A 56,896-nucleotide genomic window follows, 5' to 3' on the forward strand; every position below is an offset into this window, starting at 1 on the left:
GGTTGATAGGCCAGATGTGGAAGCCCGGTAACGGGTGGAGCTGACTGGTACTAATAGGCCGAGGGCTTGTCCTCAGTTGCTCGCGTCCACTGTGTTAGTTCTGAGGTTACGACTGTGTTGTTGTCCGGTCTGTTAACTTCATAGTGTTTCGGTGGTTTTAGCGTTAGGGAAACGCCCGGTTACATTCCGAACCCGGAAGCTAAGCCTTTCAGCGCCGATGGTACTGCAGGGGGGACCCTGTGGGAGAGTAGGACGCCGCCGAACAATTTTTTTGAGAAGCCCTGTGCCGGGTATCCGGCACAGGGCTTCTCTGCGTTCCGGGCCAAAACCGTCCACTGGGGCCCCCTTAGGCTGTGGCCATGGGATATGACCTGGTCATCTTCGACAACGACGGCGTGCTGGTGGACAGCGAGCCGCTTTCCAACACGATCCTGGCCGGCTACCTCACCGAACTCGGGCATCCGACCTCTTACGAGGACTCGCTGCGTGACTACATGGGCGCCGCCGTGCACCGGGTGCACGACCTCGTGCTGGAGAGGACCGGGCGTCGTCTTCCGGAGGAGTTCGACGAGGTGCTGCACGCCCGGGTGTTCGCCGCTTTCGAACGCGAGCTACGGGCCGTCGAGGGCATCACCGAGGTGCTGGCACGACTCACCTCCGACGGCGTCGCGTACTGCGTTGCCTCCTCCGGGAGCCATCAGCGGATCCGGGTCGGGCACCGGGCCGCCGGCCTCGACGAGTGGTTCACCGATGAGCGGATCTTCAGCGCCGAGGATGTCGGGCGGGGAAAGCCGGCGCCGGACCTCTTCCTCCATGCGGCAGACCGGATGGGAGTGGCCCCGGCTCGCTGCTTGGTGGTGGAGGACAGCAGGCTGGGAGTGCGGGCAGCCGTCCTCGCCGGAATGGACGTGGCGGCCTTCACGGCCATGACACCCGCCGAGCAGCTGGAGGGTGCCACCGCGTTCTACCGGAAGGCGGCCGAACTTCCCTCTTTGATAGCTGAATTGAGTAAGTGATCCATCTACCCTCCGGTAGGAGACCGGCCTACGCTGTGCCGCCATGACGGCAGACGGGCGCCTGCGGCGCGGGCGGGCTTCGCTGGGATTCAGCTTCTTCGTGCAGGGCGTCACCTTTGCCCTGCTGGTGACCCGGATCCCCGCCATCCAGAGGCAGTACGGCATATCCGACCAGTTGCTGCCGGCGTTCTTGGCGGCCGTGCCGATCCTCGCGGGCGGGGCCAGTGTGGTGACCGAACACCTCGTCAAGCGCCTCGGTCCCGCCGTGGTACTGCGCTGGTCGCAGCCGGTGGTCCTGCTGGCCCTGCTCGGTGTCGGCGCCGGCGGTGAACTATGGCAGGTGGCCCTTGCGCTGGGGTTCTTCGGTCTCGGGGTCGGAGCTCTGGACGCCTCGATGAACATGCTGGGAGTCAGCCTCCAGCAGGCCTACGGGCGGAGCATCATGCTGGGATTCCATGCGGCGTACAGTCTCGGTGGGATCCTCGGGGCGTCACTGGCATGGGGCGGCGCGCACTGGCAGGTGTCGTTGTTCTTGTCCTACGGGCCGGTGGTGCTGGCCCTGCTGCCGGCGGCGCTGCTGGGTAGCCGCTACTACTACCGTGTGGGCCGGCCACCGTCCAAGACCCGCGATGAGGGGACGGCCGGTGGTGGTCCTGCCGTCGCCATGACGGTGCTGCTGCCGTTCTGCCTGGTGATGGCCTGTGCCTACATCGGCGACTCGACGGTGGCGAACTGGAGTGCCAAGTACCTTCAGGGCGTGCTCGGTAGTTCGGAACAGCTGGCGACCGTCCCGTACAAAGAGCTTGTGAGGACTCCCCCAGGGGGAGCGTCAGGCTCCGCGTAGGCAACCCTTGCGCTCCCCCTTCCTGCAACTAGGAACGGGAGAGAGCGCACATGGCATCAAAGACCCTCAACGGCCACGTAGCCCAAGAGGCAGCCGATGACCGACCCCGCGCGGTTCTGTACGCGCGTCAGAGCAAGCTCAACGAAGACGGCAGCGACGCAAGCCCCCTCATGCAGTGGGAGGCAGGAGAAGCGCTCTGCGCCGCACGCGGGTACCGCGTAGTCAAGCGATTCCGGGACGTAGGTAAGTCCGGTTGGGACCCCAGCGTTCAGCGTGACGGCTTTGACGAAATGATGAACTGGGTTCGCGGCAACAAGTGTGACGTGGTGGTCATCTTCACCTTGAGTCGACTTACCCGCATGGGTGCTCAAGAGGCTTTCGCCATTGAGAAGGTAATGCGGGACAACGCCGTTTCCCTGGTGAGCGTGCGCGAACCGTACCTTGACACCAGTGACCCTATCGGCGCGGGAATCTTCGCCATCATCGCTGGACTCGCAAAGCAGGAAAGCGACACCAAGTCAGCGTTCATCGTCAACACCAAGGAGCTTGCCCGAAAGGCAGGCGGGCACGTCTCAGGCAATGCCCCGTGGTGGGGCGAGAACGTCAAGAAGATTGGCGAGAACGGCGTCAAGTACGTCTCTATCCACCCGACGGATAGCGGGCGTTCTACGGTCCTTCTCATGCGGCAGATGGCTGAGAAGGAGGGACTTACGCCCGGCCAAATTGCCGAGAAGCTGACTACCAACCCCGACACTCCCCCGCCCGGTTGGCGAACAGAAGCCGGAAAGAACCGCGTGGACGCTCGCCGGAAGCGCGGGAACTACAAGCAGCACCCGGAACCCCGCTGGACTCCGCAAGCGGTTCTAAGGACGCTCCGCGACCCGCGAATTGCGGGTATGGCCGCTGACCGGGTTACGTCGGACAAGTGGGCAATCCGGCGCGACGACAACGGTAATCCGATCCACGTTCACGAGCAGATCGTCACCCCGGCTGAGTGGTACGTCTTGCAGAAGGCGATTTCCACCGAAGGCAAGATGCGTCGCCCGTACCACGGCGGTACCTACTTGTTGACCGGCTGGCCCATTCTGTTCTCGTACTGTGGGGCCACCACTAGCACCACGCTTACGGATGGCGTTCCGCGCTACCGCAGCAACCGAGAAGGAAGCGGCGCAAAGCGCATGGGGGTTACCCGCGTGAGTGTGCGCGTGGACCAGACCGACGAATACGTTGCCCGGAAGGTGTGGGCACGGCTGGTGAATCTCGACACGGAGAACGAAGAAGACCGCACGCTCATGGCTGCCGTCGCTGAGCGGTTCGCCCGGCAGCAAGACACGGCAGGCGTGGCGCAGGAGTGCAACGAACTTGAGGCGCAGTTGAAGCACACGGAACAAAGCCTCTTGGAAATCTACGCAGACAAGAAGGCCGGTCTTTACAAGGGCACCGTGGGTCGTGCGGCGTTCACGGAAGCCGTTCAGTCCATGCAGCGGACCGAAGAACTGTGCCGAACCCGACTCAAGGAACTTCGCGCCCGACAGATTCAGGCGGTCAGCGTTCCGTGGGACAACTGGCGGGCAGGAACGCCGGATGATGACCCGATCGGTAAGGGCTCACTGTGGGACAAGTGGGGAATGATCAAGCGTCGGGAGTTCCTGAGCTTCTTCCTTGATCACGTAGAGATTGGGCCCCGTACGTCCGGCAAGATCAAGGACATTGCCGACCGTGTCACGGTGCATTGGGCCAAGCCTGAACCCGAAGAGGCGGACGAAGACCAGGAGCACGACGAGACGGCAGAACTGGTCAGTGCGTGACACTGAGGGGCCCCGGCGTGCGGGTAACACGCCGGGGCTTCCCCCAGGGTCTCAGACAGGCAGACAACGGCAGACAGGAGCACACGCGATGCATGACCACTTCGGCACCCCCCTTGGCGAAGGGGACCGCGTGGAAATCTTCCGGGTGGTGAACGGCCCCACGGGTGGTGACGCTCTCGGCTGGCGCGGCGGCATCCCCGGCACGGTCGCCGTGACGGATGACCCCCAGTACCCCGGGCGGGTCCTGGTCGAGCTGGACGCACCGACCGGCTACGCGGCCCCGCGTGACAAGGTGCGCGAGTGGGCTACGACGGACACCGTTGTACGGGCCCCTGAACGCCCCTGAGAGCGCCTGAGACGGCATCCGGCCCCAACTGGGCGCGCTACGGCCCACGGTGACCGCAGACGGCCCCTAAGCCCTTCGGGGTTCGGGGGCTTTCTCTTGGACCCATTCTTGACATGCTCATGCAATACGGAATGCGGTCATCCGGATACGGGGCGTGTGCGGCCGTGCACTTTCAGCGGGGGTGGTGCGGTGAAACGGTGGTTCTTACCTTGATTCCAATATCCCTTGAGAAAGTCACAAGGAAAACAGAAACAGCCTTCCAATCACCGTTTCACCGCACGGTGACCGGCATCACATTCCCGAGGTCCCGAAAGACCGGCAACCGGGGCGCTCTAGGGAACCCTTGCGCTCTAGTAAAGGTAGAGAGAGCGGGGATACCGCGCACCCCTCCAATCGGGGCGGACTGAGTACCCGCACTCTCCGTGCCTGCCTAGCCCAACGGTACGAGGCGCACGGCTTAGACCCGTGATGATCCCGGTTCGAATCCGGGGGCAGGTACCAGACCACCGACTCACGTGAGTCGGTGCCATCGAGAGGGGCGGGGGCTTCCCCGGATAGGGGGGGTCTCATGCGCACCCGGTGCCTTGACTGTCGAGAGTGGGCCACCCATAAGGGTCGGTGTCACGTGCACCACAAGGCTTACGAGAGCGGCCGTTCATATCAGGCGCACCGCAAGCGGCGTGAGGCAATTGCCCGTGGTCACAATGCGGCAGCGCTCTTGCGTAAGGCTGTACGTAAGGCCGTGGCGGGAACGTGCGCCATGTGTGGCGTGACCTACCTGCCTAGTCAGGTGGACATTGACCACATCAAGCCCCTTGCTCTCGGTGGTGAGGACGTGGCGGACAACGTTCAGGTTCTCTGCAAGCGTTGTCACGTCGTCAAGACGGCAATGGACTTCGGTAAGCGTCCGTTCTGACCCCGTGGGAAGGGTGGGGCGCTTCCAAAGTTCCCCAGACGTGCCCCCTGGCGATCCCGGCCCAAGCTCGGAAAACGCGCGCTAGGTGTGACGCCGTTTTTAGGGTCGGTCTCCCTTGTGGTTACTGGCCAAGCCCGCATTCGCGCACGAGAGAAAGGCACCCGTTAAGGGGTCGATAAGCCCCCGGAAGGTGGTGTCAACGTGTCCCGAAGCAAGAGCCCCGACGTGCGCACCGGCAATGCCAATGCGGCTGCCGAGAGTGCCGCCCCCGTGGTCTACGAGGGTCGGGCCCCCCGCGTGCCTGCCGGACTCAAGCGCGTCGGCCGTGAGGTCTGGCGGAACGTCTGGTCAGCGGGCAATGGTGCGTACTCCCCGGAGACGGACCGGAACATCATTCTCCGGTACTGCGAACTTCACGACCGGCGTGCGGCACTCCTTGCGGCCGTCGCCAATGACGGACTCATGACCGTGGGTTCAACCGGTCAGCCTGCCGTTCATCCGGCCATGCGCTATGTGGAGTCCACGGAGAAGGAACTACGGGCGATAGAAACCGTGATCGGCTTCACGCCCGAAGCGCGTATGCGTCTGGGCATCGTGGCGGCTGAGGCTCGCCGCGTGGCTGCCGGACCCGAAGACTTCTGACCACCGACTCACGTGAGTCGGTGCCTACTGGGAGGGGGGAGCGTGACCGGCATTGATCCCGTGATCGCTCGCCATATTCCCGATGATGCGCCGTTCCCGAGTGAGGGTTACCGGGTCGCCAACTGGGTTGAGCGATTCTGCCGTCTTACCGGTTCATTCGCCGGTCAGCCTTTCCGGCTTCTCGAATGGCAGCGTCAGCTACTCATTGACGCATACGAACTTCGGCAAGACACATTCGGCCGATGGATTCGCAAGCACCGAATGGCCGTGGTCTGCATTGCGCGGAAGAACGGCAAGTCAACGCTTGCCGCCGCAATCATGCTGTACCACCTGATTGCCGACCGGGCCGACGCTCAGCGTCAGATCATCGCTGCCGCCAATGACCGCAATCAGGCTCGCATGGTTTTTGATGCGGCAAAGCAGATGGTGACCGCTTCCCCGAAGTTGGCTGCCGTCTGTGAAGTTCAGCGCGATGTGATCAAGTTCAAGGACTGCACCTATCGCGTGGTGTCAGCGGACGCCGGGCGGCAACAGGGGCTCAACCCCTCAGCGGTCAGCCTTGACGAATACGCGTTCAGCAAGACGGCCGATCTGTTCGACGCGTTGACGCTGGGCAGTGCCGCACGGAACCAGCCGATTACGTGGGTGGTCTCGACTGCCGGGCCCGATCCGGACGGCCCCTTTGCCAAGCTCTGTGAGCAAGGCGAGCGGGTCAACTCCGGTGAGGCGACGGACCCGACGCTCTTCTATCGGTCGTGGGGTCCGCGCATCGGGGAACAGGTGGACCACCTAGACCCCGAAGTGTGGCGTGCGTGCAATCCGTCGTACGAGATTCTGAACGAAGAGGATTTCAAGGCTGCCGCTCAGCGCAGTACGGAAGCTAGCTTCCGCATCTACCGTCTGTCTCAGTTCGTCCGTGGCGCGTCTACGTGGCTGCCTCACGGCCTTTGGGACTCCCTTGCGGTAGACGACACTCTGAACCCCGGTGACGCCGTGGTGTTGGGATTTGACGGCTCTTGGAAGGGTGACAGTACGGCCCTGGTGGCTGCCCGCGTGAGTGACCTTCGGGTGTTCGTGCTGGGGCACTGGGAGGCTCCGCCGGATGACGCGCATTGGCGCGTTCCCATGGTGGACGTGCGGGAAGCTCTCCGCTCCGCGCTGGACACGTACCACGTGCGCAATCTCGTGGCCGACCCGTACCGCTGGGAAGAGACGCTAGACAACCTTGAGGCTGAGGGGTGGCCGGTTGAGGCTTTCCCGACGAACAGCCTTAAGCGCATGGTCCCGGCAACGCAGATCGTCTATGACGCCTGCCGTGACGGCCGCTTGTCGCACGACGGGGACCCGGCGCTTGCCCGGCATATAGGTAACGCCGTTCTTCGTGAGGACAAGAACGGGGCGCGCGTCACGAAGGAACACGCTTCGTCGCGCCGGAAGATCGACCTTTGCATTGCAATGATCCTCGCCGTTCACGGCGCAGTGATGTTCCGGGAAGAGAACCCCCACTTGATTGAGACGGCAATCGTCGCCACGTGGGAGGACAAAGACGGCCACGTGTTCAACGTCGGCTCCCCGGATTTCGACCAGTACCTAGACGACGACTAGCACGACTCAGACCACCGAATCACGTGAGTCGGTGCCTAGGTGAGTCAAGCGGGGGGTGGCTCACATGGGCTTTTGGCGTGCGCTCTTCCGGGGGCCGTCTCAGGAAGTCGAGAAGCGGGCACAGTGGGACCCGGTATCGGACCTGTTCCCGCTGCCCGGTGTCATGTCGGCTGCCGGTCAGAAGGTGGACGCGAACAGTGCGCTGACGGTTTCTGCCGTTTTCGCGTGCGTCCGCCTTCTGAGCGAGACGATTTGCACGCTGCCCGTGGCGACGTATTCGCGCCGGGGCGGTTCCCGCAAGGAGATCAAGTCACCGACGTGGCTGGACTACCCGAACGCTGAGCCGGGCGGACTGGGGCGCATCGACCTGTTGTCTCAGGTGGTGCTATCGCTCCTGCTGGACGGCAATGCGTATCTCGCCGTTCTGTGGGACGGCCCCCATATCGTCGGGCTTGAGGTACTGGACCCGAACCGCATCGACACGCATACCGTTGTGGTGGACGGCAAGCGTCGCAAGGTCTTTTATGTGGCCGACTATGACGACGACGGAAATGAAGTCGCCCTAGGCTGGTTCACCACACGCGAAATCCTTCACATTCCCGGCATGATGCTGCCGGGTGAATTCACCGGCGTTTCACCTATCGCGTTCGCGCGTGAGTCCATCGGTCTAGCCATGGCGGCGCAGACCTACGGCGCAAAGTTCTTTGCGAACGGGGCCATGCCGGGGGCGCTCATTGAAGTGCCCGGTGCAATGTCCGAAGAGGGTCTAGCACGCGCCCGCGAAGCGTGGCGACTGGCCAACTCCGGTGCCGAGAACGCGCACCGCGTAGCGCTTCTGACCGAAGGGGCCAAGTTCTCTAAGGTCGCGCTCTCGCCGGACGAAGCACAGTTTTTGCAGACGCGCCAATTTCAGGTTCCGGAAATCGCCCGGATCTTCGGCGTTCCGCCTCACCTCATAGCGGACGCCACGAACTCAACTAGCTGGGGTTCCGGTCTCGCTGAGCAGAATCAGGCTTTCGCCATGTTCTCTCTGCGCCCGTGGCTTGAGCGCATCGAAGCGGGCTTTACCCGTCTGCTCTTCGCGGAGACGGCCGACCGGCAGAAGTTCGTCAAGTTCAGCCTTGACGGCATTCAGCGCGGGGCCCCGTCTGAGCGAATGAGCATGTACTCAGTCGGCTTGCAGCAAGGCATTTACAGCATTGACGAAGTGCGCGGATGGGAAGACCTAGAGCCCCTGCCGGACGGCAAGGGCGAAGCGCACCGCGTACCGCTGAACCTTGCCGACGTGACGGCCGACGAAGAGCCCGCGAAGCCTGCCGCCATTGAGCCCCCGCCCGCAGACAAGCCCCCGGCTACCGGGGACGACGACAAGGGGGAAGCGACCAATGACGACGGAGCGGAGGAACCTAGCCCTACCGGCTGAGGTTCGAGCCGAAGGCGACACGGTGACCATGCGCGGGTACGCCTACCGGTTCAACGAACTGAGCCACAACCTAGGCGGATTCCGGGAACGGATCATGCCTGGTGCCGGTGCTGATTCGCTCAAGGCGAATGACGTTCTAGGCACGTTCAATCACGACATGAACCAGGTTCTAGGGCGTGCTAGCTCCGGAACGCTGCGGACCGGTGAGGACACCGAAGGCGGCTGGTACGAAATCGACCTACCGAATACCACGGTAGGCCGTGACCTAGCCGAACTCCTCAAGCGCGGAGACGTGCGCGGGAGTTCGTTCACCTTCCGCGTGAACGACGGCGGGCAGCGCGTTCACGACGAACTAGACGACACCACCGGGCTTCCCATTCGAGAGATCACCCGCATGGACGTGGTGGAACTGGGGCCCGTTCTCAATCCCGCCTATCCGACCACTGACGCCAGTCTCAGCCGCTCTATCGCGCTGAGTCTCGGCATTGGCGAACTACCCACCGACTCACGTGAGTCGGTGACTGATCATCCGGCGCGTGTTCTAGTCCGCGCGCTTCTACACAAGGGGGGTGTCCAGTAGTGGACGCACAGACGCTCAGCGCCAACTTTGAGGCGCGCGAGAAGGCGCACGCTGAACTTCGGTCCCTGACTGATGAGTTCGCGGGCAAGGAGATGACCGCTGAGGCGCGCGAGAAGGAGACTCGACTACTCGACGCCATTGCCGACTATGACGGCCGCGTGAAGCGTGGCGTTGAAGCCATCAAGGCTTCTGAGTCGGTGAGTGCACTCATGGCCGGACTCAAGGGGACCGGCAGTAAGAAGGGCACTCAGGACAAGCTAGCTGAGGCTGCAACTCAGCTTCGTTCGCTGGGGCTTCACCAGTCGCTCACTTTCGCCCCGGAGAAGCGCGCCGTGGTTGACACGGCCACCGGGTCCAACGTCATTCCGCGAACCCTGTTCGGTCAGCTTCTCGCTGAGGCAACCGAGCGTTCCACGGTCATGCGGAACGGCGCGTCGATTCTCACCACGTCCGGGGGTGAGTCCATCGACTTCACGGTTGTCACCGGTCGCGCGTCGGCGGGAATCGTGGCGGAGAACGCCAACATTCCCGAGTCCACCCCGACCACGGTTCAGCGGTCGGTGGGCGCGTTCAAGTACGCCTATGCGTCGGTGGTCTCGACTGAGTTCGTACAGGATCAGGCGCTAGACCTTGTGGGCTTCCTGGTGGGGGACGCTGGTCCCGCGCTGGGTCACGGCATGGGTGAGCACTTCCTAGCCGGTACCGGCACCGGTCAGCCGACCGGCATTCTGACGGCCGCTCCGGCTGCCGTCGCCACGTGGACCGAAGGCGCGAAGGACAACACCGTTTCCGACGCGCTCATTGATCTGTTCTATGAGCTTCCTTCGTCCTACCGGGGCAATGCGGTCTTCATCGTCTCCGACAAGACGGCCGCGACCATGCGCAAGCTCAAGGACGGCAACGGCCAGTACCTCTGGCAGTCGGCGCTAACGGCCGGTGCCCCGGACACCTTCAACGGCAAGCCGGTGGCGACTGACGTTGCGGTGCCGGATGACAAGGTTCTGTTCGGTGACCTGAGCAAGTACAAGGTTCGCCTTGCCGGTCCGCTCCGTGTTGAGCGGTCCGTGGATGCGCGGTTCACCACCGACCAGATTGTCTACCGCTTCATTCAGCGCGCTGACGGTCTGCTTGTTGATGAGCGGTCCGCGAAGGTTCTGACCGTTACCCCCAAGCCGTAAGGCGCGGCGGGAAGTTGTGGGGTGATCACCGACTCATGTGAGTCGGTGGTCCCCCTTTCGCTGAGGGGGTGCGAGTGTCCTACGCGACCGTTGAAGAGGTTCGGGCGCTGGACGGCATGGAAGACGTTTCGCTCTTCTCGAACGAGACTCTGACCGACGCGATTTCGTACGCGATTGAAACCGTCGAAACCTACTGCGGCCGGAAGTGGGAAGGGACCGACGCGCCCCCGGAAACGATCCGGTGGTGTGTGCGGACTCTTGCGCGCCAATACTGCCTTGACCTTGTGTCGCGCGTGCCGGACCGGGCGCTACAGCTTCAAGGAGAGTACGGCTCAATTCAGTTGGCGCAAGCCGGTGGAACATGGCGGCCGACCAGCCTGCCGGAAGTGAACGCGCATCTGAACCGGTACAGGGTGCGGCTCCCGTTCATCTTCATCTGAGGGGGATTCGTGGCCCTGGTATTTGACGCAAAGGTTGTTCTGTTCGATGCGCTCAAGGCTGCCGTCCCGGCGGGGGTGCAATGCACGTTCGCTGAAACGGGAAAGAGTGACCGGCGGCAACAGGTATGGCTAGGTGCCACCGGAGACGAAGAGCTTGCGGTTACCGCCATGAGGCAGGGACCGCGCAAGCCTACGGCCGTCACAAGCTACGTGGACGTTCACGCCCTGGTCATCACGCCGGGCGACCCGATAGGCGCTGAGAGGGCCGTCTACGGCCTTCGTGACGCCATTGCAGAAGCCTGCCGCTCCGTCGTTCCGGCGAGCGTGCCGGGCCTACTCGACGTACGGCCGGAATCCTCCGAGAGCGAGACGGCCGAAAACACTGACGGCGCGTATGCCGCGCTGACTGTCCGCGTGCGCATTCGCGGCCGGATCACATAGGGGGACCACATGGCGCTAGACGCATCCATAGGCATTGGTGAAGAGACCACGTACGGCACTGCCGCAACGGCCATGCTCGGTTATGAGGGCAAGTCCGATTCGTGGAAGACCACGCGGGAGTTCATCGAATCCGTGGGGTTCCGGGCAGGAATGCAGACGGCACGGGCCGACCGGCGGAACGTCATCAACATGGGTGGCGAAGGCGAGATTGAGATTGACCTACTCGACGCCGGGGCGGCTGCCCTTCTCTCCGCAGCCTTCGACACCTACGACGGGGGCACCCCGGACGGGGCTACCGGCCTTACGGCTCACGTCTTCGGGAGCGGGGCCGACAGTTTGGCCCCCTCGTTCACGGCTCAGATGATCCGGCCGACCACTGACGGCAAGTCAGTGGCATACAAGCATGTCGGCTGCATGGTCACTGAGTGGGAACTGAGCGCTGAGGTAGAGAGCGCGGTCACCCTCAAGGCCACCTTTGACTTTCAGGACGTGTCGCACTCCGACAAGCCTGCCGACGCGCTACCGGTCGCGTACCCCGTAGAGGCGTACGTCTACGACTGGACCCGTACGGCTATCGCGCTGACCATTGACGGCACGGCCGTTCCGGTGGACGCGAACAAGCTAGAGCTTTCCGGCGAGCGTGGCATGAAGACTGACCGGCGCTTTCTTCGCGGTAACGCGCTCAAGAAGTCGCCCGTGCGCGCTGCCATGCCGACGTATGAGGGCACGCTAGAGGGAGAGTTCACCTCAGACGCGCTCAAGGTCTATGAGGCATTCCTAGCGGGCACGGTGGCGTCACTGGCCATCGACTTCACGGGAGTCATTCCCGGCACGTCCATGCGCATTGAGTGCCCGGCAATCCAGTTCACGGGCGACAGTCCCGAAGCGTCCGTTGATGACGTGACCATGAGCGAACTTCCGTTCCGTGTACTGGACCCCGGAGACGGCCGACCGGCAGTCAAGGTCACGTACGTGAGCCCCACTCCGGGGTTCGTCCCGCCGGGCGAGTAGGCACCGACTCACGTGAGTCGGTGAGTTAAGGGGGTGAGGGTGGCAGGTTCGCGCTTCTCGGTTCAGGTAGAAGGCTTGAACCGACTCAAGAAGTCTCTTCGCCAACTCAAGGACAAGGACCTTTCGAAGAAGGTTCGTGAGGTCAACAAGGACGCTGCGGAGCTTGTGAAGCCGGATGCCCAACGGGGCGTTCCCCGGCACACCCGCACACCGAAGGACAACAAGCGGTACCGGCCCGGAAAGCTGGCCAAGTCGGTCAAGGTGGTGGCGTCTGCCAACTCCGCGAAGATCAAGGCCGGTACCGCTTCCCGCGCTCCGTACGCGGGGGCAATCCACTTCGGATATCCGAAGCGCGGGATTCGCCCGAACCGGTTCCTTTACCGGGCCATGGCTCGCAATAGCGAGAAGGTTTCTGAAACGTACGAGCGTGAGATTACCGCCGTACTCCGAGACAAGTTGGAGAGCTGAACTATGGGCAAGAAGAACGCTGCGGCTAACGGCAATCTCGGTGAGGTTCTGTCGCTGGATATCGACAGCCTTTCCATTGATGAGATCGAACTCATTGAAGACGTGATTGGCGGCCCCCTTGACCAGCTTGCCAAGCCGGGCGCGCGAAAGGGCCGTCTTCTGCGGGCAATGGCCGTGGTCATCAAGCGGCGCGAAGACCCGAATTTCTCGGCGGAGGATGCGGGCAAGCTTCGCATTGAGTTCAAGCAGAAGCCGAAGGACCCTACCGCGCTCAGCGAGTAATCACGTGCGCGCGGCTGGTCGGCCATTTCCGGGGCCTTACCTGGACGGATGTCCGCGCGCTCTCGCTGAGGGACTTCAACACGCTGGCCGACCAGATGGTTGCGGACATTGAGGAACAGCAAAAGCAGGAACGGCGCGGCTATCGCGGACGTTCCGGGGGCCCGGTGCAGGGGGAGCGCCGGACCCCCGTCATGACCTGATTCTCACTCTGCGTATATCAAAACCCCCCGCCGGCATAGCCGCGGGATATACGCAGCGTAGCGACGGGGGGTTCTGGTGGCTAAGCCGATCACGATTACCTTGCTGGGTGATCTGGACGACTTGAGCCGTTCTCTCAATGAGGGAACGGCGGACGTGACCCGGTTTGCCGACCAGGTTGAGGACGCGCTTAGGGAAGCCACCGAAGAGGCTGGCCGACTGGGTGACGAGATATCCAGCGGGGCCGATGACGCCGGGGGCGCTCTCGACGGACTTGCGGACAAGTTCGGGGGTCTCGCGACCATTGCCGGTGCTGCGGTTGGTGCTGCCCTGGTGGCCGGTATCAGTGAGGCCATGGACCGGGAAGCCGGTAATGGTCTTCTTGCTGCTCAGCTTGGCGCTAATCCCGACGAAGCGAAGCGGCTGGGAGAAGCGGCAGGCGATATCTATTCGTCCGGCTGGGGCGAATCTGTGGCCGACGCGAATGAGGCTCTTAAGTCCCTGTGGCAACAGGGTCTCGTTCCTGCCGGGGCTACCGCCGATGAAATGGCGAAGATCGGCAAGAGCGCAATGGACGTTGCCAGCGTCCTAGGGGATGAAGTCGGCCCGACTGCAAATGCGGTCGGAACTATGATGAAGAACGGCCTTGCCAAGAATGCCGATGAGGCAATGGACGTTCTTGTTGCCGGAACTCAGCGGGGCGCAAACAAGGCCGGTGACCTACTCGACACGTTCAATGAATACAGCGTCCAGTTCAAGAAAGTCGGTCTTGACGGCAAGACCGCAATGGGCCTGATTCAGCAGGGTCTACAGGGCGGAGCGCGCGACGCTGACACGGTGGCGGACGCCATCAAGGAATTCTCCATCCGTGCCATTGACGGCAGCGCGACCACCATTGACGGCTTCAAGGCAATCGGTCTGAACGCCGATGACATGCGCGACAAGATTGCGGCTGGTGGCCCGGCAGCACAGGAGGCCCTAGGGCTCACGCTGGACAAGCTACGGGCTATCAAGGACCCGGCGGAGCGGAGCGCGGCGGCAGTCAATCTCTTCGGTACGAAGGCCGAAGACATGGGAGATTCGCTGTACTCCCTGAACGTCGATACCGCCGTTGACGCGCTGGGGAAGGTGGACGGTGCCGCGAAGGCGGCAGGCGACACCATGCACGACAATGCGTCTCAGAAGATCACTGCCTTTTGGCGGGGGCTCCAGACGCTTGCCGTTGACGTGATCGGCGGAACGGTGCTGCCTGCCGTCGAAGGCATGGCGGACAAGCTAGCCACGCTCGCCGGATGGGTGGAGCGCAACAGGACACCCCTTCTCACCGTGGCCGGTGTCATCACTGCCGTCGTGCTTCCCGCGCTGATTCAGTGGGGCGTTCAGTCCGTCATTTCCGGCGCGAAGGCGGTCGGTGCCTGGATCACGTCGGCAACGTCGGCCACGGGCTCAGCGGCAACCCAAGTCGCTGCCTCATGGTCGGTGGTCGGCGGATGGCTCAAGGCAGGCGCTCAGGCCGTCATTTCCGGCGCAATCGTGGTCGGCCAGTGGATAGCCGGTGCGGCGGCTGCCGTCGCGAACGGCGCAATCATGATCGCTCAGTGGGTACTCATGGGGACTCAGTCCATGATTCAGGCTGCCCGCATGGCTGCCGCATGGCTTCTGGCCATGGGCCCTATTCCGCTGATCATCGCTGCGATTGTCGGGCTTGCCCTTCTCATCTGGCAGAACTGGGACAAGATCAAGGAATGGACCGGAGCGGCCTTTGACTGGGTGTGGGAAAAGGTCAAGGGAGTGTTCGCGTGGCTCAAGGATCTGTTCCTGAACTTCACCGGACCGGGCCTCTTGATCAAGCATTGGGACACCATCAAGACCAAGACGGCTGAGGCATTCCTATGGGTTCGGGACAAGGCGAAAGCCGGACTTGATGCGGTCATTGGATTCTTCCGGGACCTGCCCGGCCGAATCCTCGGATACGTCGGCAAGGTTGGCGGTGCTGCCGCCGATATCGGACGCGCCATCATCGACAAGCTAGGGCAGGGACTTTCCAAGCTGGCCAGCTTCGGTCAGAACATCGGCGCTGCCGTCGCGCGCGGAATCAAGTCCGCTATCAACTCGCTTATCGACCTACTCAACTGGGCAATCCCGGACCGCATCGGAATCGGCCCGGTGGGCGTAGACCTGCCGAAGAATCCCATTCCGAAGATCCGCGCCATGGGTGGCCCCGCTGGCGGCTGGACGCGGGTAGGCGAGCGTGGGCCCGAAGAGGTCTACCTACCGGGCGGGTCCCACGTGGTCCCGAACCATGCCGCCCGGAATGCCCCCGGCGTGACGGTCAACGTGACCAGCAACGCCGACCCGTTCGCAATCGGGCGCGAAGTGGCATGGGCTCTTCGGGTCGCGCCCCGGTAGGCACCGACTCACGTGAGTCGGTGGTGTAACTCAAGAGGGGGAATCCATGGCGGAGTTGGACGACTGGACATGTGAGTACAACGGGCTTGTCATCGGGTCGCCCGACTCCGCCGTATCCCTTGCGGCCGTTGACGGCTTGCTCTCACTGCCCGACATGCGAACGGCGGACCTCACCCTTGTGCAGCGCCACGGGCTCTATCCCGGAGACGACTACATGAGCGGACGTGCCGTGACGCTCACGCTTGAGGTCTACGGGCGGACCCGCGCGGAGTTCACGGACGCCCTGAGCGCCGTTTACGCGGCCTTCGGGCCAGCCGACAGGGAGAAACCCCTACGGTTCCGTTTCCCCGGCGTAGGGGGCGACCGAACGGCCTTCGTGAACGTCCGCCCGCGCAAGCGGTCAGCCCCCCTTGACCTCAACTTCGCCTACCACGTGTGCAACGTGGTGGTTGAACTGTTCGCCACCGACCCGTACATCTACGGTGACGCGCTGACTTCCATGAGTCTTTCAAGCCCGTGGGAAGGGTCAGACCCCAAGCTCAGGTTTCGGCAGGTGGGTTCCGTGCCCGCACTTCCCGTGATCACGCTGGACAACGCCAAGAACATTGTGCTGACGGACGAAGTGACCGGGACCTATTTCGGGCTCACCTACGGAGGCAACGTCACCATCGACAGTGCCGCGCAAACGGTCGTGAGCGACGCGGGCAACCACTTTGAGGACCGGATCACTCCGGGCTCTACGTGGCCCGAATACGGCTTTGGCGACCACCGGCTAGCCCTTACCAGTGAAGCAACAACGCGAGCGACGGTGGCTGAGTTCAACTGGCGGAACAGGTGGGTGTGATGACCGGCGCTGCATACTCCGTCGTCCAGACGGACCTAAAGACCGGTGACGTAGTGGCTGAGCTACCCGTCACCGGAATTCAGTTCACACACTCCCTGAACGCTTCCGGCACGGCCACAGTGGGAATCCCGCTCTTCGCTCCGGAAGCCGACCCCGAATCACTCGCGCCCGGCGTAAGCGGGCTTGCCATCCTGCGGGACGGTACGCCGGTATGGGCAGGGATTCTCTGGGCTCTCGCTGCCGACATTGCGGCCGGAACACTCGTGCTCAGCGCATCCGGCTATCACTCCCACTACCAGGGGCGGCACTTCGTCAACGGCTGGACGGCGAGAAGTCTGGAACAGGCGGACATCATCAAGGCGTGGTTCGCCTACTTCAACGCCGACAACGGCATTGGCACAGACACCAGCCTGATAACCAGTACCGGCCACAAGCGAACAACGGTGTGGACCCGGTACGAACTCAAGAATGCCGCCGAAGCGATTGAGGAACTGGCCGACAACATCGGCGGTTTCAACTTCCGCTACGTGCCGTACTGGGTGACGGCCGGTAAGAAGGTGGGGCACCGCTTCGTCATGAAGGACCGTTCCGGCGTGACGGCATCCCACGTGCTGACGCACCGCGTGAACTGCAACGTGACCGGCGTCAGCTACGACAGTACGGCCCTTTGCACGGTGGCCTACGCGACCGGCGCGGACAAGGGCAACGGGGAAAAGCTGGTCGGCATCTTCGAGAACCCCTCACTTGCCGCCCGGATGCCTGAGCGCGTCATGGTCGGCTCATACACCGACGTGAAGGAAACACAGACGCTCATAGACAAAGCACAAGCCACCATCAACGCCGGGGCGGTGCCCGTCGCTATTCCGGAACTGACGCTCTACCCCGGGCAGTTCGGCCCTCTTGATTTCGTGCCGGGCGACGTGACGGCCATCGACGTTGACGCCGGATACGTCGCGCTCTTTGACGAATTCGTTGTGACCGAATGCGCAACCACGGTGGACGTGAACGGAAGCGAAAGCATCAAGCTCGCTCTAGCGAGTAAGGAACTGTGGAGCAATGCCAACCCAAGCTAATGCCGTACCCCCGTCCCTCGTGAATGAGATAGCCGAACTCAAGCGCCGCATGACGGCCATTGAGCGGGCCCCTGAGCCGACCACACAGTTTGACCGGTATCCGGCCGTCGAGTGGGCCGCTCAGGGGCGACCGGCGGTAGGCGGGAACATCTGGTCGTCCGTGAGTATCGCCAACGCAACCGGGCTCGCATTCGATCGGGTGGAATGCAAGTTCATTACCGACTTCCTTACCCCTGGCAAGCGCGAAGCGGAAGTACGCCTAGCCACCTTCCGGCACACCGGCAAGGCTGAACGGGAAATCGTCAGCGCGTCCGCCGTTCTGAACCTCACCGGTCTGGCGAACCGCACCGTGGGAGTTGTGGTCATGCGCTGGGTGCACGGCATCCCGTACGGCTGGGACTATGCGGACGACACCACGATTTACACCATTGAGCTACAGCACCGATACAAGACCGGTCCGGAGAACTACACCCCCGGCACGGTGGACGTATTCACCTTCTTTAAGCCGACCAACAAGAGCGCTCCGGGAACCGGTGGGCCCCTGGAAATGCCCAACAACACCAACTACGAAACCATGGTCCTGCCAAAGTCCCGCCCCAATGTCGGGGCAGGCTGGATCACCATTCCGGAACTGGTCAGTGAGAACACGCGCTACGGCGCATACAGTATTTCCCCCATGCACTACTGCGTGGGACTGCCGAAATCCCGAATCCCCGAAGCCAATGAGAACGGCTGGGCATGGATCAAGGGGAGTGGTGCCCAGTGGGGGCGTGAGCCCGATATCACGGAACCGTACTTCGGCGTTTAGGGGGTGACCGATGGACTTTGCCCGACTCTACGGAACGGCGGAAATCGTCGTCCCCCTTCTCATATTCCTGGCCGTCTCGCTGCGGAAGCTCCGCACCGGCATGGAAGCGTCATGGAAGGAAGAGGCGGAAGCGTACCGAAGCAAGGTTGAGCGGCAGTCGCAAGAGCTAGCCGCACTTCACGCCGAAGTGCGCGCACTGCGGAGCGAGAACGCAGAGTTGCGCGCTCAGATTGCGGAGCTACTGAACCGCTGACCTGACCACCAACCGGCCACCGACTCACGTGAGTCGGTGGTCTTTCTCATGCTCAAGGGGGATGCCTTGCCGCTCGCGCTGCCTGCCGAGATTCCTACCGTCACCGTTCACGGCACCTACCTGGGGCCGGACGGCCGACCACTGGCCGGAACGGTCACCTTCTCCGCTCCGTCCATGCTGGTCTTCGCAGACTCCGATGTATTCGTTGCCGGTCCCGTCGTATCCACGCTGGACGAGAACGGGCGCTTTCAGGTGACGCTACCGGCGACCAATGCCCCCAACATGCAGCCGACCGGTTGGGCCTACGTCGTCAAGGAGAACCTTTCCGGCGTAATCGGCGGACGCACATTCAGTGCGCTACTGCCCAAGGAAACGCCGGACGTTGACCTAGCCGACATTGCGCCGACCGACCCGACCACACCCAACTATGTGCCGGTCGCCGGATCGCAGATATTCACCGGCAGTGCCGCCCCTACGTCCGCGCTGGGGCGTGACGGAGACTTCTACGCTCAGTACGAAACGGGGGCGTTCCTGGGGGTCACGTCCACCACGGTCACAATGTGGACCCGCGCGGCAGGCTCATGGGGCAAGGTTGGCGACGCGATACGCGGGGCCGCGTGGTACGTCAATACCACATCAACCCCCAGCACCGACACGAAGGTTGGCGACTTCCTTCTAAGGGCCGACACGGGCGACGTATGGCAGCGCGGTGCGTCCGGCTGGGGTAGCCCCGTGATGAACCTCAAGGGACCCAAGGGGGACACCGGAGCGACCGGCGCTCAGGGCCCGAAGGGCGACACCGGGGCAGACAGCACCGTTCCGGGCCCGGAGGGTCCCCAGGGTCCGCCCGGCCCCGAAGGTCCCGAAGGCCCCCAGGGTCCGAAGGGCGACCCCGGTACGGGATCAGTCAACAGCGTGAACGGTGACCTAGGCCCGGAAGTCGTGCTAGACGCTGCCGACGTAGGGGCAGTTCCTGCCGTCGAGAAGGGCTCAGCGGGCGGTGTGGCCACGCTGGACGGTTCGGCCAAGGTTCCAGCCGCTCAGCTACCCACGGGGCTTGTGACGGCCGTCAACGGCAAGGCCGGACCTTCGGTGACGCTCGCTGCCGCCGACGTATCCGCGCTTGCCGCGAGTGCTCGCGGTGCAGTCAACGGCGTTGCCTCACTGGATGGTTCCGGGAAGGTGCCGACGGCTCAGATTCCGGCCGTCACTGGCGGAGCGAAGAACGCATGGACCCCCCAAGCTCTCGGGTTTGAGGCGTGGTCCGTGGACCCTGCCGCCGTAGCGAATCCGACCGCGAAGGCTGCCGTGGTCGGTCGTGTCTACCTGAGCGGAATCAACATCACGGAATCCACGCAAGTGAATCGGGTGGTCATCTTCGCCCGTGGCTGGGGCGGCTCTTCCCTCATTCCGGGTGCCCGGTTCTATGCGGGCATCTACAGCGAGGCCGGAACGCGCGTCGCCACATCCGGGCAGGTGTCCAGCCTTCCGGCTGCCGGACAGATCACCGGCACAGCACCGGGGGCGAAAAACAACCACATTGGCGCGGTGCCCATTCCGCTGACGGGAACCGCGACCCTTTCCCCCGGCCGGTACTGGGCGGCATTCCTGGTCTCTGCCGGATCATCAACCGATTTCTATTACATGCACATTCAGAACGAGTCTCCGAGTAACCCCGGAAACTTCTTCCTCGGCAGCGCCTTTCAGCGTCATTGGTGCATTGCAAGCGGTCAGTCCTCACTACCGACCACCGTGAACCAGTCCACGGGGGAAGTCGGCTTGGACCCCGCGATCATGGCGCTTGCCATGGTTTGACCACCGACTCACGTGAGTCGGTGACCCTGCCCCGACCCGGAACGCCGGGCGGGGCTTTCTCGTGGGAGGAAATACGCATGGCACGATTCAGCGGCGCGAAGTGGCGACCCATTCCGCGCAACTACACCAAGGGCGGCCAGAAGTCCGTTCGCGGCGTGGTCATTCACATCATGGATGGCACCCTTGCCGGTACGGATTCCTGGTTCCGCAACAGTGCGGCGCGGGCGTCCAGTCACTTCGGGACCGGCCGGAACGGTGACCTGTACCAGTGGGTTGACACGGCTGACCGCGCATGGGCTCAGGCAGGCGGAAATACGGATTGGCTGAGCATTGAGAACGAGGGGCGCGGGGGCGACTCCCTCACGTCCGCGCAGCTTGATCGATGCGCCGAAGTGCTCGCGTGGGCCCACAAGGTCTACGGGGTGCCGCTCTCGCTCACTGTCAGTACCACGGGGCGGGGGCTTGGCTATCACGGCATGGGCGGTAGTGCGTGGGGCGGACACCCCAACTGCCCCGGCAGCAAGGTCATTGCCCAGCTTCCGGAGATTGTGAAGCGCGCGAAGGCGCTTGCCGGTGCCGGTAGCGGCTCCGCTGGCAACACGTACACCGTGGCATCCGGCGACACCCTTTCCGGAATCGGGGCCAAGCTGGGTATCCGCTGGCAGAACCTTGCCAGCCTGAACGGCATCAAGGCCCCGTACATCATCCGTCCGGGTCAGCGGCTCACCACCAGCAAGCCCAAGCCGAAGTACCAGCCTTTCCCCGGTGCCGACTGGTTCAAGAAGAACCCCCGTAGTGCCATCGTCACGGCCATGGGAAAGCGGCTGGTGGCTGAGGGGTGTTCCGCCTACCGGTCCGGTCCCGGCCCCCAGTGGACGAATGCCGACCGCGAGAGCTTCCGCAAGTGGCAGCGCAAGCTAGGGGACGCGCCTGTCTACTGCGACGGCTGGCCCGGAAGGAAGCAGTGGGACGCGCTCAAGGTGCCCCACGTGTGATCACGCTGGGTTAGAACCGCGGAAGTCCCTATGTCCGATTCTGCCCGGGTTAGCCGGATGCCGGCCCCGGGCCCTTTTTTACGCAACGTAACGAACAAGGAGAGACACGCATGACCTTCGCCAAGGAGCACGCAACCCGCCTGTACGCGGTCCTGGTGGCCGTTCTCGCACTGGTCGCGCACTACGTGCCGTCGCTGCCGTCCGCACTCATTCTGGGTGTCGCTGCGGCCGTTCTCGGTACCGGTGAGGCAGTGCAGCGCGTAGAGAACGGCAAGACCATCGACGCGCTTGAGACTGCCGGAATCGTCGCCCGGCACCGCAAGCCGTAAGGCAGGCAACCCCGGCGCTCCCGTGGTTGGGGAAGAACCCCTAGCCACGGGAGGCAAGCCCCATGGGATACCCGCACATTGCCCTACTCGGGCGCGCACGGTCCGGCAAGGACACCCTTGCCGCACGGCTGGTCAGCCGACACGCGTATACCCGCGTGGCTTTCGCTGACCCCCTCAAGGACATGTGCCTGAGTCTCGACCCGATCGTTGCCTATGAGCCGTCCGGGTACGGGCCCCTGCCGACAAGGCTGAGCGCCGTTGTGCAGCGCTACGGATGGGAACGAGCCAAGGAGCGGTTCCCCGAAGTGCGGCGCACGCTACAGCGTGGCGGGCAGGCGGTACGCGAACATGACGCCGGGCACTGGCTCAGTCTCGCGCTGGACAAGGTGGCCGTAGCCGACACGTGGAACCTCCCCGTGGTGGTCACTGACTGCCGATACCCGAACGAGGCGGAAGCCCTCAAGGCACGCGGCTTCCGGCTGGTCAGGATCACGCGGCCCGGAGTGGGCGGCATGACCCCCGACCATGAGAGCGAGACGGCCCTAGACGACTATCCGGCCGACGTGACCATTGCCAACGTTGGCACGGTCGCTGAACTCAACTCCCTTGCTGACGCGCTTATCTGACTGAGCGGCACCCGAACAAAGAACCCCCTATCTGCGTTTTCGCAGGTAGGGGGCTTTTTGTGTTCCGGACCACCGACTCACGTGAGTCGGTGCCTTGCGTGCGCGTGCGCGCGTGTGCCATTGTTGGCCCCGCAAGGCACCGCAAGGGGCGGAGCCAAGGGGGAGGGTCGGACAGTGAGCGGCTACACCATCAAGTTCAACCGCACCACCAACCACATTGATGGGCTCACTGTCCGGACCACCGGCGGCGGCAAGGACATGGGCGACCACGTTTCCTACTACGCCGAAAACGCTTGCGGCTCGCTCACCCGGTACCGCTTCGCTGAGGGTGCTTCGTACGCCACGCTGGCCGAAGCCCTTGAGGCTGCCCGCAAGGGTGGGCGCAAGCTGTGCAAGACGTGCGAAAAGGCCGCTGAGGCGCAGATTGCCGCCGAAGCTGAGACGACGAAGAACGAGGGGGCCCGTGTGGCTGGAAAGCTCAAGCTCAGTGAGGTTCGCGGCGATGTGCTGATTGGCTCCCTTCCTGGTAGCGGAACGCCGCACGCCATCCGGCAGCAGAACGGCGAGAACGTTCCTTACTGCCCGCTGGTTCCGAAGAGCCCTGTTCGTTCGTGGGGGCAGGCGCATGAGCAGAAGCCGGACCTTGAACTGTGCGCACGGTGCAGCAAGGTTGTCCCGACTGGCCCGGTTGAAATCGTCGAAGAGCAGATTTCCATTCCGGGCCTGAACAAGACCGTTACCCGCCGTGTCGCAAAGCCTGTGACCGGCACCACCGAAGAGAAGACGGAGAAGGACGCCATGGCAGCGAAGACGATGGACAAGGCGGCGCAGGAGAAGAAGGCCGAAGAGATCCGGGCCGACATTGAGCGCCTGCCTTCGCTCATTGCCGAAGGTAAGGATGACTCTGCCAAGGAACTGATGGAGAGCATCGGCAAGGCCATTCCGTCCATTACCGGAACGGGTGCCGCTGCCATTAAGGCCAAGCTCCGCGCTGAGGCGGAGAAGGCCGAAAAGGACGCCACGAAGGCGAAGGCCGACAAGGAGAAGGCCGACAAGCCTGCCAGCAAGGAAGTTGCGGTCAGCAAGGAAACCACCCTTGAGGCGACCCTTAAGGACACGGTCATTCAGGACCTTGTCAAGAAGGGGCAGGAGCAGGTCAAGACGCTTGCGGTCAGCAAGTTCAAGGGTGGCCACCAGATCGCCGAAATCATCCTTGATATCCGCACTCAGATTCTCAACAAGAACGGTCACCCGGACCTGAACGCCGAGACGGACGCGGCGAAGAAGAACACCACGAAGGTCTTTGACGGCCTGCTTGAGGGTCTGCCCGAAGAGGGTGAAGACGAAGCGGCCGACGCTATCCGCGCGGAAGTGGACAGCATCAAGAAGAGCTACCGCAATGCCATCAAGGACGTGCGCGCGCTCTACCTTCGGTCGCTGGACAACTCGCCGGAAGAGGCGAAGAAGTACGCCTACGCCCTTGAGGCGCACCCGGACAAGAAGCCGTCTGAGGCCGTGGCGGAGTTCCACGGGTACGAACTGCGCACCCGCGCTGAAATCGCCAAGGCGGACCGGGAACGCAAGGCCCTTGAGAAGAAGAAGGTTGAGGATGCGGTCAAGGCCGGTGAACTCTCCGAGGAGGAGGCCGCCGAAGCGCTGAGCGAGGGGGGCACGGAGGAGAAGACCCCCAAGGAAATGCGCGCCGCCTTCGTCAAGCGCATGACCAACTCTTTCAAGAAGCAGGTGAAGGAGATCAAGGCCATTGAGGACGCAGCAGAACAGGAAGAGGCGTTGGACGAACTGACGGTCCTTCTCTCCGCGCTCCGTAAGGAACTCAAGGCGTAACCACCCAACCGGCCAGCCGCACAACAAGGAAGCCCCCGGATTCTCAAGCAAGATCCGGGGGCTTCCCCCGTCGGACCACCGACTCACGTGAGTCGGTGCCAAGGAGGGAAGCCGTGAACGCCATTGAACGCCGCTTGCGTCGCTTCTATGTGGATGCCGAGAGCAAGCCCCCGGAGATCCGGGCGGTACTGCCGGGCGACGAAGACTATGACTATGCGCACGCCACCCTTACGGCAGCCAAGGAGGCGATTCTAGGAATCCTGAATGGCCGCATGGACGAACTGAAAGAAACCGTCCGGAACGTGCGCGCTCTCCGGCTAAACGACTTCAACAAGCCCTGAGCGCCCGTCTGAGCGCCTTCTAGCCCCGTCTGGCCCCAGTGGTCGGGCGGGGCCTTCTTGTGCCCGCAGACGGCCGCACAGGGGCTCTCAGGGGCCCGGCAACCCTCACGCTCCCCCGTAGGTGACAGAACACCTACCCGAAGGGGGCACGCCCGTGGGGCGCGTACGCACGATTCAGCGCGGCGGCAGCCGCTTCTACATTCACCCGGAACGACCGGAGATCAAGGCACCCGGCGTCACGTCCGTGGTGTCCATGCTTCCGAAGCCGTTCCTGAACTTCTGGTACGCGCGCATGACGGCCGAACTCGCCGTTGACTCCCTGCCGTTCGTGGCGCAGATGGCAGAGCGCGACCGACAGGGGGCGATTGACTACCTCAAGGGGGCAGCGCGCCGGTACACAAAGATTCGTGCCGACGTGGGCAGTGACGCGCACGACCTGTTTGAGCGCATGGCCCGGGGTGAGTACGTGGGCAGGGTCCACCCGGACCTTGAGCCGTACCGCGTCAACTTCGCGGCGTTCCTCGCTGCGGTGAACCCTGAGCTAGTGCGCGCCGAAGACGTGGCATGGAGCGACGCGCACAACTACGCCGGAAGCTTTGATGCCGTACTCCGCGTATGGCTGGACGACGACGGCAAGCCGACTCCCGACCGGTCCGGCACTCCGCATCTACTCATGGCCGACTGGAAGACCAGCAAGGACACATACCCGGACGTGGCGCTACAGATGAGCGCCTACGCCAATGCCGACCGGATCATTGCGCCGGACGGAATGAGTGAGCCCATGCCGGAATTCGACGGTGCGGCCGTACTGCACATAACCCCGGAACTCTGGGCTTTCAAGCCGGTACGGATTGACGCCGAAGTGTTCTCGTTCTTCCTGGCGCTTCGACGCGTCTTCAACTGGGACCGCGAGGTTTCCAAGACGGTCATTGGTCGCGCGATTGCCAAGAGTGCCACGGGTCTCGTGACAGGCACTCAGCGCCGGGCGAAGTAGCCCCGGCAACCCCCGCGCTCTAGGCCAAACAGAAGGGGCGGACACAAGGTTGACCCCACCGACTCACGTGAGTCGGTGACTGGCGGTCCCTTGCGTTCGCCCCTCTTTCATCCCGCAGTAAAGAGGAGCAAACGCGCATGTCGCTACTGACCATTTTCGAGACCGACCCGGACGCCAAGCCCAAGCCCAAGCAGACGTTCAGTGATGACACCGTGGGCCGTTTCCACTCCGGGCGGCAGGTGGACGACGTTCCTGAGGCGCTTTCGGAGTGGCGCATCACTACCGGAGACCCGGAGGTTGCGAAGGCGGTCGCTCAGCTCTTCGGAGGTGAGCCGATCGAGACCGATTCGACCGGTGAGAACTTCATTGACGTGTTCACCGATCGTGAGACGGTGCCGGTCGTCCTTGACGGCCCGGACGCGATTTACGCGGATATGAAGCTGTGGAACCGCAACAAGCTGGTTCACCACTGTGACGGTACGGTCTTTCTCTCTCCGGATGAGCGGAAGGGCAAGCCGTGCCACTGCCCGGAACTCTTCGCTGAGCGAAAGGCGGCAGCGAAGGACTTCATGGGACCGGCCCCGTCCATCACCATCACGTTCCGGCTGGCGGATGACCCGGAGCTTGGCAAGTTCAAGTTCCAGTCCGGCAGTTGGGTTATGGCGAGCGTTCTTCACGAGTATGAGAACGACCTTTCCGCCGTTGACGGCCCGGCGCTGGCCGAACTCACCCTTGAGCTTGTGGAGTACACCATCAAGAAGGGCAAGAACAAGGGCCGGAACGTCAGCTACTACAAGCCCGTAATCAAGGTGCTCAAGAGCTACAACGACGCCATTGCGGATGAGCGGTAAAGCCCATGGTGAAGCTCGACCAGGGCGGCGCGCGCAACTGGGCTCAGGAACTCAAGGGGGTGGCTGATGAAACCGTTCGGTCGCCCCTTTGGGAATTCCCGCCCGATGCGCGTAAGGCGGTAATTCACGAAAGGCGAAGGCGCTTCGGCGTGCATGATGACGAGGGGTACGACATTGGGTAAGCGCGGCGTGGTCACGGATTACGCCGGGGAAGAGCTATACCCCGGTGATCTCATCAACTACGCGGCCCGGCAGGGGAATCGCGTGCGCGTGTCCGACGCAATCATTGAGCGCGTCACGGCCGTTCTGGTGGACGGCAGGCTACGGCCCATGCTCAAGGTGCAGCCGACCGGCACAGAGAGCGGCTTTGCGAAGCGCCGGACCATGCGCGCCGAGTGGATCAGCGCGGAACACGCGCGGCTGATCATGGCCAACGGCGGACACGAAGACGACTGACGACGGACCACAAGGGCCGGACGGTTCCCTACGCGGGCACTGTCCGGCCCTTTCGCGTGTCGGCACCGACTCACGTGAGTCGGTGGGAAGGGGAGGAATGGAGAGCAGGATTACGGCCGACGCTGGCCCGGCGCTGGGGGACCTTCGGCTCATGGGGGAGGGTGACACGGTGTGGCTGAGCCCTCAAGCGCCCCAACGGGACGACTGGGGGCGGTACTTGAGCGCCTGCCTTGCTGCGGTCAACCGTGGTGCTGACGTTCGGTGGTGCCGACGTGGCTAACCCGAACAAGGCCAAGGGGACTCAGTGGGAATCGGACGTACGCAACTACCTGAACGCTGAGCTTGGGCTAGTCGATGAATACGGGAAGTTCCTTGACCCGTTCGACGCTCACAACGTGCGCCGACCGGCCCAAGAGGGTGCCGCCGACGTAGGCGACGTGCACGCGGTCCCCTTCGTACTTGAGTGCAAGAACGTCAAGCGCCCCAGCGTGCCAACCTTCGTACGTCAAGCGGAAGTTGAGGCGGTACACGCGGGATTCCCGTACGGGGTTGCCGTGGTCAAGGTGCCCCGGTTGAACGTCCGGCGTGGCAAGGTGCATTTCAGCGTCCGCACGTGGACGCGCGTGCGGCTCGCACTGGGCATGGACTCACGGGAGTTTGCAGAACGCTACGGATTCACAGCTTCGCTCCGGGGGCTGAATACGGGCCGGTGGTACATGACCACGGAGCTTGAGCCGTTCGGGAGTCTGCTAGAGGACGTGCGGAAACTCCGTCACATTCAGTGAGAACCGCGGGAAGGCCGGCACAGGGTGTTCGGGGTGAAAACGGACATGCCGGGCCCTGCGGAATCGACACAGAGTAGCGGACCGACCTAGGCAACCTTCGCGCTCAAGGGCGAGTAAACGAAGGGGTGGTCAAGGAATGAAGTTCGCTCAGATACTCGCCCGGTTCGCAGACGCGACCGAGCAGAATGACGGGGGCTATCTGGCTCTCTGCCCGGCACACAAGGACTCTCGCCCGTCGCTGCGGATATGGCGCGGGGACAACAACAAGGTCCGCATTACGTGCCGGGCAGGGTGCCCAACTCAGGATGTGATCAACGCCGTTCGGCTCACGTGGTCAGACCTGTTCGACGCCACCGGCCCCGGTGCGACGGTTTCCAGCAAGCGCCCGACGCTGGTAGGGCCCGGACCAACGGCCGCGCTCGCTGCCTACGTTGACCGGTCGGCTGAGTGGCTGCATGACCCTGCTTCTCAGGTGGGGGCTCAGGCGCTTGCCTACGCGGCTCAGCGGTTTGGGGTGGACCAGGAACTTGCCGCCGAACTGAGGCTTGGTGCCGACGATGGGTTCGGCGTGCCCAACTTCCCCTACCGGGCACGGGCGTTCACCCGGTTTCCCCGGCTGACCGTTCCCCTTCTCGACTTCAACGGCGTGGCCCGTGGTCTACAGGGGCGGGACCTGAGCGGGGGGTGTCCGGGCCGGTGGGTGTCGCTGCGCAACCCTGAGGGGGCACGGTGGGCCCCGTACGGGGTTCTGAGGGGCCAGGGTGGCTACGGGGTCACCATCGTGTCTGAGGGGCCCGGAGACGGCCTTACAGCCGTTGCCGTGGGGTATGACGCCGTGGTCATTCGGGGGGCCGCTCTCGCCGGAAGTCCTGAGCTACTGGCGGAACTTGCCGAAGGACTCAGGGGGACTCAGGTAATCGCTGCCGGTGACAACGACGATGCCGGGCAGCGTTTCAACCGGGCGCTTGCCGCTGGACTCAAGCCCTTCGGCATTGAGGTGTACGCGCTCCCCGTTCCCAACACCGGGGATGACCTCACCGACTGGCGCGAGCGCGACGCACACGGATTCCCCTTCGCGCTTCACCGCGCGGTCAAGTCGGCCCGGCTGGTGCTGAGTTCGGATGACGACAAGGCGGAAGCCGTCTCCGCCGAACTCACCGACCGAACCGGCACGGACGTGGTGACCCGCGACGAAGGCACGGAAGCGGCGCGCATCCTCGCTGGGCTCATCAACCGGTACGGCGAGAGCGACGCCATGAATGCTCACGCACTGGTGGCGTGGTCGGACGGCTGCATTCGCTACGCGCCGGGGCTTGGCTTCTACGTGTGGAACGGCCGAACCTGGGAGCGCTCAGAAGTCCGCGTACGCCAGGAAATCCACCGCATGGGGGCCGCTCTCGTTCTCGCTGGCGAGACTCAGAAGGCGCGCGGATTCACCATGACCACGCGCATTGACGCTCTCATGACGGAACTGCGCAGCGTGCCGACTGTGCACGTGGACGCTGCCGAATTCGACAACCGGCCGGACCTGTTGAGCTTCAAGAACGGCACGGTGAATCTGCGCACCGGGGAACTCCGCCCGCACGACAAGTGCGACATGCTTACGTACCGGCTTGACCTGAATTACCGGCCGGATGCCGAGTGCCCGCGCTGGGAACAGTTCATCGCGGAAATCTTCCCCACCGACCCGGAATTGCCCGGGTACTTTCAGCGGCTCATTGGCTACGGAATCACCGGCAGCAACGCCGAACAGTGCTTCTGTGTCGCGTGGGGGAAAGGGGCCAACGGCAAGAGCGTGGCGACGGACACTCTAACGGCCGTCTTCCGGGCTATCAGCCGGACCACTCCCTTTGCGACGTTCGAAGAGAAGCCGTCCGGGGGCATCCCCAACGACCTTGCGGCGCTGAGGGGTTCGCGTCTGGTCATGGCGTCTGAGGGTGAGTCCGGCAAGCCCATGTCGGAAAGCGTGCTCAAGCGCGTGACGGGCAAGGACGAAGTGGCCGCAAGGTTCCTGCGGCAAGAGTTCTTCACGTTCAAGCCGACGTTCCTTCTGATCCTCGCGACCAACCACCGGCCAAAGTTCAAAGGTCAGGATGAGGGGCTTTGGCGACGGGTTAAGCTCTTGCCTTTCACGCGCTGGTTCGCACCGCATGAGCGGGATTACGGCCTTGACGCCAAGCTCATGAAGGAAGCCGAAGGCATTGCCGCATGGGCGGTTCGCGGGGCCGTCGAGTGGTACCGGGGCGGACTGCAAGACCCCGACATCATCACCAGGGCCAGCAACGAATACCGCAAGACCAGTGACGCGCTCGCCGGATTCTTCCCCGGCGTTCTTGAGGCGTGCGACGAATCCAGCGTCATGAACGGCAACGACGCATTCAATGCCTACTTGGATTGGTGCGAAGCGGAGAACCTGCCGCAAAAGGAAAGGTGGACCCGGCGCACCTTCTACGGCGCACTTGAGGAGCGAGGGGTAACCCGCGTGATCAAGCGAGCGGGTGTGGCTCTCGCTGGCATCCGACTGGCGGAATCCGCCCCGGACGGCCCCGGCATTTTCAGCAACTAACCCACACCCAAACGGACCACCGGCTCACGTGAGTCGGTGGTCCGTCGTGCTTTGAGGGGGCGCGCACATGCTGACCTATCGACACCCGGTAGCCGGTGACGTGGTGAACGTCCACGTTCCCGAGACGGCCGAAGAGCTAGATGAATTCACCCTCTGGGCTCAGCGCGCGAATCAGCGTGGACCGATCGCACTGGACACGGAAACCAGCGGGCTTGACGTGTTCAGTGACGGCTACCGCTTGCGCACCGTCCAGTTCGGTGACGCTGACGAAGCGTGGGTCATTCACTGGGAACGCGGGGGCCACTTCCGGCGCGCTGCCGCCCAGGTGCTACGCAAGGCTCACCGGTTCCTGATTCACAACGCTGCCTTTGACTGGCTGGTGTTGGACCGGCACGCGGGCATCGCGCTGGAAGACCTAGCGCCGCGCACCCGAGACACGCGCGTGATGGCTGCCCTTGTGGACCCCCGGCAACCCCAGGAAGGGGGCATTGGAACGGCCCTCAAGCCCCTGTCGGCGTACTACGTGGACCGGTCGGCCCCGGACACTCAAGGGGACCTCACGGCCGTCTTCCGGTCGCTGGGGCTCACGAAGGCAAACGGCTTTGCCCGCATTCCGCTGGACCACCCCACCTACAACTTGTACGCCGGTCTTGACGTGGTGTTCACGGCCCGGCTTGAGCCGTACCTTTCCGCTGAGCTTGAGCGGCTGGGGGTCCGGTCCCGGCTGGTGGACTACGAACACGAGATATCCCGCATCTGTGCGCACATGCAGCGCCGGGGGCTCATTCTTGACGTGCCGTTCACGCACGAACTTGATGCCGCTCTCGGCACGGATGCAACAGAGAACGCCGGTATTGCCGCGCGGTACGGGGTCGAGTCGGTCAACTCCAACAAGCAGATTGCGGAAGCGCTCACCGGTATGGGGGAAACACTGACGGAACGAACGGCAGGCGGGGCCGTCAAGGTGGACAAAGCCGTATTGCTCGCGCTTGCCGACATGGACTTGCAATGGAAGCGGCTAGGAATCCGGACCCCTAACCCGCTGGCCGAAGCAATCTTGAAAAGCAAGCGCGCGGGCAAATGGCGCTCAGCGTATGCGGAGACGTTCCTAGAAACGGTGGACTCATCCGGCAGGGTGCACCCCTTTGTGAATTCACTAGCCGCACGCACGGGACGAATGAGTGTCACGCGCCCGGCACTTCAAACACTGCCGTCTTCGGATCAGATGATCCGGCGTTGCCTTCTCGCCGACGAAGGCCACGTCATGGTGAGCACCGACTTTCAGGCCGTTGAAATGCGAGTGCTCGCCGCATTGGCCGACGTGCGCCGGATGAAAGACGGCTTTCAGTCGGGCGGTTCGGATTTCGACATTCACATGTTCACGGCTCAGCTCATCAAGGGCGAAGGAGCCACCGAGAAAGACCGCAAGCTCTTCAAAGGTGCGGGATTCGGAAAGGTCTACGGGGGCGGCATTTCCACGCTGGCCAGGCAGACCGGTGCCACTGAGGAAGAGATCAGGCGAGCGGTCACGGCCTATGACCGCACCTTCCCGGAGATTCGCCGCGCGTCGGCCCGCTGGCAGCGTGAGGCGCGGGCAACCGGCATGGTCACCGTGTCGGCAACCGGTCGGCGTATGCCACTCGACAGGGACCGGGCCTATGCCGTCGTGAACTACCAATGCCAGTCAGCGGCAAGGGACTTGCTGGGGCAGGCGCTCTTGAACGCCGAGAGTGCCGGTCTTCTCGATGCCATGTGCTTGCCGATTCATGACGAAATCCTCGCGTCAGTACCGGCGCGCGAAGCGGCCGACTATGCGCGGGAGTTTGAGCGGGCAATGACGTTCGACCTGTTTGGCGTGCCGATCGTGGCCGAAGCGGAGATTGGCGGCCGTTCCTGGGGGTCGCTGTACGGGGCCGACTTCTGAGCACCGACTCACGTGAGTCGGTGCCCGTTACCTGTCCGTCATCTAGTCCTTCTCAGGGATGAAAGGAATTGCGCTCGCTCATCCCGTTGGCTGAGTGTCCGTCTCGCCTTCGGAACCTTCTACAACCAACCAAAAGACCAGCGGTCTTACCTCTCATCAAGTCCGTTGTTGGTGTCCGCATCGCTGCCTAAGTTCAACGCCACGCAACGACGAAGGCAATGCGCAAGCCCCGTTCGGAGCGTCCCGGACGGGGCCTAGCCATGCCCCCGCATGTCCAGACGCATCGGTGATCTGACTCACCAAACGGTCTAGCGCGCTTCGCCCTGTTCCGGGCAACCCTTGCGCTCCCCACGGGAGTGCAACCGGCCCAGGAACACGCGGAGCACTCCTTGATAGACCTCACCGAAGACCAGATTGCCGCCGCTAAGGCGAATGACCTTGACGCCGTGACGGCCGTGGTGAACGCCACGGAAGAGCGGGTCAACCAACTGGCATGGAAGTACGCGACCGGTGCCGGTCGCACGGACCACACTCTTACCGAAGACCTAGCCCAGATTGGCCGTATAGCCGTCTGGGAGGGGCTGAGCCGCTTCAACGGCCGCACCGTGGCGGAGTTCTTCACCTTCATTGACCGCACGCTCAAGGGAGCCATGAGCGACGCACGCAAGGAAGAGACCAGGCACGGCGTTTCCCGCTCCGTTGCTGCCGCCTTTGAACGGGCGCTCTCGCTGGCCGGTGGTGACGTCTATGAGGCTGAGTGGCTGGCCACCACCAAGGAAGCCATGGGGGACCGAAGGCTCAGCGCTGAAACGGCGTACGCGGCACGGCTGAGTTACCAGGGCCTTGAGTATCTGGACGCACCCCTTGGAGAGAGTGAAACGGGGGAGTCGGTCACATTGGCCGACACCCTTGCCGCTGACGCTGGCGTTCCGGTCGAACTCTTGGAGCCCAGCGACTACGAAAAAGCGCGCCGAAAAGAGACCGGCCTGAAAGTGCGCCGCACCCTCAAGCGCATGGGGGAGCAACAGCGAGTAGTTCTCATGGCGCTTACCGGCATCATCCCCGTGGACTTCTACGGCACCGAACGAGACGACGAACTCTCACGCGACCACGGAATACCACTCCATCAAGTCCGCATCGTCCGCAGCAAAGCCAAAGACCGTTTTGCGGAACTCTGGATTGCCGCCGCGTAGTCGAAAGGGAATAGCCGTGAAGCTCTCTACTGCCGACGGCGGAACCGTTGAAGTCACCCGAGTGGGAATCACCTTTGACGTTCACGTCCGGGACGCATCCGGGCGCACCGTCGCCACCATCGAAATGAGTTCCGATGACGCTTTTTGGCTCATGCAGGAACTTGAAGAACTCAACCCCTGAGCGAAGGAGAAATGCAGTGCTGAACGTGACCCGAGAGACGAAGGCCACCCTTGCCGCCCGCAACGGTGGGCGAGTCATCGCATGGCACAACGACAAGGAGCGCGGAACCCTCAGCGTTGCCGTACCGGGCGACCGCGCCAAGCTCACCCCGGTTGAGGCGCGCAACCTTGCCGCATGGCTCATAGACGCAGCGAAGGCCATTGAAGCGCCGGACCGTTCCCCGCTTCGTACGGCCACCCTTCGCACCGAAGAGCGCGTTGCCCACTGGTAAACCACCGACTCACGTGAGTCGGTGCCCGACGAAGGGGAGAGCGTGAAGGGTCAGCACCACCAGGCGTGCTACATGCGGGAACGCTGGGGCTGCAACTGCCCGAGCAAGGGCGGGGGTTCGTGGGTCTTCTGGGTCCTGGTCATTGCGGCAGTGCTCATGCTGAGCGGCTGCAAGGTCAGCGACGGACCCGAGTGCGTGAAGTATGAAACCCGCACGTCCCTGGTTCCGGTGTTCACCGGCAAGACCACGACCATGCATCCAGTCACCACAACCGTGTGTGTGAAGTACGCCAACAAATGACCACCGGCTCACGTGAGTCGGTGCCAGGGAGTGACCCCCATGACAGACCGGAATGAGCGCACCGCATTCCTTGCCCGCTTCGCCGCTTCCGCTGGCGACCTGAGTTCGCCCGAACAGGCGGAAGCCGCCTATGAGTCAATCAAGGGCGGTGCCCGCGAACTGGGCACTTCCGCCAACTGGCAGGCTGCTTGTGACTGGATCACTGCCAACTATGAAGAGGCAACGGAACTTCGCCGCCGCAAATGGGTGATCCGTGAAGGGTCCGCCCTGCTTGTCATTGCCAGCACCTAGGCACCGACTCACGTGAGTCGGTGCCCCATGAGAGCCCCCACCGGTTTCGGTGGGGGCCTTTTGCGTGCTCATGACAGTTCGAACAAGCCAAACTATGTGTGTCCTGCATGTGACCTAAATCACACAAGACGGTGATCTTTAAGGGAATCTAAAGTTGCAGGTCAGGGCCGGTGTCAGTGCGTCATGCGACTCTCGTTGCGGGTCGTTGGTCTAGGTCAGGGGCATGTGCCTACCGCCCGGTATATCCCCTTCCGGATTCCGAACGCGTGTTCTAGAGTGTCCGGATGGCTACACGCGGTACAGGGGACGTATCGGTGTCGGTCTGGGTGCCTGAGCTGGGGGACAACCGGCTTACCTGGCACCCGTGTGCCGACCTGCCGCAACCACTAGGGGAAGAAACGATTACGACGTGCGAAGAGACGGGGGCAGTGCTGCGCGCGCAAGGGGTCTTGGTCGCGCGACTGCTCAAGGGTGGCAAGTTCGACGGCTTCCGCTTGCTGATGCGCGACCGGCGCTCAGGGGACCTTGTGGGGTCCGCTGAGTGGTACATGAGCCCCGAGACGGGGGCGTACCTGCCCTATCCGGGGGGCGTCTGGTCGGCGTGCGACTACGGCCAGCACAACCACCACCAGGACGACGAAGAACCGGCCACGCTCGCAGCGTGACCGGCAGACACCAACCCGCCAACTCACGGGAGAAGCCGACGCACTTGCGCCGACTGCACCACCGCAACTCAGGGGGAACCATGAACCACCGCCCGCCCGTCCGCTCCGCGCTTGCGGCCGTCACAACGGCCGTCGCCTTCGTCTTGCTGGCCGCGCTGAGCCTGCCTAGCCACTGTCCCCAGAAGGACGCCGTGAGCGCCCCTGAGAGCCCCTTGCCGACCGGCGTAGCCACCGGTCCGGCAAACCCCCGTACGGCCCATCAGCGACCCCCTGAGTCCCCTTCGTTGGCCAGTCGCCTAGCCCATGCGCTCCGGCGCGTGGTGCCCGTGCGTGCCCCTGCCATGTGATCACGCAAAGTGAAGCCGCGGGGCCCCCTATGTCCGTTTTACCCCTCGGGAGCTCCGCCGGCGACGACCCAAATTTTTACGCAGGGTAGCGAAGAGCCCCGCCACTCCGAAGGGGGTGAAGTGGCGGGGCTCGAACTGGGCGGCGTGCGCGTCGGGCGGTCAGCCGTGCGTCTTGGCGAAGGCCACGAGACCGGCGAAGCCTTCGGCCGTGAGGTTCAGCGTCGGGCCGTTCGGGTCCTTGCTGTCACGGACCAGGAACGTGCCCGTGGCCCGCGCGTACTCCGGGGCCCACTCGACGCACTCACCGCCGTTGTTCTGGCTGTAGCTCGAACTGGTCCAGTCGGGAACGAGGTTGTGCGTCATGAGTAACAGTCCTTCGCAATGGTGTTGATCATGTCTGCCGTCTCATCCGGCGGCGCGGCCATGGCGGTCAGCAGATCATAGGCATCCTGTGCCGCCGCAACGTCCGCTTCTTCAGCGAGGATGTACCCCCTTGGGAAGCCGTCCACGTGCACCACGTCGGCCCCTTCCTTGAACGAGAGCAAACCGAAGGGGCTTGCCCAACCGTGGTGCTGCCCCTGGTCTTTGATGATCTGCACTCGATGCCGGGGGGTCTCGGCAAGGTCCCGCAAGTGGTCAAGCTGAACGCGCATGGTGGCAGGGTCGCCAACGGAGTTGCGTAGGGCGCTCTCGTTCAGCACCAGCCACAAGCGCGCGGGGCCGTCTTCGCGAGCAAGGATGCGTTGCCGCTCCATCCGGGCAGTCAGCAAGTCCTCAAGGTTGGTGGGCCGACCGGTACGCAAGACCGCTTCGGCGTAGGAGCGCGTCTGCACCAACCCCGGTAGAAGCGTGGGGTGGAACATCCGAACCACGGTCGCCTTCGCCTCCAGCTCCACGTACCGGCGGAACCAGGGCGGGAACGCGTAGCGGAGCGCCAACGGCCAGAGTCGAACGAAGCGCCCGTTGGCGTTGGGGAACACGCGGTCACACGCTTCCGCGAACTCCAAAGCCGGTACGCGCTCGCCAGCCTCGATCTTGGCCACCAGGGAGTACCCGCAGTGCGCTTCCGCGCCTAACTCCTTGCGAGACAAACCAAGTCGTTCGCGCTCAATCCGCACTTCGCTGCCGAAGTGCACCAAAGGAGACGCTGACGGGTCGGCTAGATCATCGTTCTCGTTTTCGACACTCATACGAACGAACGCCCCTTGATCGTTGGACAGTTGGCAGTGTCCAGCGCTGCCGTCTTTCGAGCGTAGACCCAAAGTCCGACTCTGTGAGTGCGTCATTACGGACAGCAGCACCCGCAGACGAAGGGGACGGCAACACCATGACCGACCGGCCGACGAACCCCGCCCGACCGCGCGGCGTAGAGGAGCTGGCGGCGGCAGTGCCCATGCCGGACCTTGAACCCGTGGCGCATCCTGACTGCCGCGTGTGCTTCGCGGCAGACCGGGGCCGGACGGCCGCACGGACACAGGGGGCACCCCAGCGCGTTGCCGACTTCAACCGGGTGATCACTGAGCACCCCCACCGGGCCGACCAGGACGAGGGGGCGGAGCGGTGACCGCAAACGCCCCGGAACGCTCGCCACATCCCCGACCGGATGACCAGCCGGACGAGGAAGCACCTACCGGCGTCACGTTGGCCGAACGGGTGGACAAGTTGGGGGCTGCAATTGAAGAGCACTTCAAGGAACTGGGCAGGCGGTAATGGGATACCGATTCCGACGCTTTCGCGTTGAGGCAGACAACGAACCCGACGCAGAACCCCAGACGCACGCCATGCAGTGCGCCGTATGCGGCGAATCCGGAACCCCTGTGGAAGTCGAGAAGCAGAACACCCCCGAGACTCAGGAAAAGGCCGACCGTGAAGCACAAGCGGCGGCAGCGACTTGGGTTGGGGAGCACCGCAGCGACAACCGCGAGCATCTGACATACCGCCTGGTGACCAGTGCGCCGTACCGCATCGTTCCGGGGGAGTGGTTGTGACCGTGAACGCGACCGTTGAAGGCTACTGGTGCGAAGTCGTCGCCCGTAGTTCGGTGGACGGACGGGAATGGTTCCTTGGTGGATGCCGGGCCAACTCCCCCCGGCTGGCCATTCGTTGGTTACGCGGACGGGCACACCGCCTAGCAAATGCTCTGGACCCCATTCCCGGAGTAGGGCCCTTGCCGCCCGAATGCCTGCACCTTGCCAGCGCAGAGAGCCCCAACCCCGGAAACATCTTCCGGAAATGGGCCATGGACATGCACCACCAGGGCAAGCAAATGAACGCGCTGGCGAACGGCCGAAGCATCAGTATCAACGCTGGTGGGCCCGACCGAATTTTCGGGCTTGCTGACACAGACCTGTTTCTCTCTCTCACCTGCCGCCCGATGATGTTGGACTTCGTCACCGAATGGCGATTAAGCGAAGCCGATTACGCGGCAGCGTAGCCGCACCCCCAGATTCCCGCCCCTGCCGAACCTAACCGAATCTCCAACCCCCACGGCGAATCGGAAAGGGCAGGGGCGGGGCAAGCCCCCGCCCGGCTACGTGAACGGACAGCCGTAGTCGGGCGGGGACCCACAACCCCGGAGGAACCCCCAATGCACCAGGTCATTGCCAGTCCGCAAGGTGACAAGTTCATCATTGCGCGCCCCGGTGCGCGTAAGGGAATGCACGTCCCGTATGCCATGCACCGGGAACTTGCCGGTGCCGTGGCCGACGGGCAGACGGTACCGGGATGGCTGGCCGACGCTGCCCGGCAGGCATGGGGAATCGACATTGCCGGATGTCCGGCCAAGGGAACCGTTCTGGTTCGCCCGCTCACTCCGCTGAACTACAGCCGGGCAACGTGGGAGATCAATAAGGGCTGCAATTTCAACTGTGAGCACTGCTACCTTGCCGAGCGGAAATTTGAGGGCCTGCCGCGCGAAGAGAAAGACCGGCTGCTCTTCATGCTCCGTGACGCGGGGGTGTTATGGCTCCAGTTCACCGGGGGAGAGCCCACCATTGACCGGGATTTCCCGCACGCCTACCGAACGGCCTTCGGACTGGGAATGCTCATCGAGATTCTGACGAACGGGTCTCGACTGCACCGGCCGGAAACCATCGAGCTTCTTTCGTCCCTGCCCCCGCACAAGGTGACGGTTTCCCTGTACGGCGCGAGCGCCGAGAGTTTCGATTCCCTCACGCGCAAGCCGGGTGCTTACAAGCTGCTCATGAAAGGGCTCAAGGCGGCAAAAGAGGCAGGTGTCTCGCTCGAACTCGCGTTGATCATCACCAAGCACAACGCGCACGAAGTTGAATCCATGCGGGAAATCGCAGGGGAGTACGCGACCGCCTACACCGAATACGCGAATATCTCCCCGACCTACGACGGCAACCCCGAACCGCTTGCCGCTCAGGCTCCGGGATTCCTGGACAAGTCCACGGTCTTTCAGGGCTGCCCGGCCGGACACACGTTCTTTCACGTGGACCCTCACGGGTTCGCCACCATGTGCAAGGTCGGCCGTGAAAACCCCGTAAGCCTCATGGCTGACGGACTGAACGGCCTTTCGCGTCTGCCCGCAATCGCAGACGCCCAAATGCTTCGCTCCGGTGGCTGTAGCGGCTGCCAACTCTCGGCAACCTGCCGGGTATGTCGGCCACTCGCTAAGGCGTACCAGGAAGCGAAGGCACCACTGAACACCTACTGTCAACACGGAAACGGAGACCACACAGAATGAGCGCTGTAGCCGTCGAACTCACCACCCGTCCGGGGCTGAGCCTGGTACCGGCCACGGGCGACCAGCCGAAGACCCCGGAACCGGCCGGACTGGTCATCGTGGACGACGTCGAGTCGCTGACCGAAGGCACCGTACCGGGCTGCAACGACGACAACCCGTACCGGTAACCGCGCCGGTACACCCGTAGGACTCCGCACGGGCTCTGTGGCGTTCACGCGCTGCGGGGCCCGTGTGGGCCGTCGTGTGAGAGTCTGGGGACCGTGGCAACTCAGCGAATGTCATTCGATGATCTACCGTCCGCCGTACTTGCTGGCGTTGAATCTCGCGCCGGGGAAATCATCAAGACCGAAACGGTACGGCAAGGCTTCAATAGCGAAATCGCGGCGCGAATCTTTACCGCTGGCGGTTCCTTCTTCGTCAAGGGTCTGAGAACCGACCACAAGCGCGTATGGACTCAGCGCCGGGAAGCCGAAGTAAACCCGTACCTCCGAGGAATCGCGCCCGCGCTTCACTGGCAGGTGGAAGACGCCGGATGGGTGCTCCTGGGGTTTGAGGTACTGGACGGCCACCACGCCGACTACTCGGCAGGTTCGCCGGACCTCCCCAAAGTGGCCGATCTTCTTTGCCGACTGGGGGAAGTCCCCTGCCCCGAAATCGAGTTGCGGCAGGCGGAACAACGTCTTGAGGGGTACGCGGCCAAGCCGTCCGACGTTGCGCACTTCGCGGGCAACTCCCTGCTTCACACAGACCTGAACAACGAGAACGTCATGGTGGACGGCCCCGCCTTTCTCGTTGACTGGGCTTGGGCAACACGCGGTGCCGCATGGCTGGACGCTGCCCACTGGACGGTGTGGCTCATGGCGGCAGGCAAGCAAGAACCCCAGTCGGCCGAACAGTGGGCGGCATGTGTTCCCGCGTGGCAGACGGCAGCACCGGAAGCCGTGACGGCTTTCTCGCTGGCGACCGCGAATCTGTGGGAAGAAATCGCGGGTGCCGACCCGGACCCGTGGACGGCCACTGTCCTTGACGCTGCCCAACGCTGGGCGGAGTACCGGAAAGCCGTCTGAACGCCCCTCAGCGGCCCCTCAGCGGCCCCGTCCGTGCGTCGGCCCCCGTGGCGCATGGGCGGGGCCTTCGTCGTGGGTAGCGTGAGGTTATGAAGGCAATCACGATCACCGAACCGGGTGGGCCGGAAGTGCTCACATGGACAGAGGTACCGGACCCCGTACCGGGGCCGGGGGAAGTCCTCATTGATGTGACGGCCAGCGCCGTGAACCGGGCGGACCTACTCCAGCGCCAAGGCTTCTACGATCCTCCGCCCGGCGCTTCGCCGTATCCGGGACTTGAGTGCTCCGGGCATGTGGCAGCGCTGGGGGAGGGGGTCACCGGGTGGAAAGTCGGTCAGCCGGTGTGCGCTCTCCTGAGTGGTGGAGGGTACGCCGAGAAGGTGAGCGTGCCCGCTGGCCAGGTACTTCCTGTACCGGACGGTGTGTCTGTGGCCGACGCTGCCGCGCTGCCGGAAGCAACCGCAACGGTGTGGTCTAACATCTTCATGGGTGGGGGTACCGCCACAAGCTCCAACGTCTACATGGTGACCACACTGCTCGGACGTGCGGTCGGTGACCTGGGGGTTCGGCGGTTCGGCGCGGTCACGGTGGTGCGGTGCGGCAGCGTGCTCGCAGGTAGTGGTTTCGCTGTCGTGGCGCTGGCCCCGGGGGCCTGGGTGGGGATGCTGGGCTTCACGTTGCTGGGACTGGGGCTGTGCGTGATCGTGCCACAGACCTTCGCCGCAGCCGGCCGTGCTTTCCCCGGCGCCTCGGACTCGGCGGTCGCCCGACTCAACGTGTTCAACTACGTCGGCTTCCTCGTGGGGTCTCCGCTGGTCGGGGCGGTCGGGGAAATGTGGAGTTACCGGGGGGCCATGTTGATTCCCATGGTGTTGGTCCTCGTCACGCTCCGGTACGCGCGGTCCTTCGGAGCCGAGGGGCGTCCTCGGGGGCGGGCCCGATACCGTGACGGGCATGAGCGGCCGCAAGTGGTTGATGTGGGACGAGGCAGTAACGAGGTATGACTTCGGCCCGAGGCACCCGATGGACCCGGTGCGACTGGCCCTGACCATGGGGCTGGTACGGGCCTACGGGCTCGATCGGGCGGTGGAGGTGGTGGCCGCCAAGGCGGCCGGGGACTCCACGTTGCGGCTGGTACACCGGGAGGACTACGTGGCCGCCGTGCGGGCGGTGTCCGAGGATCCCGCGCGGGCGGACGGTACGTACGGGCTGGGGACGGATGACGACCCCGCGTTCTCGGGCATGCACGAGGCTTCTGCGTTGATCGCTGGCCAGTCGGTCGCCGCGGCGGAGGCACTGTGGCGGGGCGAGGCCCTGCACGCGGTGAACTTCGCGGGCGGCCTGCACCATGCGATGCCGGGGGCGGCCTCCGGGTTCTGCGTGTACAACGACGCGGCCCTCGCGATCGCCAGGCTGTTGGAGCTCGGGGCCGAGCGGGTGGCTTACGTGGACGTGGACGTGCACCACGGGGACGGGGTGCAGGCGGCGTTCTGGGACGATCCGCGGGTGCTGACCGTTTCGGTGCACGAGCACCCGCGCACGCTGTTCCCGCAGACCGGGTGGCCGCAGGAGACGGGCGGGCCGGCGGCTGAGGGCAGTGCGGTGAACCTCGCCTTGCCTGCCGGCACGGGTGACGCGGGGTGGTTGCGGGCGTTTCACGCCGTGGTCCCGGAGGTGTTGGCGGACTTCCGGCCGCAGGTGCTGGTGACGCAGCACGGCGCGGACACCCACTTCGAGGATCCGCTGGCCCATCTGGCGGTGTCCTTGGACGCCCAGCGCGCGGTGCAGGAGTCCTGTCACGACTTGGCCCACGCGTATGCGGGGGGTCGCTGGCTGGCCCTCGGGGGCGGGGGGTACGCGGTGGTGGACGTGGTCCCGCGGTCGTGGACGCACCTGGTGGCGATCGCCGCCCATCGGCCGATCGAGCCCGAGACGCTGGTCCCGCAGTCGTGGCGCGACGAGGTGTACGCACGGACCCGGCAGTGGGGACCGGCGCGGATGACGGACGGTCTGAGCCCGGTGCACTGGCGGGACTGGGAGTCGGGTTACGACCCGGCGGATCGTACCGACCAGGCGGTGCTGGCGGCTCGGCGAGCCGTCTACCCGTTGCGTGGAATGTTGCTTTGAGGGCCCCCGGGTGCTGATGGGAACTCGCTTGACCAGCATGTTGGTTGACGCCAATTCAGGTCATTAGCCCAACAGTGGTCTGTCTGTTGCGTTCTCGGGACCCCGGGCGCTCGGTACGGGAGCATCGGGCGGGTGTTGAGCACCGGAACGTTGCGTGCGCATCTGCTGGCCGCTCGGTTGGCGGGGTCCGTGGCCACTTCGCGCGAGGCGAACCTGCGCAGCTACCGGCTGTTCGCGGCGGGTGATCCGCGGGTGTTGCTGGGTCTTGAGCCACGATGGCCTTGGAGCGAGGGCGAGTTGCTGACCCTGATGGCCGAGAAGTGCGGGGTGTCGGCTGATCCGGGGCATGTCACCGGCCCGGATGTGATCGATCCGGAGCGTACGCTGGGGGCTCTGGAGGCGTTCGCGGCGCGGTTGCGTTCCGTCGCCAGGCGCCGGGCGCCAGTGCTGCTCGGGACTGGTCACCCGCATCGGCTGCTGGAGTTCTACGCTTCCTTGGCCCAGGCGCTGTCGGCGGCGGGATGTGAGGTTCTCACACCCGCGCAGGGTTGTCCTGTCGACATAACGACCCGCTTCGGGGTACGCACTCACCGCCTCGACTACGTACGAGGGGTCGCATTGATGCGGGATCCCGGCGCACAACGGTCAGGATGTGCGCCGGGCGTACACAGCCATTCGCCGCTGCCGGTTCGCACCGCGCTGGCAGCGCTCGCGGAGTCGGAGCTTCCACTGCCGGAGCTGGTGGTCGGGGATCACGGGTGGGTCTGCGCGGCAGGTCAGCTGGGCCTTGAGGCCATCGGCCTGGCGGACACCGATGATCCCGCGCTCTTCGTCGGGGAGGCCGAAGGGCGGGTGTCCGTGGCCGTTCCAGTTGATGACGGGGTGCGTTCAGACTATTACCGTCCCCTTACCCGCTACGTCCTTGGGCGTGCCGCACTGTGGGCGTAGGCGGCCGGCGCAAGGGGTGGGCGCGGCTGTGGCTACTCCTCTTCCCCACTCGTATCACCCGCCCCTAATCTGAGGAGTGAGCGCGCAGCGACGGGGAGTCACCGGAGGGGAAGCCGGTGCCCGTCATGCGCGGAAGGTTCAGGTGTGTCATGGCTGCTGGCGAGAGGCCTCTCAGTGAGGTTCAGTTCCTGACCGTGGCGGAGGTCGCCTCGGTGATGCGAGTGTCGAAGATGACCGTGTACCGCCTGGTGCACAACGGTCATCTGCCCGCGATCCGGGTGGGAAGGTCCTTCCGGGTTCCCGAAAACGCGGTTCACGAGTACCTCCGGGAATCGTTCGTGGGGGTCGAATCGGCCTGAGGACTCACCTCGGATTACAGGCTCGACGCTCGGGCGGGTAGGCTAGGCCGACGTAGGTCGTGTGGGCCCAGACGCCCCGCACCGAGTGAAGAGAAGTGAGCGAGGGTAGTCGTGGGCTCTGTTATCAAGAAGCGGCGTAAGCGGATGGCCAAGAAGAAGCACCGCAAGCTGCTCAAGCGCACCCGCGTTCAGCGTCGCAACAAGAAGTAAGCGATAGCTGGACGTGTTTCACCGCAGCCCCTCCACCGAATTCGGTGGAGGGGCTGCGGTGCAATGCGGCTCTTCCGGGGCTGACCCGCCGGGTCTGCGGGAGCGGCCTCATGGGCCCTGGAGGTCGCGCGGGCGCACGACACGGCACGGGTGCGGAAATCCACCTGGAGGGTCCGGCCGTGTCACGGTGGAGCACGCGGGATCTGCTCGGTACGGATGGACTCTGGCTGAGGTGCGGAAGAAAGGCGCTGATCTTGGGGAAGGTCGTGCTCGTGACCGGGGCGGCCCGGCAACTGGGGGGCCGGTTCATCCGACGCATCCAACGGGAGCCGGGGGTGGAGCGGGTCATCGCGGTGGACGCCGGCGTCCCGGCGCACCGGCTGGGGGCGGCACAGTTCATCCAGGCCGACATCAGACAGCCGGCGATCGCGCGTGTGCTGGCCGAGGAGGCGGTCGACACCGTGGTCCACCTCGATGTGACCGGTGTGCCGCGGGGAGGCGGTCGGGCCTCCCAGAAGGAAGCCAACGTCATCGGCACCATGCAGTTGCTGGGGGCCTGCCAGAAGTCCCCGAGCGTCCAGCGGCTGGTGGTGAAGTCCAGCACCGGCGTGTACGGTTCGGCCGCCCGTGATCCGGCCGTGTTCACCGAGGCCACCCAGCCGAAGGCACTGCCCAGCGGGGGCTTCGCCAAGGACACGGTGGAGGTCGAGGGCTATGTGCGGGGTTTCGCCCGCCGCCGCCCCGATGTGGCCGTCTGTGTGCTTCGCTTCGCCAACATCCTGGGGCCCTGCGCGGACTCGCCGCTCGCCCATTACTTCTCGATGCCGGTCCTACCGACGGTTTTCGGCTACGACCCGCGGTTGCAGTTCGTCCACGAGGACGACGTGGTCGATGTGCTGCGTTTGGTCGCGGCCCGTGATCCGCACCGGGGGGTACCGGTCAGCGGAACCTTCAACGTGGCTGGCGACGGGGTGTTGCTGCTGTCCCAGTGCGCGCGCCGGCTCGGGCGTCCGACCCTGCCGTTGCTGCTGCCCGCGGTCACCTGGGCGGGCGCGGCACTGCGGGCCGCCCAGGTGACCGATTTCTCCCCGGAACAGATTCGGCTGCTGACCCATGGCAGGGTGGTCCAGACGGATCTGCTGCGTGAGACTCTGGGGTTCACGCCCTCCTTCACCACCGCGGAGACGTTCGCGGACTTCGCCCGCAGCCGTGGACCGGGCCTCTTGCCGCCGGAACGGTTGCGGCGGGCCGTCGACGAGGTCGGGGCGGTGCTGGGGAGCCGGGTCAGTGTCGACGAAGGAGCGCACCGATAATGGCGGACGCCAAGGTCATCCCGTTCGGTGAGGACCGTTCTCGGAGCGGAGCGAACACGCGCCCCCAGCGGCGTCGGGTGGCCAACGGCTGGCGCAAGCCGGAGCCCGAGCTGCGCGCCCTGCCGACGGACCGGGCGGAGGAGCCCCCGACCGCCCCGAACGGCGCCGGGCCCGATGACGCGGAGCCGGCACGGCAGCCGAAGGAGGAGAGCGGCACTTGGGACCGTCGGATCGCCGGCGGTCTGGCGTTCCTGCGCCGACGGCTGACCGGCGAGTACGAGGTCGATGAGTTCGGGTACGACGAGGAGCTCACGGACCAGGTGTTGATGTCCTTGGTGCGGCCGTTGTACGAGAAGTACTTCCGGGTCGAGGTCAAGGGGATCGAGAACGTCCCTGCCGAAGGCGGGGCGTTGATCGTGGCCAACCACTCCGGCACGCTTCCGCTGGACGGGTTGATGATGCAGGTCGCCGTACACGACCATCATCCGGCGGGCCGTCACCTCCGATTGCTCGCCGCGGACCTGGTGTTCATGCTGCCGGTGGTCAACGAACTCGCCCGCAAGGCCGGGCACACCCTGGCCTGCACCGAGGACGCGGAGCGGCTGCTGGGGCGGGGGGAGCTCGTGGGCGTCATGCCGGAGGGGTTCAAGGGCATAGGGAAGCCGTTCGGCGAGCGCTACAAGCTGCAGCGCTTCGGCCGGGGAGGATTCGTCCAGACCGCGCTGCGGGCGGGCACCCCGATCGTGCCGTGTTCGATCGTCGGAGCGGAGGAGATCTACCCGATGATCGGCAACGCGAAGACGCTGGCACGGGTGCTCGGCTTCCCCTACTTCCCGATCACGCCGACGTTCCCGTGGTTGGGACCGCTGGGGGCCGTTCCGCTTCCGACGAAGTGGACGATCCAGTTCGGGGAGCCGATTCCCACCGACGGCTATCCTCCTGAGGCCGCGGAGGACCCGATGCTGATGTTCAACCTCACGGATCAGGTCCGGGAGCAGATCCAGCACGCCCTCTACAAGCTGCTGGTGCAGCGGCGTTCGGTGTTCTTCTGAGGGCTCTCCCGTCAGCGCCCGCCCTCCGGAATTCGCCGTGTGGAGGGCGGGCGCCGACGGAGCTGACCTCGCTGCGCTGGCAGGTCTGCCCGAGTAGGTCCAGTGGTCTAGCGGACGTCCTCGCCGTTGAGCCCGAGCCCGGGCAGGATCCCGGGCAACAGCGGCGGGATGGTGATGTCGGGCTCGACTTCGCCCGGTTCGGACGGACTGGGCTCGGGCTGATCGTCGTGTGGTGGGTTGAGGAGGCCGCCCGCAGCACCATCGAGGATGCCCTCGGGGCTGTCCTCCTCCGCCGGCGGGGCCACGGAACGAGGCTTTCCGTCCGGTGAAGTGGACCCGTCCACAGCGGGGGAGGACTTGGGTGAGGGGCTCGTCTTCTGGCCGGCCGCGTCGCTGCGCGGAGCGGGTTCGGGGGAGGAGCTGCGCAAACCTCGCTTCTGGTCCGGTGCCTTGGGCAGCAGTTCCTGGAGCGGGGCGACTTCTTCGTCTATGGCTTCGAACACCCAGGTCACCTCGTCCCCGACGTCGGTGAGCTGGGCGGGCAGCCGCTCGCGCAGTTGTCCCCAGGCGTCTCGGTGCGAGTCGGTGAACGAGGAGAGCCGCTGGATCGGGCTCAGTGAACCGTCCGCCTGGTACGCCTCGTGGAGCAGGCGGTGGCCTTCGGAGACGTCGTGCCGCATGCCGGACAGTGCACGCCGGATCTCTCCCAGCGACTCGTGGTCCAGGTCGCCGAGTTTGCCGCGCTCCATCAGGCGGCGCGCCTCGTGGAGTCGGGTGGACGCCTGGTCGAGGTACACCTCACCACGGTCGGAGTCCCCGTCGGCCATGCCCAGCCTCAGGTCCTCCATGCCGCGTTTGAGCCCGTAGAGCGAATCACCGGGCAGTGCGTCGGAGCTTGCGGCGGCCACTCCGCTGAAGGCGCCCGCGGCCACCCCGACGGTGAGACCACCGGCCGCGATGCCTTTCGACCAGCGGGAGCGGGGCTTCAGCTTTCGCAGCGAGGTCGCCCGGTGGGCGCCTCTGCTGGTCCGCTGCTCGGGTACCGAGGGCCCGGCACCGCCTTGGGCGGTCCCTTCCATGAGCATGGCTTCCATGGCAGCCACGAGTTGCGCCCGCTGAACCACCTTGACCTCGGGGTCCAGAGCTGGGCGTGGCACATCACCAAGCGCGTTCGCCAGGGCCAACAGCCGGTCGGGCTCGGCTGCTTCGGCAGGCACCTCGGACTGCTCGGCCGCCGTATCCGCGGGATCGGGGGATGTCCGATCCTCCAGGGCCTGGGCGAAGGCGTTCGCCCGCCGGTGCGCCGAAACGTTCGCGATCACTGGCGGCACCTCCTCTCGTCATGACGATCGACTCCCCAGGGGGTCCGGATGGTTGCCCGTAACCGACGCATCCACACTTCTGTGTGTGGAGCGAGGGGTGTGGCGTGTCCACAGGGAGCCTGCATTCCGCATAACGAGCGGCGCGGCACTTGGGTTACGGACGAAGGATGATCGGACCACAGCTTCATTGAAGAGGTCACCGGTGAGGGGTTCGGGGCCGGCCGGTCAGCGGGCGTCGTCCGGGAGCAGCCGGGCCAGGGTGCGTACGGCACGGTACTGGAGGGTCTTGATCGCTCCCTCGTTCTTCCCCATCACGCGGGCCGTCTCGGCGACGGAGAGCCCCTGGAGGAAGCGCAGCGTCACGCATTCCTGCTGTTGGGGGTTGAGTTTGCGCACGGCCTCCAGCAGAGCCGCGTTGGACAGGGACTCAAGGACGGAGTCCTCGGGGGAGCGCTCGACCTCGTTGGCGTCGAGCATCTCGCCGGTGGTGACCTCCAGCCGGAAGCGGCTGGACTTGAAGTGGTCGGCCACCAGGTTGCGGGCGATGGTCACCAGCCAGGCGCCGAAGTCCCGTCCCTGCCAGGTGAAGGTGGAGATGCGGCGTAGGGCGCGCAGGAAGGTCTCGCTGGTGAGGTCCTCGGCTGTGGCCTTGCCGCCCACGCGGTAGTAGATGTACCGGTAGACGGTGTCGTTGTACTGGTCATAGAGCCGGCCGAAGGCCTCGGCCTCGCCGGCCTGGGCCCGTTCGACCAGGTCCATCATGCGTGCGCTGTCACTGTCGGCACTGGGGCGGCGCGCGGTGGGGGTGCCACTCGCGCTCGCGCTGTTGCCGCGTGCTCGTCTGCCGACCGTAGCGCCTCCGTCGGTCAGGGCGTAGCAGGGACCGGCCGGGCCGGATGCGGCGGCCGGTGTGGCGAATGCGGGGGCGGCGTACGCGGTGGGGACGAGACCGCGCAGGTGGTCGAGGACCGTTGCGCGGAGCGTAGCCAGGCCCGAGGCGTCAACCCCGACGTGTGGGTACACGGGACTCCCAGAGGCAGAGCTTCCATCACGTGCAGTGCGGGACCGTTCACCCGTCGTGACGACGAATGGCTGCCCGTATGCGTTTGAGGAGAATAACGCTTCGTACAGGCGGCGCTACACCCAGTTGCTCAAATCGCCGATTACGTCGCTTCTGTTGCATCTAGAGGGCAAAGTCCCTCGCTGATTGTGATCGGTTGTTGATCGATTCTGTATGTGGAGTGCTCGATTCCATGGCTGGATATGGTCGACCGGCAGGGATCCGTGGGTCGTGCAGCCAGTGTGTTCGCAAGCGCTGCGACATCGGGCGGAGGTGGGGGTGAAGTGGCCCGTTGGGTCCGCGCCCGATCCGTGCCGGGCGCCGAGGTGTGGCGTGTTCCCTTCGGTACAGGGAAAACCGCGGAGGTAGCGAGCGCGCCGGGCGTCCCTCCGCTACTTGCGGCGACGGTGGATGGCCACGGCGGCGGCCGTTCCGCCGGCCAGTGCCCCCACTCCGGCGGCTGCCGGAATGCCTACCTTCGCCGCCTTGCGCCCGGTCCGATAGTCGCGAAGCCGCCAGTCCAGGTCCCGGGCGTGCTTGCGCAATTTCGTGTCCGGATTGATCGCGTACGGATGTCCTACGAGCGACAGCATCGGAATGTCGTTGTGCGAATCGCTGTATGCCGCGCAGCGGGAGAGGTCCAGGCCCTCGGCCGCGGCCAGCGCCCGGACGGCCTCCGCCTTCGCCGGGCCGTGCAGGGGTTCTCCGACGAGCCGGCCGGTGTAGATACCGTCCACGGACTCCGCCACCGTGCCGAGCGCACCCGTCAGGCCGAGGCGGCGGGCGATGATCGTGGCCGTCTCCACCGGGGCGGCCGTGACCAACCAGACCTTCTGGCCGGCGTCCAGGTGGGCCTGCGCCAGGGCACGGGTACCGGGCCAGATGCGTCCGGCCATGTACTCGTCGTAGATCTCCTCGCCGATGTCCATCAATTCGCAGACCCGGTGGCCCTTGACGATCGACAGCGCGCTGTCTCGCGCGTCCTGCATGTGCTCGGGGTCTTCCACTCCGGCGATCCGGAACCAGGTCTGCTGCCAGGCGAAGCGGGCCAGTTCGCGTCGCTGGAAGAACTTCCGCTTGTAGAGGCCGCGTCCGAGGTGGAAGATCGCCGCGCCCTGCATCACGGTGTTGTCGAGGTCGAAGAAGGCGGCGGCGCGCACGTCGCCGGCGACGGGGAAGTCGGGTTCGCAGGCCTCACCGGCACCGGCGGTCTCGGCCGTCGCGGGCGGGGCTGGTTCCTCCGGAGCCCGCGTCGCGGTCCTGGCCCGTCGGCGCATCGGGAGGGGTGAGAGCCGGCTGGTCGCCCCGGCCGGGGTCTCGGAGGTCGGGGGGAGTTCGGTATCGACGTCCGTTGAGTTCTTGCGCGCGGCCTCTGCCGAGGCCTCGCCTGCGAGCACGCTGCGCGCGGTGGCGGAGCGCCTACGGGGAGTGAACCTGCCCAGAGCGGCCATGCGGTGAGCATAGCCAGTCCGTTCGGCGGTTCCCGAGTCCTTCGGGTGCGATCGCGTGAACACTCCGGGGCGCCGGCGTTACGCGGGCCGCGGTGGGTGACCGGGAGCGGGGGGAGGTGCGTGGTCCGCGCGCGAGAATGGGGGCATGAGTCCACTGCTGCGCCGTAAGGAAAAGGGCAGGGCCCCGGCTGATCGCCTGGTCACGCTGATCGGGAAGCCCGGCTGTCATCTGTGCGAGGACGCGCAGGTGGTGGTGGAGAAGGTCTGTGCGCAGACCGGGGCCGCGTGGGAGAAGAAGGACATCACCGAGGACGAGGCGCTGCACACGGCGTACTGGGAGCAGATTCCGGTGGTGCTGGTCGACGGTGAACAGCACACCTTCTGGAGGGTGGATCCGGAACGTCTGCGCCGGGCGCTGACGGGGTGATCTCCTGGGGGCCGGCAAGGGGTCGCGGAGCGGGGCGAGGAGTCCTGTTCTGAGCCAAATGGCCTCGATGGCGGCTACCATCATGGGCGATTTGCGGGAACTCGGGGGCTTATCGGTGAGGAGTGTGTGCGATTTTGCCCCCTTCAGTATTTGAACGGGTTTGGTTGACTCGCGGTTCCAGGATCCCGCCCCTCGGTTGCGTGACCCCGGTCACTTTGGTCGGACAAAGCGGACACAATCTTTGTGCACGCGTTCACAAAGACATAGCCTGCTGTCGACGGGGCGGTCCTGGGACAAGTGGCCGCCTGCAGCCCCGCTCATCCCGCAGGAGCATCGTGGCAACTGGCCGAACTCACCGACCGGCGACCCGCAGCCGAGGCATTCCCGAGGCCACTGTCGCCAGGCTTCCGCTGTACCTGCGGGCGCTGACCGCGCTTTCCGAGCGCTCCGTGCCCACCGTCTCCTCCGAAGAGCTCGCCGCCGCCGCCGGGGTGAACTCCGCCAAGCTGCGCAAGGACTTCTCCTACCTCGGCTCCTACGGAACCCGCGGCGTCGGCTACGACGTCGAGTACCTCGTCTACCAGATCTCCCGTGAGCTCGGGCTGACCCAGGACTGGCCGGTCGTCATCGTCGGCATCGGTAACCTCGGGGCCGCGCTGGCCAACTACGGGGGCTTCGCCTCCCGTGGCTTCCGGGTGGCCGCCCTGATCGACGCCGACCCCGCCATGGCGGGCAAGCCGGTCGCGGGCATCCCCGTGCAGCACACCGACGAGCTCGAAAAGATCATCGAGGAGAACGGCGTCTCCATCGGTGTCATCGCCACCCCCGCGGGCGCCGCCCAGCAGGTCAGTGAGCGACTCATCGCCGCCGGTGTCACCTCCATCCTGAACTTCGCGCCCACCGTGCTGTCCGTGCCGGACGGCGTCGACGTGCGCAAGGTCGACCTCTCCATCGAGTTGCAGATCCTCGCCTTCCACGAGCAGCGCAAGGCCGGTGAGGAGGCCGCGACCGGGGCCGTCGCGCAAGGTGTCGGCCGCACCGCTCCCGCTGCGCCCGCCGCCCGCAGGGACGGCAACCCGGACGGCGACCTTCCGGCGGTGATGCCGGCATGAGTCTGCTCGTCGTCGGGTTGAGCCACCGCAGCGCGCCGGTCAGCGTGCTGGAGCGGGCCGCCCTGGCCGCGCCCGCACAGATCGCGCTGTTGCACGAGACGCTGGCCACCGAACCGGCCGCCGAAGCGACCGTGCTCGCCACCTGCAACCGGATCGAGCTGTACGCCGACGTGGACAAGTTCCACGCCGGTGTCGCGGAACTCTCCACCCTGCTCGCCCGACACAGCGGCGTGGGTCTGGAAGAGCTCACCCCCTACCTCTACGTGCACTACGAGGACCGTGCCGTCCACCACCTCTTCTCGGTGGCGTGCGGACTGGACTCGATGGTCGTAGGGGAGGGGCAGATCCTCGGCCAGATCAAGGACGCCCTCGCACTCGGCCAGGAACAGCACACCGCGGGCCGCTTGATCAACGACCTGTTCCAGCAGGCGCTCCGGGTCGGTAAGCGGGCCCACTCCGAGACCGGCATCGACCGCGCCGGCCAGTCGCTGGTCACCTTCGGTCTGGAGCAGCTCGCCGCCGGCGCCGAGGTCTCCGGCTGGGCCGCCGGCAAGCGCGCCCTGGTGATCGGCGCAGGCTCCATGTCCTCCCTGGCCGCCGCCACCCTCGCGCGCGCCGGCGTGAGCGAGGTGGTCATCGCCAACCGCACCGCGGAGCGGGCCAAGCGGCTCGCGGAGATCCTTGGCGCCGCAGCTACCGGGGCCGCCGCGCACGCGATCACGATGAGTGAGGTCGCGGACGAACTGACACGAGTCGACATCGTGGTCTCCTGCACCGGCGCCACCGGGCTGGTGCTGACCGCCGACGCGGTGTCCCGCGCGCTGACGGAGCACACCACCCGACCGGACGGGCCCCTGACGGACGCCCTCGCCCCCGTGGCGATCGCGTCGGGTACGGTCCCCGCGCAGCCTTCGGGGAGCACCGCCCGAAGCGGACTCGCCGACGGCGACCTCGTCGCCCGGCTCGCAGCCGCCGCCGCTCAGCACGGCCGGCTCACCGACGCCGGACCGGTGCGGTCCCCGCTGGCCTCGACGGTCGGCGCGGAGGCGCTCACCGAGGGCTGCCCGCTCGACCTGGACGCGCCCGCCGTGGACGGCCGGGCCGCGATCACCGGCGTGGACGCCGGCGCGCTGGAACTGCACGGGGCCTGGGCCGACCAGGGCGAGGCCGCCGGCCGCGGCACGCTGCGGCGCGGCAGCTCCGGGAACGGCGCCCCCCACGACCGGCGCGCGCACGCCCGGCTCGCCCTGCTCGACCTCGCCATGCCCCGCGACATCGACGCGGCCGTGCACCGGATCCGGGGCGTGCGGCTGGTGGACATCGAGTCGCTGGCCGAGGCCGCGGCCGACGCCCCGATGGCCGCGGACGTGGAGCAGGTGCGCGACATCGTCTCCGCGGAGGTCGCCGCCTTCGGCGCCGCACAGCGCGCCGCGCACATCACGCCCACGGTCGTGGCACTGCGCGCGATGGCCGCGCAGGTGGTGGCCAGCGAGGTGGCCCGGCTCGACGGCCGACTGCCCGAACTGGACGACAAGCAGCGCGCCGAGGTCACCCAGACCGTGCGCCGCGTCGTCGACAAGCTCCTGCACGCGCCGACCGTGCGGGTCAAGCAGCTCGCGAGCGAGCCCGGTGGCGCCGGGTACGCCGAGGCGCTGCGCGAACTCTTCGATCTCGACCCGCAGACGGTGGCTTCCGTCAGTCGGGCGGATGGCGGAGTGAGCACCAGCACGAACGGCGGCGATGTGAAGAACACCGAGAAGAACCCAGGACGGGCATCATGAAATCAGGCCCCGACCGCCCAGGCGGCCTTGACCGGCCGCTCCGGCTCGGCACCCGCCGCAGCAAGCTGGCCATGTCCCAGTCGGGTCACGTGGCCGAGGCGGTGCGCCGGCTCACCGGCCGCGCCGTCGAGTTGGTGGAGGTCACCACCTACGGTGACGTCTCCCGCGAGCACCTCGCGCAGATCGGCGGTACCGGCGTCTTCGTCACGGCGCTGCGCGACGCCTTGCTGCGCGGCGAGGTGGACTTCGCCGTGCACTCCCTGAAGGACCTGCCGACGGCCCAGCCCTCGGACCTGGTCCTGGCGGCCGTCCCGCGCCGGGAGGACCCGCGCGACGTGCTGGTCGCACGTGACGGCCTGACCTTCGAGCAGCTGCCCGACGGCGCACGGGTCGGTACCGGCTCCCCGCGTCGGATGGCCCAGTTGAACGCCTACGCCCGGGTGCTCGGCAAGCGCATCGAGACGGTCGCCATCCGCGGCAACGTGGACACCCGCATCGGGTACGTCCACGCGGGTGAGCTCGATGCGGTGGTGCTGGCCTCGGCCGGCCTGCGCCGCATAGGCCGCAGCGACGAGGTCACTGACTTCCTCGCGGTCGACCATGTCCTGCCCGCCCCCGGCCAGGGGGCCTTGGCGATCGAGTGTGCCGCGGACCACGCGGACCTCGCCGCCCTGCTCGCCGGGCTCGACGATCCGCACACCAGGATCGCCGTGACCGCCGAGCGGTCCCTGCTCGCCGCCCTGGAGGCCGGCTGCAGCGCACCCGTGGGGGCGCTCGCCGACTTGCTGGCCGACGGGCAGATTGTCAACGAAATGCGCCTGCGCGGTGTTGTCGGTACCACCGACGGATCCGCGCTGGTGCAGCTGTCCACCACCGGTCCCGTGCCCCAGTCGTACGACGAGGCCATGGCGCTCGGCCGCGAACTCGCGGACGAGATGCTGGCCAAGGGCGCGGCCGGTCTGATGGGGGAGCGAGCGTCTTGAGCCCCACAAGCCCTACCACCTCCGCCCTTCCGGCCGTTGCCGCGCAGGGGCACGTCACCTTCCTCGGTGCCGGCCCCGGCGATCCGGGACTGCTGACGCTGCGCGCGGTCGAAGCGCTCGCGGGCGCGGACGTACTGATCGCCGAGCCCGAGGTGCTCGACGTCGTGCGTACACATGCGCGTGCGGGAGTCGACACGCCACAGCTGACAGTCGCTGACGAGGCATCAGCAACCGTCGGTATCCCGGTGATCCGGGATGCGGCCAATCTTGTCATGGAGGCCGCGCGGTCCGGCAGGCGGGTGGTCCGTGCGGTGTCCGGAGACCCCGGACTCGACGGGCACGCAGGCGAGGAGATGCTCGCCTGTGCCGCCGAAGGCATCCCCTTCGAGGTGGTTCCGGGCATCGCGACCGCCGTCGGGGTCCCCGCGTACGCCGGGGTGCCGCTGCGGGCCCGTGAGGGCGGCGGAGACGTCCGGTTCGTCGAGGCCAAGACGGCCTCGGCACGCTGCTGGTCCGAGGTCGGCGCCAGCGACGGCACGCTCGTGGTCTCCGCGACCTTGGAGACCGTCGGGGCCGCCGCCTCGGAGCTGGTCTCGGCCGGGCGCAAGCCGGACACGCCGATGAGCGTCACGGTCGCCGGCACCACCACCCGCCAGCGCACCTGGACGGCCACCCTGGGCTCCATCGCGCAGGTCCTCAAGCAGGCCAAGGTGCTGCCCTCCCCCGAGGGTTACCGGCCGGTGATAGCCGTGGTCGGTGAGCATAGTGCCGCCGCGCAGCGCGAGCAGTTGTCCTGGTTCGAGTCCAAGCCGCTCTTCGGCTGGCGGGTCCTGGTACCCCGGACCAAGGAGCAGGCGGCCTCCCTCTCCGACCAGTTGCGGTCCTACGGCGCGGTGCCGCACGAGGTGCCGACCATCGCGGTGGAGCCGCCGCGAACCCCGCAGCAGATGGAGCGGGCCGTCAAGGGCCTGGTCACCGGCCGCTACGAGTGGATCGCCTTCACCTCGGTGAACGCGGTCAAGGCGGTCCGTGAGAAGTTCGAGGAGTACGGGCTCGACGCACGGGCCTTCGCAGGGATCAAGGTCGCGGCCGTCGGTGAGCAGACCGCGCGCGCGCTCGTCGAGTTCGGCGTCAAGCCCGACCTGGTGCCCTCCGGTGAGCAGTCCGCCGCCGGTCTGCTGGAGGACTGGCCGCCCTACGACCCGGTCTTCGACCCGATCGACCGCGTCTTCCTGCCGCGTGCCGACATCGCCACCGAGACCCTGGTGGCCGGGCTCATCGAGCTGGGTTGGGAGGTGGACGACGTCACCGCCTACCGGACGGTGCGCGCTTCTCCGCCGCCGGCGGACACCCGGGAGGCGATCAAGGGCGGCGGGTTCGATGCCGTGCTCTTCACCTCCTCCTCCACGGTGCGCAACCTCGTCGGCATCGCCGGCAAGCCGCACAACGTCACGGTCATCGCATGCATCGGCCCGGCCACCGCCAAGACCGCGGAGGAGCACGGGCTGCGGGTGGACGTCCTGTCGCCGGAACCGAGCGTGGGCAAGCTCGCCGAGGCGCTCGCCGAGTACGGCAGGGCGCGCCGTGCCGCGGCTCTGGAGGCCGGGGACCCGGTGACCCGCCCCAGCGAGCGCCGACCGGGCGCGCGGCGGCGGCGCAGCACCTGAGGTCTTTGCGCCTGGTGGGGCCCGGGATGCTTCGGCACCCGGGCCCCACGTGTGTGTGGGCCCCGTGCGGCGCGCGGGTGGGTGTTCGCGGTTGCGCACGGGTAGCGGCTGGTGACGGGCGGGCGGGCGGCTGTGCCCGTACTGAAACAGTGACATGCGTCACGGCGGTTCGAGCGATAACGGAAGCATTACGTCCGCTGCCGGGCTGCTGACATGTCACGCTTTGTCTTATTGGTGGTCGACATTCCCCTCCCTGTCGAAATGAGAATCCCGTGAGCTGCCGCTGATTTCTTGAAGTCGCTGCTCAGAAACCATTTTGACGACGCGTCAGCTATTGCGTGTCCTGCTGCTTCCGAAGGGCAGCATGCTCGTCCGCCCATTTCAAGTCGGGCCGGGCCCAGCCTCGGTGCGGTGCGCGGGCGAGGCTTGCCAGTCCCTCACGGTGCTTCTAAGAATGGCGGCCACCCGGCGCTCCTCCGGGCCGTGCGCCGGGCGATCCGCAACCACCGAGTGAGGTCACGCGTGCAGAAGCATCGCAAGAAGACGCACTACAAGAAGATGACTATCGCCTTCGCCACGGCGGGCATCGTGGGGATACCCGCGGTCGCGATGGCATGCCTGAACACGCAGGAACCGGGCACCACGAAGGCTGCCAGCCAGCGGACCGTGCGCCCCTCCGACAGCGTGCCGGCTGCCAACGCGGCCCAAAAACACAAGAGCGACGAGGATCGTCAGGGACACCCCGGCCGCGGGCACGGGGCCCGGCCGACCGCGAAGTCCACCCACGGAACGAAGAAGGCGAAGCCGGCGACGGCCAAGCCCAGGCCGACCGCGACCAAGCCGGCGACGGCCAAGCCCAGGCCGACCGCGACCAAGCCGGCGACGGCCAAGCCCAAGCCGACCGCGACCAAGCCGCCCACCACCTCCACCGTCCCGACCTCCGGGGAC

General features: G+C 65.4%; 61 protein-coding genes, 1 tRNA gene, 2 rRNA genes and 1 pseudogene (1 of these 65 cut by a window edge). 60 read left to right on the forward strand and 5 right to left on the reverse strand.

From position 1 onward, the window contains the following. The 41 genes and pseudogenes from ACFYMC_RS15430 to ACFYMC_RS15630 all read left to right on the forward strand — a co-directional run. Positions 1-74 (forward strand): 23S ribosomal RNA (locus ACFYMC_RS15430); the annotation flags it as partial. Positions 75-147: 73 nt separating this feature from the next. Next, a 5S ribosomal RNA gene (rrf, locus tag ACFYMC_RS15435) occupies positions 148-264 on the forward strand. Positions 265-359: 95 nt separating this feature from the next. Beyond that, a complete protein-coding gene (locus ACFYMC_RS15440; protein WP_388524419.1) occupies positions 360-1,016 on the forward strand; it encodes an HAD family hydrolase in 657 nt (218 codons plus the stop codon). Between the two features lie 43 nt (positions 1,017-1,059). Then, positions 1,060-1,851: pseudogene (locus ACFYMC_RS15445) on the forward strand (MFS transporter); the annotation flags it as partial. A 59-nt stretch (positions 1,852-1,910) separates the two neighbouring features. Next, complete coding sequence (locus tag ACFYMC_RS15450; protein WP_388524422.1) at positions 1,911-3,668, forward strand: recombinase family protein; 1,758 nt, start codon at positions 1,911-1,913, stop codon at positions 3,666-3,668. A gap of 88 nt (positions 3,669-3,756) precedes the next feature. Beyond that, complete coding sequence (locus ACFYMC_RS15455; RefSeq protein WP_388524426.1) at positions 3,757-4,014, forward strand: hypothetical protein; 258 nt, start codon at positions 3,757-3,759, stop codon at positions 4,012-4,014. Between the two features lie 424 nt (positions 4,015-4,438). Further along, positions 4,439-4,515 (forward strand) — tRNA-Leu (locus tag ACFYMC_RS15460). Positions 4,516-4,774: 259 nt separating this feature from the next. Then, positions 4,775-4,930 carry an HNH endonuclease gene (locus ACFYMC_RS15465; protein WP_388524697.1) on the forward strand — a complete coding sequence of 52 codons (156 nt, stop codon included), beginning with the start codon at positions 4,775-4,777 and terminating at the stop codon, positions 4,928-4,930. A 297-nt stretch (positions 4,931-5,227) separates the two neighbouring features. Further along, positions 5,228-5,572, forward strand: coding sequence for a phage terminase small subunit P27 family (locus ACFYMC_RS15470; RefSeq protein WP_388524700.1), 345 nt, complete (start codon positions 5,228-5,230; stop codon positions 5,570-5,572). A gap of 42 nt (positions 5,573-5,614) precedes the next feature. Then, the gene (locus ACFYMC_RS15475; RefSeq protein ID WP_388524429.1) at positions 5,615-7,177 is read left to right on the forward strand and encodes a terminase large subunit domain-containing protein; all 1,563 of its coding nucleotides are present in this window, start codon (positions 5,615-5,617) and stop codon (positions 7,175-7,177) included. A gap of 64 nt (positions 7,178-7,241) precedes the next feature. Continuing rightward, positions 7,242-8,600, forward strand: a complete 1,359-nt coding sequence (locus tag ACFYMC_RS15480) for a phage portal protein (RefSeq protein WP_388524432.1) — start codon at positions 7,242-7,244, stop codon at positions 8,598-8,600. Next, a complete protein-coding gene (locus ACFYMC_RS15485) occupies positions 8,563-9,180 on the forward strand; it encodes an HK97 family phage prohead protease (protein WP_388524434.1) in 618 nt (205 codons plus the stop codon). The genes ACFYMC_RS15480 and ACFYMC_RS15485 overlap by 38 nt, the downstream gene beginning before the upstream one ends. Then, positions 9,180-10,358, forward strand: a complete 1,179-nt coding sequence (locus tag ACFYMC_RS15490) for a phage major capsid protein (protein ID WP_388524437.1) — start codon at positions 9,180-9,182, stop codon at positions 10,356-10,358. The genes ACFYMC_RS15485 and ACFYMC_RS15490 overlap by 1 nt, the downstream gene beginning before the upstream one ends. Positions 10,359-10,432: 74 nt before the next feature. Further along, complete coding sequence (locus ACFYMC_RS15495) at positions 10,433-10,798, forward strand: hypothetical protein (protein WP_388524440.1); 366 nt, start codon at positions 10,433-10,435, stop codon at positions 10,796-10,798. A 9-nt stretch (positions 10,799-10,807) separates the two neighbouring features. Continuing rightward, positions 10,808-11,239: a hypothetical protein gene (locus ACFYMC_RS15500; RefSeq protein WP_388524443.1), complete on the forward strand. Its 432-nt coding sequence runs from the start codon at positions 10,808-10,810 to the stop codon at positions 11,237-11,239. Positions 11,240-11,248: 9 nt separating this feature from the next. After that, positions 11,249-12,250 carry a phage tail tube protein gene (locus ACFYMC_RS15505; RefSeq protein WP_388524446.1) on the forward strand — a complete coding sequence of 334 codons (1,002 nt, stop codon included), beginning with the start codon at positions 11,249-11,251 and terminating at the stop codon, positions 12,248-12,250. 39 nt (positions 12,251-12,289) lie between these two features. Further along, positions 12,290-12,718, forward strand: a complete 429-nt coding sequence (locus tag ACFYMC_RS15510; RefSeq protein ID WP_388524448.1) for an HK97-gp10 family putative phage morphogenesis protein — start codon at positions 12,290-12,292, stop codon at positions 12,716-12,718. Positions 12,719-12,721: 3 nt separating this feature from the next. Continuing rightward, the gene (locus tag ACFYMC_RS15515) at positions 12,722-13,000 is read left to right on the forward strand and encodes a hypothetical protein (protein WP_388524451.1); all 279 of its coding nucleotides are present in this window, start codon (positions 12,722-12,724) and stop codon (positions 12,998-13,000) included. 276 nt (positions 13,001-13,276) lie between these two features. Next, positions 13,277-15,607, forward strand: coding sequence for a phage tail tape measure protein (locus tag ACFYMC_RS15520; RefSeq protein ID WP_388524454.1), 2,331 nt, complete (start codon positions 13,277-13,279; stop codon positions 15,605-15,607). Between the two features lie 46 nt (positions 15,608-15,653). Continuing rightward, a complete protein-coding gene (locus ACFYMC_RS15525) occupies positions 15,654-16,451 on the forward strand; it encodes a hypothetical protein (protein ID WP_388524456.1) in 798 nt (265 codons plus the stop codon). Then, entirely contained in the window at positions 16,451-17,524 is a 1,074-nt protein-coding gene (locus ACFYMC_RS15530; protein ID WP_388524459.1) for a hypothetical protein, read from the forward strand. The genes ACFYMC_RS15525 and ACFYMC_RS15530 overlap by 1 nt, the downstream gene beginning before the upstream one ends. A 19-nt stretch (positions 17,525-17,543) precedes the next feature. Next, on the forward strand, positions 17,544-18,332 hold the full coding sequence (locus ACFYMC_RS15535; RefSeq protein ID WP_388524461.1) for a hypothetical protein: 789 nt from the start codon (positions 17,544-17,546) through the stop codon (positions 18,330-18,332). A gap of 10 nt (positions 18,333-18,342) precedes the next feature. Next, entirely contained in the window at positions 18,343-18,585 is a 243-nt protein-coding gene (locus ACFYMC_RS15540) for a hypothetical protein (protein WP_386398879.1), read from the forward strand. Positions 18,586-18,621: 36 nt separating this feature from the next. Further along, positions 18,622-20,400, forward strand: coding sequence for a hypothetical protein (locus tag ACFYMC_RS15545; RefSeq protein ID WP_388524464.1), 1,779 nt, complete (start codon positions 18,622-18,624; stop codon positions 20,398-20,400). Positions 20,401-20,477: 77 nt separating this feature from the next. Beyond that, positions 20,478-21,395 (forward strand): peptidoglycan-binding protein, encoded by a 918-nt coding sequence (locus tag ACFYMC_RS15550; RefSeq protein WP_388524467.1) that lies wholly within the window; start codon positions 20,478-20,480, stop codon positions 21,393-21,395. A 110-nt stretch (positions 21,396-21,505) separates the two neighbouring features. Then, positions 21,506-21,724, forward strand: a complete 219-nt coding sequence (locus ACFYMC_RS15555) for a hypothetical protein (RefSeq protein ID WP_388524470.1) — start codon at positions 21,506-21,508, stop codon at positions 21,722-21,724. A gap of 62 nt (positions 21,725-21,786) precedes the next feature. Continuing rightward, positions 21,787-22,350, forward strand: coding sequence for a hypothetical protein (locus ACFYMC_RS15560; RefSeq protein WP_388524473.1), 564 nt, complete (start codon positions 21,787-21,789; stop codon positions 22,348-22,350). 174 nt (positions 22,351-22,524) lie between these two features. Continuing rightward, positions 22,525-24,195 carry a hypothetical protein gene (locus ACFYMC_RS15565; protein ID WP_388524476.1) on the forward strand — a complete coding sequence of 557 codons (1,671 nt, stop codon included), beginning with the start codon at positions 22,525-22,527 and terminating at the stop codon, positions 24,193-24,195. Between the two features lie 113 nt (positions 24,196-24,308). After that, complete coding sequence (locus ACFYMC_RS15570) at positions 24,309-24,536, forward strand: hypothetical protein (RefSeq protein ID WP_388524479.1); 228 nt, start codon at positions 24,309-24,311, stop codon at positions 24,534-24,536. 154 nt (positions 24,537-24,690) lie between these two features. Continuing rightward, the gene (locus ACFYMC_RS15575; protein WP_388524482.1) at positions 24,691-25,530 is read left to right on the forward strand and encodes a hypothetical protein; all 840 of its coding nucleotides are present in this window, start codon (positions 24,691-24,693) and stop codon (positions 25,528-25,530) included. 137 nt (positions 25,531-25,667) lie between these two features. Continuing rightward, positions 25,668-26,381: a hypothetical protein gene (locus ACFYMC_RS15580; protein ID WP_388524485.1), complete on the forward strand. Its 714-nt coding sequence runs from the start codon at positions 25,668-25,670 to the stop codon at positions 26,379-26,381. Between the two features lie 153 nt (positions 26,382-26,534). Then, positions 26,535-26,837, forward strand: a complete 303-nt coding sequence (locus tag ACFYMC_RS15585; protein WP_388524487.1) for a hypothetical protein — start codon at positions 26,535-26,537, stop codon at positions 26,835-26,837. A gap of 245 nt (positions 26,838-27,082) precedes the next feature. Beyond that, a complete protein-coding gene (locus tag ACFYMC_RS15590; protein WP_388524490.1) occupies positions 27,083-27,622 on the forward strand; it encodes a hypothetical protein in 540 nt (179 codons plus the stop codon). 136 nt (positions 27,623-27,758) lie between these two features. After that, positions 27,759-30,188 (forward strand): phage/plasmid primase, P4 family, encoded by a 2,430-nt coding sequence (locus tag ACFYMC_RS15595; protein WP_388524493.1) that lies wholly within the window; start codon positions 27,759-27,761, stop codon positions 30,186-30,188. A gap of 67 nt (positions 30,189-30,255) precedes the next feature. After that, complete coding sequence (locus ACFYMC_RS15600; RefSeq protein ID WP_388524496.1) at positions 30,256-32,112, forward strand: DNA polymerase; 1,857 nt, start codon at positions 30,256-30,258, stop codon at positions 32,110-32,112. A gap of 389 nt (positions 32,113-32,501) precedes the next feature. Then, positions 32,502-33,305: a sigma factor gene (locus tag ACFYMC_RS15605; RefSeq protein WP_388524499.1), complete on the forward strand. Its 804-nt coding sequence runs from the start codon at positions 32,502-32,504 to the stop codon at positions 33,303-33,305. Between the two features lie 16 nt (positions 33,306-33,321). Next, positions 33,322-33,486 (forward strand): hypothetical protein, encoded by a 165-nt coding sequence (locus ACFYMC_RS15610; RefSeq protein WP_388524501.1) that lies wholly within the window; start codon positions 33,322-33,324, stop codon positions 33,484-33,486. 16 nt (positions 33,487-33,502) lie between these two features. Further along, entirely contained in the window at positions 33,503-33,757 is a 255-nt protein-coding gene (locus ACFYMC_RS15615; protein WP_388524504.1) for a hypothetical protein, read from the forward strand. Positions 33,758-33,799: 42 nt separating this feature from the next. Continuing rightward, positions 33,800-34,057, forward strand: coding sequence for a hypothetical protein (locus ACFYMC_RS15620; RefSeq protein ID WP_388524507.1), 258 nt, complete (start codon positions 33,800-33,802; stop codon positions 34,055-34,057). 39 nt (positions 34,058-34,096) lie between these two features. Next, positions 34,097-34,348, forward strand: a complete 252-nt coding sequence (locus ACFYMC_RS15625) for a hypothetical protein (protein WP_388524510.1) — start codon at positions 34,097-34,099, stop codon at positions 34,346-34,348. Between the two features lie 428 nt (positions 34,349-34,776). Then, complete coding sequence (locus ACFYMC_RS15630) at positions 34,777-35,013, forward strand: hypothetical protein (RefSeq protein WP_388524513.1); 237 nt, start codon at positions 34,777-34,779, stop codon at positions 35,011-35,013. A 506-nt stretch (positions 35,014-35,519) separates the two neighbouring features. Here the strand turns inward: ACFYMC_RS15630 and ACFYMC_RS15635 are convergent. Together ACFYMC_RS15635 and ACFYMC_RS15640 are read right to left on the reverse strand one after the other, a co-directional pair. Next, positions 35,520-35,723 (reverse strand): DUF397 domain-containing protein, encoded by a 204-nt coding sequence (locus ACFYMC_RS15635; protein WP_386398834.1) that lies wholly within the window; start codon positions 35,721-35,723, stop codon positions 35,520-35,522. After that, on the reverse strand, positions 35,720-36,496 hold the full coding sequence (locus ACFYMC_RS15640) for a Scr1 family TA system antitoxin-like transcriptional regulator (protein ID WP_388524516.1): 777 nt from the start codon (positions 36,494-36,496) through the stop codon (positions 35,720-35,722). Before ACFYMC_RS15640 ends, ACFYMC_RS15635 begins: the two co-directional genes overlap by 4 nt. 191 nt (positions 36,497-36,687) lie before the next feature. On the opposite strand from ACFYMC_RS15640, the gene ACFYMC_RS15645 reads away from it, so the two are divergent. From ACFYMC_RS15645 to ACFYMC_RS15705, 13 genes are all read left to right on the forward strand, one after another. Next, positions 36,688-36,924, forward strand: coding sequence for a hypothetical protein (locus tag ACFYMC_RS15645; protein WP_388524518.1), 237 nt, complete (start codon positions 36,688-36,690; stop codon positions 36,922-36,924). 253 nt (positions 36,925-37,177) lie between these two features. Next, positions 37,178-37,348, forward strand: coding sequence for a hypothetical protein (locus ACFYMC_RS15650; protein WP_386398824.1), 171 nt, complete (start codon positions 37,178-37,180; stop codon positions 37,346-37,348). Then, entirely contained in the window at positions 37,345-37,794 is a 450-nt protein-coding gene (locus tag ACFYMC_RS15655; protein WP_388524521.1) for a hypothetical protein, read from the forward strand. Before ACFYMC_RS15650 ends, ACFYMC_RS15655 begins: the two co-directional genes overlap by 4 nt. Before the next feature lie 153 nt (positions 37,795-37,947). After that, positions 37,948-39,069 (forward strand): radical SAM protein, encoded by a 1,122-nt coding sequence (locus ACFYMC_RS15660; protein ID WP_388524524.1) that lies wholly within the window; start codon positions 37,948-37,950, stop codon positions 39,067-39,069. Next, positions 39,066-39,236, forward strand: a complete 171-nt coding sequence (locus tag ACFYMC_RS15665; protein WP_173264330.1) for a hypothetical protein — start codon at positions 39,066-39,068, stop codon at positions 39,234-39,236. Before ACFYMC_RS15660 ends, ACFYMC_RS15665 begins: the two co-directional genes overlap by 4 nt. Positions 39,237-39,329: 93 nt before the next feature. Further along, positions 39,330-40,136 (forward strand): aminoglycoside phosphotransferase, encoded by an 807-nt coding sequence (locus tag ACFYMC_RS15670; RefSeq protein WP_388524527.1) that lies wholly within the window; start codon positions 39,330-39,332, stop codon positions 40,134-40,136. An 89-nt stretch (positions 40,137-40,225) separates the two neighbouring features. Next, the gene (locus ACFYMC_RS15675; protein ID WP_388524530.1) at positions 40,226-41,140 is read left to right on the forward strand and encodes an MFS transporter; all 915 of its coding nucleotides are present in this window, start codon (positions 40,226-40,228) and stop codon (positions 41,138-41,140) included. After that, positions 41,091-42,263, forward strand: a complete 1,173-nt coding sequence (locus ACFYMC_RS15680) for an acetoin utilization protein AcuC (RefSeq protein ID WP_388524533.1) — start codon at positions 41,091-41,093, stop codon at positions 42,261-42,263. Before ACFYMC_RS15675 ends, ACFYMC_RS15680 begins: the two co-directional genes overlap by 50 nt. Before the next feature lie 132 nt (positions 42,264-42,395). Continuing rightward, positions 42,396-43,211 (forward strand): phosphatase, encoded by an 816-nt coding sequence (locus tag ACFYMC_RS15685; protein ID WP_388524536.1) that lies wholly within the window; start codon positions 42,396-42,398, stop codon positions 43,209-43,211. Between the two features lie 149 nt (positions 43,212-43,360). Further along, positions 43,361-43,570 (forward strand): helix-turn-helix domain-containing protein, encoded by a 210-nt coding sequence (locus ACFYMC_RS15690; RefSeq protein WP_162688852.1) that lies wholly within the window; start codon positions 43,361-43,363, stop codon positions 43,568-43,570. 111 nt (positions 43,571-43,681) lie between these two features. Then, complete coding sequence (locus tag ACFYMC_RS15695) at positions 43,682-43,780, forward strand: 30S ribosomal protein bS22 (RefSeq protein ID WP_003948845.1); 99 nt, start codon at positions 43,682-43,684, stop codon at positions 43,778-43,780. Between the two features lie 254 nt (positions 43,781-44,034). After that, positions 44,035-45,093 carry an NAD-dependent epimerase/dehydratase family protein gene (locus ACFYMC_RS15700; protein WP_388524539.1) on the forward strand — a complete coding sequence of 353 codons (1,059 nt, stop codon included), beginning with the start codon at positions 44,035-44,037 and terminating at the stop codon, positions 45,091-45,093. Next, the gene (locus tag ACFYMC_RS15705) at positions 45,093-46,145 is read left to right on the forward strand and encodes a lysophospholipid acyltransferase family protein (RefSeq protein ID WP_388524542.1); all 1,053 of its coding nucleotides are present in this window, start codon (positions 45,093-45,095) and stop codon (positions 46,143-46,145) included. The genes ACFYMC_RS15700 and ACFYMC_RS15705 overlap by 1 nt, the downstream gene beginning before the upstream one ends. A gap of 107 nt (positions 46,146-46,252) precedes the next feature. On the opposite strand, the gene ACFYMC_RS15710 is transcribed toward ACFYMC_RS15705, so the two are convergent. The 3 genes from ACFYMC_RS15710 to ACFYMC_RS15720 all read right to left on the reverse strand — a co-directional run bounded on the left by ACFYMC_RS15710 (position 46,253) and on the right by ACFYMC_RS15720 (position 49,978). After that, positions 46,253-47,467 carry a DUF5667 domain-containing protein gene (locus tag ACFYMC_RS15710; protein ID WP_388524544.1) on the reverse strand — a complete coding sequence of 405 codons (1,215 nt, stop codon included), beginning with the start codon at positions 47,465-47,467 and terminating at the stop codon, positions 46,253-46,255. A 225-nt stretch (positions 47,468-47,692) separates the two neighbouring features. Further along, positions 47,693-48,490 (reverse strand): ECF subfamily RNA polymerase sigma factor, BldN family, encoded by a 798-nt coding sequence (locus tag ACFYMC_RS15715; protein WP_388524547.1) that lies wholly within the window; start codon positions 48,488-48,490, stop codon positions 47,693-47,695. Positions 48,491-48,919: 429 nt separating this feature from the next. Then, a complete protein-coding gene (locus tag ACFYMC_RS15720; protein ID WP_388524550.1) occupies positions 48,920-49,978 on the reverse strand; it encodes an HAD family hydrolase in 1,059 nt (352 codons plus the stop codon). Between the two features lie 145 nt (positions 49,979-50,123). Between ACFYMC_RS15720 and ACFYMC_RS15725 the strand changes: the two genes are divergently transcribed. From ACFYMC_RS15725 to ACFYMC_RS15750, 6 genes are all read left to right on the forward strand, one after another. Next, on the forward strand, positions 50,124-50,405 hold the full coding sequence (locus tag ACFYMC_RS15725) for a glutaredoxin family protein (protein ID WP_388524553.1): 282 nt from the start codon (positions 50,124-50,126) through the stop codon (positions 50,403-50,405). 335 nt (positions 50,406-50,740) lie between these two features. Next, positions 50,741-51,517: a redox-sensing transcriptional repressor Rex gene (locus ACFYMC_RS15730; protein ID WP_388524556.1), complete on the forward strand. Its 777-nt coding sequence runs from the start codon at positions 50,741-50,743 to the stop codon at positions 51,515-51,517. After that, on the forward strand, positions 51,514-53,298 hold the full coding sequence (locus tag ACFYMC_RS15735) for a glutamyl-tRNA reductase (RefSeq protein ID WP_388524558.1): 1,785 nt from the start codon (positions 51,514-51,516) through the stop codon (positions 53,296-53,298). The genes ACFYMC_RS15730 and ACFYMC_RS15735 overlap by 4 nt, the downstream gene beginning before the upstream one ends. Then, the gene (gene hemC / locus ACFYMC_RS15740; RefSeq protein WP_388524561.1) at positions 53,295-54,281 is read left to right on the forward strand and encodes a hydroxymethylbilane synthase; all 987 of its coding nucleotides are present in this window, start codon (positions 53,295-53,297) and stop codon (positions 54,279-54,281) included. The genes ACFYMC_RS15735 and hemC overlap by 4 nt, the downstream gene beginning before the upstream one ends. Then, entirely contained in the window at positions 54,278-55,948 is a 1,671-nt protein-coding gene (locus tag ACFYMC_RS15745; RefSeq protein ID WP_388524564.1) for a uroporphyrinogen-III synthase, read from the forward strand. Before hemC ends, ACFYMC_RS15745 begins: the two co-directional genes overlap by 4 nt. 522 nt (positions 55,949-56,470) lie before the next feature. Then, on the forward strand, positions 56,471-56,896 hold the 5' portion of the coding sequence (locus tag ACFYMC_RS15750; protein WP_388524567.1) for a CAP domain-containing protein. It continues 366 nt past the right edge of the window; the window shows 426 of its 792 coding nt (coding positions 1-426); the start codon lies at positions 56,471-56,473; the stop codon falls past the right edge of the window.

This window comes from Streptomyces sp. NPDC006879, from assembly GCF_042869595.1.
Classification (GTDB): domain Bacteria; phylum Actinomycetota; class Actinomycetes; order Streptomycetales; family Streptomycetaceae; genus Streptomyces.

What these genes read in the sequence shown, in the direction of transcription:
- ACFYMC_RS15440 (WP_388524419.1), top strand. Translation starts at nt 360, where the DNA reads ATGGGATATGACCTGGTCATCTTCGACAACGACGGCGTGCTGGTGGAC.
- ACFYMC_RS15450 (WP_388524422.1), top strand. Translation starts at nt 1,911, where the DNA reads ATGGCATCAAAGACCCTCAACGGCCACGTAGCCCAAGAGGCAGCCGAT.
- ACFYMC_RS15455 (WP_388524426.1), top strand. Translation starts at nt 3,757, where the DNA reads ATGCATGACCACTTCGGCACCCCCCTTGGCGAAGGGGACCGCGTGGAA.
- ACFYMC_RS15465 (WP_388524697.1), top strand. Translation starts at nt 4,775, where the DNA reads ATGTGTGGCGTGACCTACCTGCCTAGTCAGGTGGACATTGACCACATC.
- ACFYMC_RS15480 (WP_388524432.1), top strand. Translation starts at nt 7,242, where the DNA reads ATGGGCTTTTGGCGTGCGCTCTTCCGGGGGCCGTCTCAGGAAGTCGAG.
- ACFYMC_RS15485 (WP_388524434.1), top strand. Translation starts at nt 8,563, where the DNA reads ATGACGACGGAGCGGAGGAACCTAGCCCTACCGGCTGAGGTTCGAGCC.
- ACFYMC_RS15505 (WP_388524446.1), top strand. Translation starts at nt 11,249, where the DNA reads ATGGCGCTAGACGCATCCATAGGCATTGGTGAAGAGACCACGTACGGC.
- ACFYMC_RS15515 (WP_388524451.1), top strand. Translation starts at nt 12,722, where the DNA reads ATGGGCAAGAAGAACGCTGCGGCTAACGGCAATCTCGGTGAGGTTCTG.
- ACFYMC_RS15525 (WP_388524456.1), top strand. Translation starts at nt 15,654, where the DNA reads ATGGCGGAGTTGGACGACTGGACATGTGAGTACAACGGGCTTGTCATC.
- ACFYMC_RS15530 (WP_388524459.1), top strand. Translation starts at nt 16,451, where the DNA reads ATGACCGGCGCTGCATACTCCGTCGTCCAGACGGACCTAAAGACCGGT.
- ACFYMC_RS15540 (WP_386398879.1), top strand. Translation starts at nt 18,343, where the DNA reads ATGGACTTTGCCCGACTCTACGGAACGGCGGAAATCGTCGTCCCCCTT.
- ACFYMC_RS15550 (WP_388524467.1), top strand. Translation starts at nt 20,478, where the DNA reads ATGGCACGATTCAGCGGCGCGAAGTGGCGACCCATTCCGCGCAACTAC.
- ACFYMC_RS15555 (WP_388524470.1), top strand. Translation starts at nt 21,506, where the DNA reads ATGACCTTCGCCAAGGAGCACGCAACCCGCCTGTACGCGGTCCTGGTG.
- ACFYMC_RS15560 (WP_388524473.1), top strand. Translation starts at nt 21,787, where the DNA reads ATGGGATACCCGCACATTGCCCTACTCGGGCGCGCACGGTCCGGCAAG.
- ACFYMC_RS15580 (WP_388524485.1), top strand. Translation starts at nt 25,668, where the DNA reads ATGTCGCTACTGACCATTTTCGAGACCGACCCGGACGCCAAGCCCAAG.
- ACFYMC_RS15585 (WP_388524487.1), top strand. Translation starts at nt 26,535, where the DNA reads ATGATGACGAGGGGTACGACATTGGGTAAGCGCGGCGTGGTCACGGAT.
- ACFYMC_RS15595 (WP_388524493.1), top strand. Translation starts at nt 27,759, where the DNA reads ATGAAGTTCGCTCAGATACTCGCCCGGTTCGCAGACGCGACCGAGCAG.
- ACFYMC_RS15600 (WP_388524496.1), top strand. Translation starts at nt 30,256, where the DNA reads ATGCTGACCTATCGACACCCGGTAGCCGGTGACGTGGTGAACGTCCAC.
- ACFYMC_RS15625 (WP_388524510.1), top strand. Translation starts at nt 34,097, where the DNA reads ATGACAGACCGGAATGAGCGCACCGCATTCCTTGCCCGCTTCGCCGCT.
- ACFYMC_RS15635 (WP_386398834.1), bottom strand. Translation starts at nt 35,723, where the DNA reads ATGACGCACAACCTCGTTCCCGACTGGACCAGTTCGAGCTACAGCCAG.
- ACFYMC_RS15645 (WP_388524518.1), top strand. Translation starts at nt 36,688, where the DNA reads ATGACCGACCGGCCGACGAACCCCGCCCGACCGCGCGGCGTAGAGGAG.
- ACFYMC_RS15660 (WP_388524524.1), top strand. Translation starts at nt 37,948, where the DNA reads ATGCACCAGGTCATTGCCAGTCCGCAAGGTGACAAGTTCATCATTGCG.
- ACFYMC_RS15665 (WP_173264330.1), top strand. Translation starts at nt 39,066, where the DNA reads ATGAGCGCTGTAGCCGTCGAACTCACCACCCGTCCGGGGCTGAGCCTG.
- ACFYMC_RS15675 (WP_388524530.1), top strand. Translation starts at nt 40,226, where the DNA reads ATGAAGGCAATCACGATCACCGAACCGGGTGGGCCGGAAGTGCTCACA.
- ACFYMC_RS15680 (WP_388524533.1), top strand. Translation starts at nt 41,091, where the DNA reads ATGAGCGGCCGCAAGTGGTTGATGTGGGACGAGGCAGTAACGAGGTAT.
- ACFYMC_RS15690 (WP_162688852.1), top strand. Translation starts at nt 43,361, where the DNA reads ATGGCTGCTGGCGAGAGGCCTCTCAGTGAGGTTCAGTTCCTGACCGTG.
- ACFYMC_RS15705 (WP_388524542.1), top strand. Translation starts at nt 45,093, where the DNA reads ATGGCGGACGCCAAGGTCATCCCGTTCGGTGAGGACCGTTCTCGGAGC.
- ACFYMC_RS15720 (WP_388524550.1), bottom strand. Translation starts at nt 49,978, where the DNA reads ATGGCCGCTCTGGGCAGGTTCACTCCCCGTAGGCGCTCCGCCACCGCG.
- ACFYMC_RS15725 (WP_388524553.1), top strand. Translation starts at nt 50,124, where the DNA reads ATGAGTCCACTGCTGCGCCGTAAGGAAAAGGGCAGGGCCCCGGCTGAT.
- ACFYMC_RS15735 (WP_388524558.1), top strand. Translation starts at nt 51,514, where the DNA reads ATGAGTCTGCTCGTCGTCGGGTTGAGCCACCGCAGCGCGCCGGTCAGC.
- hemC (WP_388524561.1), top strand. Translation starts at nt 53,295, where the DNA reads ATGAAATCAGGCCCCGACCGCCCAGGCGGCCTTGACCGGCCGCTCCGG.